Below are 57,671 nucleotides of genomic sequence, written 5' to 3'. Positions count from 1 at the left end.
GGCACTACATTCATTATTTTTGCCCAAACGGCACGAGACCAAATAGTCAAGAAAAGAAGAAGAACAAAAAACACACTTATTCTTAACCAGACAGCCGGCAAAAGAAAAATGGCTGTTGATATAGAAGCGGTAATTTGGACATAACTGATCCAGTAGGAAGAGTTGCGGATAAACACTTTTATAAACAATTCTAGAAAACCTTTTACAGCCGTTCTTTTTCTAAATATTCGCCGTGAAGATCGATTCAAAAAAGGTGTTTTCCTCGTAGAATACGACGTTTTTTCTACCTGCATCGAAAATTGTAAAATGAGAGAAGTATAAGCCAGCTTCGCCCTTTTCTCCACCTCTACATCCCGATCAAACGAATTGGTTCTTTTTAATTTATTTAGATATACCAATGGATGGAAAATAAACATCAATATAATCAGTAAAAATAGGAAATTATTAGAGAAGTTTACTAGATCCCAAATAAAATACCCAGTACAAAATCCAATGATTCGGCAGGTTATACGGATCACTTTATTTTTCATATGGGAAAATATCAATTTAAAATGAATGATCCATAATTTAAAGATAGAAACGAAAAAAAACAGCTGTATGATTTGTATAACATTCCAATGAGATATAACCAAAAAATAAGGTAACGATAAACAGAGCAAAATTGCCGTTTCCACCAAATGGATGAAGCAAGAATAAAGATATCCCCACTTTTTCATTCCTGAAAAAAGGGAGGTATTTCTTATCAAAAAGACTTTATCTGCTTCTAATGCAAAAGTACGGATCTTGCCAGTCCAACAAAAACAATATAGAAGAAACAATCCAAAGGTTAACGAAATACGCTCCATCCAAACTGGTGGGGCAAGCCACCATGAATGATAAAGAAAAGAAAAAATGACTAAAGAAGGAACAACAAGATATAGAATAATGGTCCAGTCTAAAATCCTTTTTATCACATTAAATTGATAGTGAATACTTTTTATTAACCGGCTAAAAAAAAGGATAAAACTACTCATCTGCTGCTTCTCCCGCAATATAATGAAAACATTCAAATAAAGAACCATTATGCAATCCGCATTTTTCTCTAAATGCTCCTAGTGTTCCAATTGCAGTTAATGTCCCATGATGAATCATTAAAAAACGGTCGCAAATTTTCTCAGCAGTATCAAGAACATGTGTGGACATCAAAATGCCTGCTCCTCTTATTCTTTCTTCCTGTAAAGAATCCAACAACAGCTTCGTTGCCATTGGATCTAACCCCATAAACGGTTCATCAATAATATAAAAAGAGGGTTTTGTAATAAAAGCGAGAACAAGCATCGCTTTTTGCTGCATTCCTTTAGAAAAAGTTTGTGGAAATTGATGTTTATGCTCTTGTAAAGAAAACTTTTTTAATAGCCGTTCGGCATCAGAATGGAATTTTTCTTGCTCTAATTCTTCCACTGCTGCGATAAAATCTAAATGCTCCCATAAAGTTAATTCATCATAAAATACTGGCCTTTCCGGTATATAGCTGTATGTACATCCATTTTTTATCTTTATGCTTCCATCCATATGAGCCAACAAACCAAGCATTCCCTTTATTGTGGTGCTTTTCCCTGCTCCATTTGAGCCAATTATTCCTATCAACTCTCCACTTTGCAACTCAAAATCAATTGAATGAATAATGCTTTCATTACTTTCATACCCTGCCTTTTTTATGCTTACATGTAGTAAATCCAAGTAATATTCCCCTCCTTTGTTTATATACGGTTATAGGAGGATAAAAGTTTTTTATTTTCCTTTTTTTATGTAAAATATGATCTAGAGCTGGAGAGAGGATGAATGTTTTGGATTATATTAAGCAACTTCGAAAGTTAATTGGAAAAATGCCCGTCATTTTAGTTGGTTCTGTTGTCATTTTATTAGACGATAAAAAAAGAATACTGTTACAACAGAGAACTCATCCACACGGTGTTTGGGGTCTTCCAGGAGGACTAATGGAACCTGGAGAATCAACGGAGGAAACAGCAATTAGAGAAGTTTATGAAGAAACTGGATTAACCGTATCTTCTTTAAACTTGATTCAAGTGTATTCAGGTGAACAGTATTTTACAGTTGCAGCAAATGGCGATCCTTTTTATTCGGTCACCGCCGTTTACAATACCACTTCATACAGTGGTACTATTAAAATAAATGAAGAGGAAGCACTTGATTTAGCCTTTTTTGCAAAAGATAATTTACCAGAAGAAATGATCGGTAGCCACCTCCAGTTTATTAAAGATTTTTTTTCATTTACGCCTATATAAATATCCCCTTATTTCCTGCCAAGGTCACTGAAAAAGTGGTTTATTAGATAAATTATAGGTGAAATACTTGAATTTAGTACGATAAAAATGGTGTAGGTAGTTTGAGACGCGCCAAAATGTATCATATTAGGTTTAAAAGGATTTATTATCTACCTACCGTTAAAAGAAAATTTTTTACAAGGCAAATAAATAGGAGGAATAATCTTCAGATTATTTGCATAATTATCCACTAACTCCAATAGTATCTGCTATATGAATGTTTAATTGACAACTAGGAGGTGGTTTATATAGACAATATAAAGCAAATATTTTGTAAATTTCAGCAAATGATGTAGAATTAATCATAAAATAGGGGTACAATAATGATAAGAGTTTGACATTATGATAATGTGTTCACTATTAGCCAATGGAAAAGGAGTTGTCTGTGGAAAAGAAAATTACATACGCTTGAAGAATTTGTCTTCAAATAAGCTGTCGGTCGCAGGAATTTGCCAAAGGTTTGAAAAAAGGATAGGGAGTGGTTTATTGAAACCTTCAACTAACCGGATGTTAAACCGTATCAAATCCGTCTACATGTTTATTAGTAAGCGTGGAACTGTAACAACACAAGAGCTGGTGGAGGAATTTGGTATTACTCCTCGAACGATTCAAAGAGATTTGAATGTGTTAGCATATAACGACTTAGTGCAGAGTCCTAGTCGTGGAAAATGGACAACAACAAGAAAAAAAGTCAAAATGACTTCATAAATGGTGAATAGAACATGTTAGACTATTAAATTATTTAGTTTTTTTTATCTTGTCATTATGATTGCAGATTATCTAGCACCATAAAGCAAACATAAACAAGTATGCATGGAAAATTTATTATGTAATATAAAAACGCCCATATAATGAACAGCACCCAAATTGTAAACGTCTGTTCATTAAGATAAAGGGGCGTTTTTTATGTGCGAAAGTGAACTTTTTTACAGAAAATTCTCCTCATCAAACAGGATGCAGCCATCATTGACTTTATAAGCCATTCACCTATTTCCTTCCATTTCTTTAAAACTGTACTGGCAGCATTTCATCTTTTTATGGCTTTACATTCATAGCCTTCTTTATGCAAGTATTGCAGCAGCAGGCCCAAGGGGTTAGCTGTGGCTTGTCGATCATACAATAGAATATAACAGGTCTATGATGACCAAGGTTCTTTAATTGATTGATCGTTTCCCCTACATACCGTTTATCCTTATAAAACCAGTCGCGACTATCTATATCCCAATCCCTTGAACTACTCACCACTTAACAACCTTACGCTCTGGTTGAATTAGAAGATTCCTAAGAACACCAGTGCATCCACCAGTTATGGATCAGTTCCTGCGGTTTGAAGTCTTATCGCTTCGTTTTTGATATGGATGCTTGCGTTCCCATCACGATCATGGGTAACCGATTTCTGCAAAGTAATACTATCCACCTCCTTCAAAAAAGTACTGCTTCTTTCGTACAGGAAGTATCATACGGAGGAAAGTTTTGGCTAAAGCCAACCAACATTCATCTCCCACCTACTCATTGAGCTTTGTCCTCCATATTCCTTGAGGTGGGAGTCTTCTGTCGGGAAATGATAAAACTGTTTTTTTTATTTTATTATACCAATACATGAAAACTATTGTTTCTTCTATTCCAGAATAGACCGCTGAAAAAAACATCATTGTAAAAGAAAAACAAAATAGGCCTATAAAAAGGAAAAATGGTTATCTATACTACATATTTTGTCTATACTACCTCGTCCTTCTTACATACAGTATAGAGAACAAAAGACAAAGATAAAGGTGGGAAAGATATGCGTGATAACAACCATCCAAAAGATGGACATACCTTGGGAAAAAGCTGCAAAAGAAGACAAGTTTTTCCAATTGCAAGCACAACTGCCCAAAATTCAGTAATTGTAGGAGGACCTTCCAACAGAAATTTTCCAAGTGGTAGTAGTGGTGATAATCAAGTAACTACTAATACAACATTTCGCATTTTCAATGAACAACAAATAAGAAACTACTGCAAATATAATCCAGAAAGAGATTTTGATCGCTGTCTATCTGAGCATATAGATGCTGAACCATCTGCTTGGACAAGAGAACAAGCAGAACAAATTGAAATCACTCCAACCAATGTTACTAATGTTATCATGGAACCATTTCCAAGAATTTCACCAGACGTATGGATTTGGGATATGTGGCCATTAACAGAAAAGGATGGATCGATAGCGGTTCTTCCAGGAGGATGGAGAGTATTATTTGCCTTAACAGCACCAAGAAGTGTTTTACCAGGTAAACGACATGATGTTGCTAGAATTGGCTACTTCTACTCTAAAAATGGATTAGATTGGATTGAAGGTGGACATGTATTCCCAACTGGAGATGCATTCGGATCAAGGGAATGGGCAGGATCTGCGTTTGTAGAAAACGGTACAATTCATTTTTTCTATACAGCAACTGGACGACGCGGAGAAACCCAATTAACATTTGAACAAAGAATTGCTTATGCAAGAGGAGAAGTTTTTTCTAATCTTAATGGAGTTATTTTCGACAACTGGGATCCGCACCAAATCATTCTTGAACCAGATGGCGTGTTTTACCAAACATTTGAGCAATCTCAAGGTGGAGGGATTATTTACGCATTCCGTGATCCTTACTTCTTTAAAGATCCTGCAACAGGATGTGAATACTTGTTATTTGAAGGGAATACAGGCGGATTCTCTGGAGAAATTAATTGCGGCCCTGGAGTTCCTGAAGAAGCTTCATTATTTACAGGCAATATTGGAATTGCGCTTTTGAGAAACAATGATTTTACGGAATGGGAACTGCTTCCTCCTCTATTAGAAGCAAATTGTGTGAATCAACAGACAGAACGTCCTCATCTCATTGTAAGTGGTGGACGATACTATCTATTTACAGATAGTCATGAATTTACATTTGCACCAGGTCTTCAAGGAGGTCCAGGTCCAGATGGTTTATATGGATTTGTAGCAAGTTCTCTTCGAGGCAATTATGTTCCATTAAACGGCAGCGGACTTGTCGTGACAAACCCACCTCAAGAGCCGTTTCAAGCATATTCATGGCTCGTGCTTCCGGATTTCTCTGTACTAAGTTTTATTGATAATTTTGATTTACAGGGAATTCCAATCCAAGACGTAGGATTACTTCCACCAGAATTCCAATTTGCTCATTTTGGCGGCACCCTTGCACCTACCATTCAATTAGAGGTACAAGGCAGTACTACAAGAATAGTAAATGAATTAGAATTTGGATTAATGATGCTATCTCAAACGGAAAGCCCAAAATGCAATCAAAGGTTCTGCGATGAATGCGATTCTAATCATAGAGGTGATCATGCCTCTCCATGTTGTGATGAGCATCATATGAAAGAGAAAAATCCTCATCATCATGACAAACATTCCCAGGAGGATTACTTTGATGAAAGATCTAACCAATCTAACCAATCAAATCAATCTAATCAATCTAATCAATCTAGCCTTTTAAGTATTAATAATCTACTTCCAATATTAGGTTTATTACCGAAGAATGACATAAAAAATTTGCTCCAAAAAGTCTCTGAAGTACTGCTAAATGAAAATCGTAAAAAAAGCTGATTACCCATATAAAAATCCTATACAAGTAGATTTCAAATAATTCTCAAATCCTCTTCTTTCTTCAAAAGACATATTATTATAATCAAAGCCCCGATAACTTCTTATTTGTCTGAAGTTATCGGGGCTGAGTTCTTCTCTAGATTCCACCTAATTTTCTATTTTATTATTTAACTTCATATGAGTGTAACAACTCTACTTCTTCATCGGTTAATTCACGATATTCACCAAGTTCTAATGTGTCATCTAACAATAAAGGACCCATTGATATCCTTTTCAAATAGATTACTTTCTTATCAACACTTTCAAACATCCTTTTTACTTGATGAAACTTTCCTTCTGAAATGGTTAGTTCAATATCAGATGTTTCTCCCGATTTTAGTATCTTTAATTCTCCAGGTTTTGTTGCATATCCATCGTCAAGGACTACTCCATTTTTAAAGGCAGTAATATCTTCATCGGTTACCTCCCCTTTTATAACGGCAAAATATGTTTTTGGAACATGTTTTTTGGGCGACAAAAGCCTATGAGACAGCTTTCCATCATTTGTAATGAGCAAAAGCCCTTCTGTATCTTTATCTAACCGACCTACTGGAAACGGATTATACACCGAATCTTCTATTTGCAGCAAATCAACTACAGTTTCTTCTCTTGTATCTTCTGTTGCTGAAATAACACCTGGAGGCTTATTCATCATTAAATAAATAAACTCTTTATATTCCACGATATCACCGTATAGGGTAACAACATCTTTAGCAGGATCTACCTGCAGTTTTGCATCTTTTACAATTTCCTCATTTATTTTTACTACCTTATTTTTTAACAGCATCTTTACTTCTTTTCTGCTGCCATAGCCAAGATTTGCTAGCATTTTATCAATTCTCATTTTTTTCACAACCTAAACTTTTTTTCCATAATTGACTTTCCATTTAAAAAGGTAGTCTCAACTTTCGCTTAATACTTACTGCTCTCTCCCCAAATAAAATATAGATTAATTTCGTTCGATATGCTAAATAAGCATAAATAATGACTCCTAAAAGACCTGTTAAAATCACGATAATAAAAGAAGCAGCCACCGATTTGGTTGATAAAAACAGCGTTAACAGCTTATAAGTCAATTCCGAGCCAATAAGCATCATCACCGTAAACCCAAGGATCAGCACGCATCTTCTAAATACTAATTTAAAAGAATAGTTGGCATACACTTTAATGACAGCTAAATTAATAATAATAGATACTGTGTACCCTAATGCAGTTGCTAAAATCGCACCAACCGTTTCCCATTTTTCTATCAGCGGAATATTCAGGCTTAATTTCAACAAAATACCTACTAATAAACTAAGCATGGTAAAACGCTGCTCATTGATCCCTTGCAGAATAGCTGCTGTTACTGCATATAAAGAAAATAAAATAGCAACTGGTGAATACATCCTTAATACTTCTGTACCCAATTGCAGATCTGCTGTTCCGTAAAAAAGCCTATATACCGGCTCTGCCAAGACAGATAATCCAATAGTGGCCGGTAGTGTAATAAACAGCAGCACTTGAAACGTTTGATCTAAATTGTATTTGACATTCAATTGATCATTCTTAACAAAAGCTTTTGTAATCATTGGCACTAACGCTAACGAGAAAGCAGTAGCTAATGAAACTGGGATGATGACAATTTTATGTGTTTGATAATTAAAGATCGTTAAAGCCGTTTCTGAAACGGAACTCAACCCAATATTAGCCATCGCTAAATTGAAAGTTGTAGTATCAACTAGCTGAAAAAGCGGGTTTGCAATCCCAACAAATACAAATGGTGCAGCTGAAATAAGAATTTCTTTATACATAGAGGGCAGTGAAATATTGGTTAATTGCCCTTTGTCATTCAATAACAGCTTGTCTAGATTTCCTTTTCTTTTACTCCAATACCATAAAAGAACAGCAAGGCCTCCAAGAGCACCAATAAAGGCTGCAAAAGTTGCAATACTAACAGCTGTAATTAATTTTCCTTTTAGTACATAGATAACAATCGCCGCACCGCCAAGCAAAAACACAATCCTTACAATTTGTTCTATTACTTGTGAAACGGCAGAAGGTCCCATCGATTCATGTCCTTGAAAAAATCCTCTGATCAAACTCATAAATGGAACTACTATTAAAGCAAAGCTTACTGCGCGAATAACAGTAGTTACATCCTCCACTGTGGAAACTAAATCATCGTCCGGAATAATAATATCTGCTAAATAGGGCGCTATAAAATATACGAGTAAAAAAGCGACAACCCCAGTACAAGACATGACAAGCAAACCAGATTTAAATAATCTTCTTCCTAAAGCATATTCTCCCATTGCGTTATATTTGGAGATGAATTTACTAATAGCTAAGGGAATTCCAGCTGTTGCAATACTAATTACAATAGAATAAACTACATAAGAATATTGATATAAAGCTGTACCTTGTGTTCCGACAATCATATTAAATGGGATAACATAGAATAACCCCAGCGCTTTTGATATAATCGTTCCTAATGTTAGAATAAATGTACCTCTTAACAATTTTGATGACATAAAATCCCTTCCTTAAATGGATCTCAATAAAAAATGAATCTTCCATAATAGAAGAAGTCTTTTCCACCTTTTATCGTTTAAAAAACTCCATATGTATAGTAAAGCTTGCTAATATTTGCTAACATAACAAAGTATTTTAACATGAAAAGACACTTCTACAAACATGATATATAGAAGATTTCATGAACATTTTTAGACACACTATTAGTAGTTTACTCTTTCTTCCCAAGAAACGCTACTTTGTATATTAGAAAATCATAAAAAAGAGAGTTGATTATCGATGCATTATGATGTAATTGTAATCGGAGGCGGTCCCTCTGGATTAATGGCAGCAATAGGGGCAGCTGAAAATAAAGCGAAAGTATTATTAATTGATAAAGGAGACAAGCTTGGCAGAAAGCTTGCTATTTCAGGAGGCGGGAGATGTAATGTTACCAACCGCCTTCCAGTGGAAGAAATCATTAAACATATTCCTGGGAATGGCCGATTTCTATACAGCGGATTCTCTATTTTTAATAATGAAGATATTATTGCTTTTTTTGAAAAGCTTGGCATTGCTCTAAAAGAAGAAGATCACGGAAGAATGTTCCCTGTATCCAACAAAGCACAATCGGTCGTTGATGCTTTATTAAACGAATTAAGTAGACTAGGGGTTAAGGTAAAAACGAATACATCTGTAAAGAAGATACAATATCCAGAAAATTCTTCTAAAAAGATAATTTTAGAAAATGGAAGAACAGAATCCTGCACTTCATTAATTATTGCAGTTGGCGGAAAATCTGTTCCTCATACCGGTTCAACAGGTGATGGATATCCTTGGGCAAAAAAAGCAGGACATACGATTACTGAATTATTCCCAACAGAAGTTCCGGTCACTTCTAGCGAACCTTTTATCAAAGAAAAGGTTCTCCAAGGTTTATCCTTAAGAAATGTCGCACTAAGTGTTTTAAATCCAAAGGGAAAAGCACTGATTACCCATCAAATGGATATGATTTTTACTCATTTTGGCATAAGTGGTCCAGCTGTTCTCCGATGCAGTCAATTTGTCGTAAAAGCTTTAAAAAAATGGAATTTATCAGAAGTTGCAGTTTCGATTGATTCCTTTCCGTCTATTAAGGAAGATAAGCTGCTCGAGGATATAAAGCATATGATCAAAACAGATTCAAAAAAAGCAATTAAAAATACATTAAAAGGTTTTTTGACTGAACGCTATCTGCTCTTTTTGCTCGAGCTTGCAAAAATTGATCCAGCTGCCCAAGGAGCTACTATTGCTTTAGACAAGTTAAAACTATTTGCCTCTTATTGCAAAGCTTTTTCCTTCAAAGTAAATGGAACACTAGCATTAGAAAAAGCATTTGTAACTGGAGGAGGAGTTTCCATAAAAGAAATACATCCAAAAACGATGGGATCCAAGTTAATGGAGGGTCTTTATTTTTGTGGAGAAATATTGGATATTCATGGATATACAGGTGGATACAATATAACTTCTGCATTTGTAACAGGAAGATTAGCTGGAGTGAATGCTGCTGCATACGCCCTGCAGCATTCTGCATCTATCAAAGAATAAAAGTGAACCTTTCCATCAGTGGGGGTCTTACTGCCCGTTAAGAGTGGGATAAAAAAAGCTGAGTGCAAATATGCGCTCAGTTTCTATTTTCTATAAATAACCATCGACGAAAAACAGTAAATCTGTTCATCCTCTTCTTCCTGGATTGCCGCAACATTATATTTAATATCAATAAGTTTTTGTTCGTCTATTTTTTCTAAAAACTTATTCATCTCCAGCTCTAAGTCTTTTTCATGCTCTTGATCGAATAATTTAACTTTTATCATGGGCTGCCCCTCTCCTTAAAAGACATAATATTTCTATTATCAGTTTAGACAAAATTTATATTATTCAATCATTTCTTCGTCCATTCTTTAAAAACAAGGAGTAGAACAATCCAATAAAAATGGAATATTCCATACCGTTTTTTTCAGCTGCAAAACACAACTACATTGAAAAATTGATTCTATTCCATAACAAAAGATGAATAAAAAAGACTAAAATAGAATCATATCGAATCCTCACTAATCGAATTATTAGTGTTATTATTTCCTAATCTATCCTATTTATTTATGAGGAGATGCTTTTCATTATCTGCTCTTTTAAGGTAATAAACAAAAAGCTCTCCCGACGCAATATTATCGCACAACGTGGAAAAGCTTTTTTTATTTATTCAGTTTCGCCTCTCCAATCAAGCATGCCACCAAGCATATTTATTACTTGAAAGCCTTGGTCTTGAAGATAATAACATACATTTTCGCTTCTAACGCCAGATCGACAAATAAAAACATACTCTTTTTCTTTTGAAAAATAGTCTAAGTGTGCAGGGATATCATTCATTTTAATATGTTTTGCTCCAGGAATCATGCCCTGAGCCACTTCTTCGTCTTCCCGTACGTCAACCAGCTCTATTTTTTCTCCATTTTTTAATTTTAGTTCTAACTGCTCCGTTGTGATCTCTTTTATTTCCACTCTTCTTTTCCTCCATCTATTTTTTTATAAATAAGTTTATCCCACTCTTAACGGGCAGTAAGCCCCCTAACCTCAAGATGCTGAAAACGAGGAAGCTAGGTGGGGGATGAAGAACCCGCCACTGATAGAAAGATTCACCGTATTATCACTATGTAAATATTTATATCTTATTGTAATATAGAACAAACCATCCGAAGATGCAAATAAGAGGATTGTAGGAACAAAAGCGCAAGCGCCTTGATCATCACTGTACAAACTGGCCGATTAACTACGCCACGGCCTTATGTCTTCATCGGCACTTGTACATCCTGTACTTCGGAAGGGCTTCGACTGAGATAAGGCGAACCTTCCATCAGAAAATGTTTTCTTCCTGATGGTTAGATGAGTCGATCGGCCGTATACGGACAGTATGTCTAAATTAAGACTAGGCTTCTCAATTTAGAGCTAACCTATCTAAAATAAAGGAATTACTGTCCGTTAACGGTGGATAAAGGAAACACGATGAGCGCTAGCAAATCGATGTTGACTTATCGTAGGGAGATGACCTGAAGCTTGATAGGCGATAGGCGCTGGCCGATTAACTCCGCAAAAGAGGAAAATCGACTAAATACGCAACGTCCTGTTGCAACGTCGATTGACCCGCATCCTGCGAGCCTGTTGCAACATCGGCACTAGTACATCCTGTACGTCGGAGCTGGACGTGGACCAAACTGCTAAGTTATCCACAACTCTATTTCGTTTATAATTTCCTAGACAGCAAAAAAAAAGGTTCAACAGTGGATTGCTTTCCACGTTGAACCTTTTTTTTATAACTATTTAGTTAGCTACAATATTTACTAATTTTCCTGGTACCGCAATTACTTTTCGAACTGTTTTTCCATCAATTTGTTCCTTCACTTGAACATCATCCATTGCAATTTGCTCTAAAGCTTCTTTATTTGCATCTGCTGGAACCATAAGTTTTGTCTTTACTTTTCCATTAATTTGCACAACAATTTCTACTTCATCATCTACTAATTTTGCTTCATCATATGCTGGCCAAGCTTCATAGGCAATAGTAGAAGACTGTCCAGTCACCATTTCCCAAAGTTCTTCAGCAATATGCGGACAAATAGGTGAAAGTAATTTCACAAATCCTTCTACATACGATTTCGGCAATGTATTGGCTTTATAACATTCATTTATAAATACCATTAATTGAGAAATAGCCGTATTAAATCGAAGGCCTTCTATATCATCTGTCACTTTTTTTACTGTTTGATGGTAGATTTTGTCTAAAGATTTTTCTTCATCTATATCAGTAATTTTAGCTGATAGAGTACCATCATCATTCATAATCAATCGCCAAATGCGGTCAAGGAATCGTCTTGCACCATCAAGTCCTTTTGTAGACCATGCAATAGATGCGTCGAGCGGCCCCATAAACATTTCATAAAGGCGTAGTGTATCAGCGCCATGTGTCTCCACTATTTCATCTGGATTAACGACATTTCCTTTTGATTTACTCATCTTTTCATTATTTTCTCCCAAAATCATTCCTTGGTTAAATAATTTTTGGAATGGTTCTTTCGTTGGAACGATTCCTAAATCATAAAGGAACTTATGCCAGAATCGAGCATAAAGCAAATGCAATACTGCATGCTCAGCTCCACCAATATAGATATCCACAGGCAGCCATTCTTTAATTTTTTCCGGGTCTGCTAATTTTTCACTATTTTTTGGATCAATATAACGAAGATAATACCAGCAGCTGCCTGCCCATTGCGGCATAGTATTAGTTTCACGACGACCTTTTTTGCCTGTTTCAGGGTCTACAACATTCACCCATTCCGCAATATTCGCAAGTGGTGATTCTCCTGTACCAGATGGTTTAATTTCCGTTGTTTTCGGAAGGGTTAATGGCAATTGTTCAATCGGAACTCCTGTCATTGTTCCATCTTCCCAATGAATAATCGGAATCGGCTCTCCCCAGTAACGCTGGCGGCTAAATAGCCAGTCGCGCAGTCTGTACGTAATTTTCTTCTTCCCGATCCCTTTTTCTTCCAGCCAAGGAATCATTTTTGCAATTGCTTCTTCTTTATACAATCCGTTCAGGAAGTCAGAATTTACGTGCTTGCCATCCCCTGTATAAACTTCTTTTTCTAAATCTCCGCCAGCAACAACCTCTTTAATCGGAAGGTTAAATGTTTTGGCAAATTCATAATCTCTTTCGTCATGTCCAGGAACTGCCATAATGCTGCCAGTTCCGTAGCTGACCAGAACATAGTCTGCAATCCAAATCGGCAATTTTTCTCCGTTTACTGGATTAATTGCATAAGCACCTGTGAAAACGCCTGTTTTTTCTTTTGCAAGATCCGTTCTTTCTAAATCACTTTTGCTTTTTATTTTTTCTAAATAAGCTTCTACAGCAGTTTTTTGTTCAGCAGTTGTAATTTTTTCAACAAGTGCATGTTCTGGAGCTAAAACAGCATATGTTGCACCAAATAATGTATCTGGTCTTGTCGTGAAAACTGTAAAAGTTTCATCATAATTGTCGATTTGGAATGCAACTTCAGCACCTTCTGAGCGGCCAATCCAATTTCGCTGCATTTCTTTAATGCTTTCAGGCCAATCCACTTCTTTTAAGTCATCAATTAGGCGATCTGCGTATGCTGTTATTTTTAGCATCCATTGCTTCATCGGACGTCTTTCCACAGGATGTCCGCCGCGCTCGCTTTTTCCATCAATAATCTCTTCATTGGCTAACACCGTTCCAAGTGCAGGACACCAATTAACAGCTACTTCGTCTACATAAGCAAGCCCTTTTTCAAATAATTGCAAAAAGATCCATTGTGTCCATTTATAATATTCTGGATCTGTTGTATTAATTTCACGGTCCCAATCATAAGAGAATCCTAGTGACTTTATTTGACGTCTAAATGTGTCTATATTTTTTTTAGTAAAAATCGCTGGATCATTCCCAGTATCTAATGCATATTGTTCTGCTGGCAAACCAAATGCATCCCAGCCCATTGGATGCAAAACATTAAAGTCCTGCATTCTTTTCATACGGGAAAGAATATCAGTTGCTGTATATCCCTCTGGATGTCCAACATGCAACCCAGCTCCTGAAGGATATGGAAACATATCAAGTGCATAAAATTTCTTTTTGCCCATTTCTTCACTTGTTTTATAGGTTTTATTTTCTTCCCAATGGTTTTGCCATTTTTTCTCTATCTCACGATGATTAAAACTCATCTTTTTTCCTCCTATAGTGAAAAATATCCTATGATATCTTCATTTATTCAAAATAAAAAACCTCTCATCCCAAATAGGGACGAGAGGTATTATGTATGATCTCCCGCGGTACCACCCACATTAGTGAAAAACTCACTCACTTCGTTAAACCTTAACGCGGTGGACGGCAAGCATTACTGTTAGTTCACACTTGCAACTCAAAGGTGAGTTCAAGATGTTTTTTGGCTCGACTTTCACCAACCGTCAGCTCTCTAATGCAAAAAATCATCTTTACTATTCCTTATCCATGTTTTTTCCCTATATCTTTTACCTATTGTATTGTATTTCTTGTAAGGATGCAAGTAGCCTGACAGCAAATATGGGCTCTAGGATGAAAAGCCATTTATAATTATCAATAGTTGAAGGCTATACTTCGAAAAAAAAACGGATGCTTTTTCACCTGTATAAACCATATCGCCACTGAATATACAATATTATTATATGATTTGCGCTTTTTTTTCGTTCCTGATCTTCTTATTTGTCAAAACGGTCTGCTATCCATTGCAATAATTTTAAATCTTGATTTTTTCCTGCGATAAAAGATAATCCGATTGGTGCTTCTTCTATTTCAGCAATTGGAACATTCACTTGCGGCAATCCTGATAAGCCTGCAATACAGCATAATTGCAATGTTTGGCTTCTGCGAACCTCAAGATCTTCTGTCGGCAAGTTTAATAATGGTGCTACATCTGGTGCCGTTGGAATAACAAGGATTGCATCATCTTGTAAAAGCTGTTCCATTTTATGACGGATGTTTATTCTTTTTTCAAGTGCTGTTTCCACTTCATCAGCTGTTACTTTGCTTGCCATTTCAAATCTCTCTCTAATTCCAGGACCGAATGTTGGATTTTCCTTTTTAATCCATTCACCATGCTCTGCCCAAATTTCATTTGCTTGAAGAATACGGAAAACTTCCTTCCATTCTTGAAGTCCTTCTTCAGCGACTATTACAGATTCAGGATTTTCCACTATGCTCGGTAATTTGGATTGAAGCAGCTCTTTTACTTTTTCATCTGTTAATTCCCATGCGTCATCTGCTATTAAAAAACGAGTAAAAGGCTTTTGCTCCTCTTCTTTTGAATCGATTAAGGTTTTCCCTACTTTTAGTAGAACTTCTGCTTCTTTTGCCATCCATCCAACCGTATCAAAGCTTTTTGCTAAAGGAATAACTCCTTCAATTGGAACCAGGCCGTGTGTTGGACGAATGCCAAATAATCCACAATAAGAAGATGGAATTCGAACCGAACCGCCTGTATCTGTTCCTATTGAAAAATCTGTCAGCCCTCCTGCAGCTGTTACTGCTGAACCACATGAGGATCCACCTGGAATTCTTCGAGGATCCTTTGGATTTACAGGTGTCCCATAATGATAATTTTCTCCATTAAGACTGTACATTATTTCATCTGTAACAGTGGTTCCTTCCAAGGTCGCTCCACTTTGCAGAAGTCGAGTAAGTGCCGGTGCAGTATTATCAGCTGCTTCATGTGTTCTAAGCCAATCTGGATTGCCAGCAGAAGCAATATGCCCTTTTATTTGAAAAACATCTTTCACGGCAAAACGCATATTCGCTAATTCCCCGTCTCCTGTCGCTTCTATCTTTAAGTCTTTGTCCATATATGCCCCATAATTGTTTGTCATTTTAACATCTCCCATTATTCCAATTATTTTATTATATTTCTACAACAAATGATCCACTAAATTATAGTCTTTAATGGTCCATTTCTTCTCTTTATAATGAATATTGCTGATACATGCATTCATCAAATATGTATTCTCTAAGGTAATCTGATTTTCTGATAAAGTACTTAGAAGGGTATGGATTACTGCACCATGCGCTACTAATAATACATTTTTTTCTGGATAGGATAAAACCACTTTCTCGAGACCCCTGCTGATTCGATTCATTAATTCTTCCCGAGATTCCTGATTAGGATATTCTAAATCAGGATATAAAATTTCTCTTTCTTCTCTTGTTTTACCTTCAGCGTCTCCAAAGCTTCTTTCCATAAACTCTTCCATTTCGACAAGAGGCAAATTTAATGCTCCGTTAATAATCATTGCTGTTTCTTTGGCTCTTTTTAACGGGCTTGTTACGATAATGTCCCAATTAGAGCCTTTTAAATGATCCCGGCAATTCTCTGCTTGTTTTATGCCTTTTTCATTTAGTGGAATATCTGTTTTCCCTTGTATTTTCCCTAACGCATTCCAATCCGTTTCTCCATGTCGTATTAAACAAATATTGGTCATGAACTCGTTTCCTTCCTAAAAACATAATATCCTATCTATTAATGTAGTCGAAAAAATCTTATTTTTCAATTAAATCATAAGGAAAATATAGAACGAATTAACATTTTCCCTTGCTGTTACTTAGGAGGCATTTAGTCAAATCCGCACTGTAATGCTTTTCTTCTAAAGACTTAATCATTATATGATACAATGGTACCAATATAGTTTTTTCAGTACCAACGAGGAGGTGTCTGCTTGGATAAGGAGTTCATCTTGAAAGAAACACTTTTTTTAATAAAAGAAAAAGGATTTACTTTTACGGTTAGTGATATTGCTGCAAAAATTGGAAAAAGCAAACGAACAATCTATGCTTTATTTTCATCAAAAGAAGAAATTATTGAAATGTTAATCACAAATATCATAAAGGAGATGAAACAAAGGGAAGCTGAAATAGCGGAAAATAATGAATTAACTGCACTAGAAAAAATAAACAGGATATTAATTAGCTTGCCGAATGATTTTGATTTGATAAATATACGTTTATTAACAGAATTGAAAAAATATTATTATGAACAATGGAAAACATTAGATGCATATATCCAACAGGATTGGTCTACGATTAGAAAGCTGCTTCAGCAGGGAATGGACGATAAAGAAATACGCCATATAAATATTGATCTTTTTATTCAACTTTATTTAGGGAGCATCAGTCAAATTTATGATGTGAATTTCCCATTAAAACATGATTATTCTATGAAACATATTTTAACTTCTACTATGGAAATTCTTTTGCATGGTATATCAAATCGTTAAATGAATACAAAGAATGATAAAGAAAGAAGGGAAGTAGGATGCAATGGATATTCCTTAGTTTAGCGATTCTTTTTGAAGTTGCTGGAACTGTAAGCATGAAGTTTTCCTATGGGTTTACAAAAATTATCCCAAGCATTTTGCTTGTTATTTTTTATATTGCTGCTTTCGGATTTCTTACTTTAACATTAAAGGATATGGAGGTTTCCATTACTTATGCTATTTGGTCAGGACTGGGAATTGTACTAACTACTATCATTGGATTTTATTTTTTTCAGGAAAGTTTAAATCCGTTAAAAATTTTTTCTCTTGTACTCATTATTGCGGGAGTTATTTTGCTGAATTTATCCAGCAATCACGGCACCATTAATCAGTCAAACGAAAAAGAAGCCAATTCACAATCAAACTAGGTCGAGAGGAATTACCTCCAATTTTCTCCTATAGGTAACAGTCATTAGCAGTCAGCGTAACACCTCGTAAAAATTATTAATAGCGCCTTCCCCATCTTCCTTTTTTGATGAGGAAGGCTTACCACGACTGGAAACGGCCTATTTTGATTGCTCTGGCTCCGGTCTAAATTTGGATTTAACAGGTTGTCCACCCGTTTTTTCATATTTCTTTTTAGATAACTTAACTGGCTCAAACGCTGAACCAAGTTCTATATCTTGACTATTTATTCCATTTCGTGTTTTTTGTTCTGGATTATTTAGCTTTGAACGTTTTTTCATTCTTTTCCCCCTTAATGCATTTGAATAGTCATTTCTGCTTGCAATTGGTCAAGTCTTATTTTCATTCTATTTAACTGCTCACGCTGCTGTGGATTTGCACTATGTGCCATTACAATCAAATCATTTGTTACTCCTTCTAGCTTTAATTGGGCTTCACTGAATTCATCCGTATTATAGTGCTCTTGCATGCTTCCAATTTTATTTTGTTCTTGTGCATAATCTATGACCTCATTGCATCTTTGCAAAAGTTCATCCACTGATTGTCGAGTCGCCATTTATTAGACCTCCCCATTACCTTTAGAAGCAAAGTGCTTCTCGCTTATTATTGGTTAATACTGTACGTCTTATAACTTCCTTTTCTTTACTGTATAACTCCATTAAGCAATAGCTTTACTCTGAAAAAATCTATTTGGAGAAGCCGTAAACTCATGTTAAAATTTTGTATGGAATAGTGTACAGAGCCTTTATTAGATTTGACGCTCCTCCTTTCCTTGTTAGATCGTGGAGAAGAAGTACGAGTCTCCATGGAAGTTGCGATAAAAAAATAAATTAAACTTCATGTTAGGAGGTTGTTGATATGAATCACAACCCTTTTCCATATGCTTCCGATAATAAAAGATATCACACATGGAATTATCATTTGCGAAATGAATTTGGGCATAAAGTGTTTAAAATCGCCTTGGACGGCGGCTTTGATTGTCCCAATAGAGATGGCACTGCAGCTTACGGTGGCTGTACATTCTGCAGTGCCGCAGGTTCCGGTGATTTCGCCGGGAATCGCGTCGACAGCTTAGAAAAACAGTTTCATGATATAAAAAACAAAATGCATGCAAAATGGAAAGATGGCAAATACATGGCTTATTTCCAGGCTTATACCAATACACATGCACCTGTTGAAGAATTACGCGAAAAATATGAAACGGTGCTTAACCAAGAAAATGTGGTTGGCCTCTCTATTGCCACTCGACCAGACTGTCTTCCAGATGATGTTGTTGAATATTTGGCAGAATTAAATGAACGAACCTATTTATGGGTCGAATTAGGATTGCAGACAGTGCATGATAAAACAGGCGACTTGATTAACCGTGCCCACGACTTTTCCTGTTACGAAGAAGGCGTTAAAAAGTTAAGAAAGCATAACATTCGAGTATGCTCTCATATCATCAATGGGCTTCCATTAGAAACAAACGACATGATGATGCAGACTGCTGAGGCGGTCAGCAGCTTGGATGTACAAGGAATAAAAATCCATTTGCTTCATTTATTAAAAGGAACACCTATGGTGAAACAATACGAAAAAGGTATACTTGAATTTCTTACATTCGACGATTATGTATCTTTAGTATGTGATCAGCTGGAGATTTTACCACCAGAAATGATTATTCATCGAATAACTGGAGATGGACCGATTGAATTAATGGTAGGCCCAATGTGGAGTGTAAATAAATGGGAAGTGTTGAATAGCATTGACGCAGAATTAAAGAAAAGAAATAGCTGGCAAGGGAAATACTATAAAACAAACAAGAAGGCAACAGTATGAAATTAGACCGAATTCTCCCTTTTGCCCGCCGCTTATTGGAAAAAAGTGTAGCTGCTGGAGATATAGCCGTGGATGCTACCATGGGAAATGGACATGACACCTTATTTCTAGCAGAACTTGTAGGCGATTCAGGAAAAGTGTTCAGTTTTGATATTCAGCAAGCTGCACTAATTGAAACAGAAAAAAAATTAACAGAACATACATTAAATGATCGTGCAACTCTTTCTTTACGTGGGCATGAACACATTAAGGACATTATTCCGGAATCGTATTATGGAAAATTAACAGCAGCCGTTTTTAACCTTGGCTATTTACCTGGTGGGGATAAATCTATTGTAACAACAGCAACCACTACCATTTCTGCCATTGAACAGCTGCTGGACATAATGGCACCTGAAGGCATCATTGTTATGGTAATTTATCATGGACATCCAGAAGGAATGCTGGAGAAGGATGAGCTTTTATCATATGTAGAGTCCATTAATCAAAAAGATGCTCACGTACTGCAATACCGCTTTATGAACCAGGCGAACAATCCTCCATTCATTGTTGCGATTGAAAAAAGATAATAATAATTATCCTTTTAGATAGGTATATGTTAGCAAAGGGAGCATACAATTTTGATGCTCCCTTTACGTTGACAAATCGTCTTTTCATTCATCTATCCTACATTTCTTTAAAACTACGTTCATGTAAAAATCTTCTACCTGAATACAAGTAGACTCTCAGCACGGATTAACGAGAAGAGCCTTATTTTAAAAGGGTTTTCATTATACTAGTAGGCACTATTTTTTGAAATTTACGGTAGGCTCTTCCATTTAAATAAAAAAAGTAGCCGATCGGACCAGATGTTTTAATCATTTCTCTTGCTAGTTTCCTAATATTCTGCTGCCTATTTACTTTTTCGTCAGATAAATAAACACCCAATAACCCTCTGTTGATTAATTTATGAAACTGTTGATGTGGAAGTGCTTTCGTATGCTTATCAGCTTCTACTACAAAATATTTCAAACGATTAAAAAGCTCTTTTTCATCTTTATAATAAAAACAGAAGTTTAAATCACCACCAGCTCGATCCTCTTCTTGATCAATAAAATAATCTAATAAAATATGCAATCCTTGTATATATGGAAAATATCCATCTCGGATATTTAAAGCATGATTTGGTTTAAAATCCTTACGGAATGCATAGGAAACTAAACAAAATATTCCCAAAGTAGAACCGGAACATGCAGAAAATTCATACCATTCCATCTCAGGGATAAGATGCTTATTGCCATCAAACCAAGATCTTAATCGAGGAATTCGTTCTTCTACGATTACATGCTTATGAATTTGCAGGTCACAATAATAGCCGCAGAGCTCCATTAAATACTCTTTAATATGTATATAATTATCCAGCTTAGAAAGGGCTTCACGACAAGTTTTTGCTAAATCATGCAAGTATCCCCCATCATCTTGATCTCCTCGAAGACGATAATAATTATTTGGCTTTGCATCCAATGTTAGTGCATGCATCATGGATTCATGCAATGCAGAAAAATCTTCTGGATCAAGTGAAGTACTGCGGTCACATAAATTATCCAAATAATCACTGATTGTCTGATAGGCAACAATGAATTTTATTGCATCTTTATAGTTCTCCTTTGCAATAAGAGCCATTATTGATCCGCCTTCGCAATGAAAGGTCTTTTGCTCAATACTTGCTAAAGCTTGTTTTCGAAGCTCTTGATTTGGTATGGCATTTGCTCTATCTGTCCAGTATTTTAATTCTTTATGAACAACAGGAAACACTTTCAAATAGACTTTCGACATTAAAGAAAGCGGCATAATTGGTACTGACATGTTAAAAACCTCACTTATAGTGTGTGTTCAAAAAAAGCGGATTTGGAGAGGAAGCCAACAGATAATTTGCTGCTTAACTTTTGGTTCCATTTTGAACACCCTCTTATACAATATACCCAACAGATTTTAACTGACTGATGATAAAATCCTTTGCATATTCATAAACTTCTTCTCTTTCTGGTTCATTAAATATTTCATGATAGCATTTCGGCCATTCTTTATATCTCTTTTCAGATAATGGTACCATATTAAACCAGTTTTTCACCATTTTTTTATCTACTACTAAGTCCCCTCCTCCTTGCATTAACAATAGAGGGAGGTCTTGTGTTTTATTCACTTCGGTAAATGCAAGCTTAATTGCACCAACCAACTCTCGGTACCATCTAACCGATACCTTTGTTATATATAATGTATCATTGCAATCAATTTCGCGAACGGATTCATTCCTTGTAGCTAATTCGATTGTTAAGCCTGTCTTCATTCGGAATGTCGGAATCAATTTATTTAACAATACCGATAGCAAATTTAACATCCTATTTGGATTATTAATTAATCCAAAACAAGGAGATGATAAGATTAACCCCGCCAGCTTTAATTTTTCTTGCTGCAGCAATCGAATAGAAGCTAAGCCACCTAAACTATGGCCCATTAAAAAAACTGGCAATTGAAATTGATAGGCTGCTTGAATCCAGTCCTTTATTTCTATGGTATAATCATCAAAAGAATCAATATGTCCTCTGCTGGATCTTGTTGTCATTCCTTGCCCAGGGAGATCTCCCATCACAACATGAAAACCAGATAATCGAAACATTTCAATAAGCCAGCCATATCTTCGATGATGCTCCATTGCACCATGAACAATTACTATGACTGCTTTTGCTTCACCTTCTGCTTCCCATTTCCACATAATAACTGCTCCCCCATTCCAATCTTCCTTCATCCTTCTTTATTTTATTATGTAGCAGGTCCCGTACTTTGACAAATTTTAAAAGTGTCTTGTCTGGTTAGACCTTAATTTACACTTTTCACTAATTCCTATCATTCCCTAATATTAAATAAATTATAGCAGGATTCCACTTGAATATAAGCTGCTTGAAAATAATATCACTTAATTGTACGAATGATAATGATATGCTTTATTAGTAATAGCTACATTATTTATTTTTCAAAGAACAATTTGTACAAATAATTTATTTCTTTTTCTTAACTTTTTTATCATTTGACCGATATAAATTAATAATAGTTAATTAGGTGAAAATAATGAACTCAAATGCAATTATTTTATATTCAATGATAGGGTTATTGTTTCTGCTATTTTTATCCATTCAAAAAAAGCTGACAATCTATTTAAAAAGTTTTATTTTCGCTTTAATTCTTATCGTAACGGCTGCGGGAGTCTATGTCCTTAATTTTAAAGATGTTGGCGAAATAGCCTTTGCTAAAGAATTAACAATAGAACTTACATCAAACAGGACAGCAAAAAAAGAACCAAAACCTGCTGTTAAAAAAAATGTGCAATTAAATGCTCCTACAATAAAGCAATTGCCTGAGCTTCCAAGAGGCTGTGAAGTAACAAGTTTAGCCATGCTACTTCAGTACTCTGGCATTGATGTGGATAAAATGATCCTTGCAGAAAAAATAAAGAAAGATTCTACTCCATATAAACGACAAAATGGAAAAATCTATTTCGGTAATCCAAATATTGGATTTGTAGGTAATATGTATACGTTACAAGAGCAGGGATTTGGTGTATATCACAAGCCAATTGCTGAATTAGCAGAAAAATATTTGCCAAATAAAATTCTTGATTTAACTGGCTCTGATTTTGAAAAACTAAAAATTCAACTCTCAGAAAATCGGCCAGTTTGGGTTATTACGAATACAAAATATAAAAAACTGCCGAATAATCAGTTTCAAATATGGAAAACCCCAAGTGGCACCATTAAAATAACTAAATCCGAACATTCTGTTTTACTCACAGGGTATGATCATGATTTTATTTATTTTAATGACCCGCTTACAGGAAAAAAAAATAAAAAAGCACCCATAAAAGAATTCCAAGAATCCTGGGTGCAAATGGGAAGTCAAGCTGTTACATATATTAATTCCTAACAGCTTGTACTTTTTTCTCTTTGGCATATTCCTCTTCGAAGGAATATTTTTTTTCGATATAAATGCTATGCCAAACCATAAACATTAAAACAGTCCATATTTTACGGCTATTATCTGCTTTTCCTTGGCAATGATCTTCTAATAACTGTAAAATAATAGATTTATTTAATAGATGATCTGTATCGCTTTCTTTAATAATATTTTTTGCCCATTCGTTCATTTCGGCTTTTAACCAGTGGCGAATCGGAACAGGGAACCCTAATTTTTTACGATTCAGCACATGTTCTGGTACAAAAGATTCGGCTGCTTTGCGCAAAATATATTTAGTTGTTCCATTTGCAGTTTTTAGGCTTGTTGGAATTTTTGAAGCCACCTCAAATACAGCTTTATCTAAAAATGGTACACGCAATTCTAATGAATGTGCCATGGTCATTCTATCTGCTTTCAGTAGAATATCTCCACGCATCCATGTATGAATATCAATAAATTGCATTCTATCAACAGGATCATACCCTTTACTTTCATTGTATAATGACTTCGTAATATTTGTATAATGCAAATTGTTATTGTAAACCGATAATAACTTTTGTTTTTCTTCTTCTTTAAACATTTTTGCATTTCCGATATAACGTTCTTCCATCGGGGTTACACCACGTTCAATAAAGCTTTTCCCTTTAACACCTTCAGGCAGCATGGTTGCAATGGTACGCAATAATAATTTTCCAGCTCTTGGAATTTTATTAAATACTTCCAATGATTGAGGTTCACGGTAAATATTATAGCCGCCAAATAATTCATCTGCTCCTTCACCTGAAAGAACCACTGTCACATGTTTGCGCGCTTCTCGTGCAACAAAATATAAGGGAACGCATGCAGGATCTGCTAAAGGATCATCCATATGCCACATGATTTTTGGTATTTCGTTCATATATTCTTCAGGAGAGATAACATAATTAATATTCTCTACTCCTAGTTTATCTGCTGTTTCTTTGGCCACATCGATTTCACTGAATCCATTATGATCAAAGCCAACAGAGAATGTTTTAATAGCCGGATGAAATTCTTTTGCAATGCTAGCAATGATAGAAGAATCAATCCCGCCAGACAAGAAAGATCCAACTGGCACATCACTTCTCATATGCATTTTTACACTATCAAACAATACATCTTTTATCTCTTTTACAAAATCATCTTCTGATTTATTGACAGGCATAAAGGAAGCTTTCCAATAACGTTTAATTTCCATTGGAGATCCGATTTTTTTCGTAAAATAATGACCAGGTTCCAACTTATTAATGCCTTCAGACATCGTATGTGGTTCTGGAACAAATTGATACGTTAAATAATGCTGAAGCGATTCATAGTTTAATACATCGCTTTCTAAGGCCATTAAAATACTTTTCTTTTCCGATGCAAAAAATGTTTTTTCACCATCATCAAAATAAAAGAAAGGTTTAATGCCAAATGGATCACGTGCTCCAAACAAAGTTTCTTCTTGTTTATCCCATATAATAAAAGAGAACATGCCGCGTAGTTTTTCTACCGCTTTTTCTTTTTCATGGCTGTATAAGGCAATAATAACTTCTGTATCTGAATGCGTTTGGAATGTCAATCCAGCGTTGATCAGTTCTTCTCTAATTTCTAAATAATTGTAAACTTCTCCATTGAATATAATCCAATATCTCTCATTCTCATAGGTTAACGGCTGATGTCCGCTTTCAATATCTATAATACTTAATCTTCTAAAGCCAAATTGAATATGATTATCGTAATAATACCCTTCATCATCAGGACCACGATGGGTAATAATTCGATTCATTTCTGCAAATTTCTCTTTTTGCTCAGCTTGAAAGTTTTGTGCTTTTTCATGTACGCAGCCTACAAAACCACACATACAGCTCACCTTCCCTATTCATTTGTAATTGTTGTTTTTATAGGATATCCCTGTTTTAAAAGGTTGTCAGAATAAAAGTAATTTTTTAAGTCTTAAGAAGCCAAATGCTTCTCCTACTTTTATTTTGTTTGATCGTAAATATAGTGTAAATAATTTACTTTTGATTATACCATCTAGTTTTCTATTGTATCATAAATCAATCGGTATACCTATTAGACGTAAAATAAAAATACTAGTTACAGGGAGATAGGCAACCGCTTTCTTTCCTTGTTGCTCGTCTTCTCAGATGCTTATTAAACATAGGAGTCCTCTCGATTTCTATTATCCTAAAAAACGCCACAATTCTTAATATTTTACAGAACATAAAGAAGATGCACTTCTGTGCATCTTCTCAGGCTGTCGCCAAACGCTCGATTTCTTCGTTGTTCGCTTTACTCGGATGCGCCTTACTGGGTAACAGAGATTGAACGACAAAGTACGTATGAAAGAGAAATCGACGTTGCCACGTCCTGTGGCAACATCGATTGACTCGCATCCTGCAAGCCTGTGACAACCTCGTTATGACCAACATCCTTTTGTCCGCAGCTCCTCCCAAATCTTCAAGCCTCAAAATAAAACGTTCTCAATCAGCCTAAAGTTTGTGCAAATACGACTTTTTCTACACTATATGAATGTGTCTTTAGTTATTCGCTGCAACAGCCTTTTTAAGAATTTCCGCTTTATCTGTACGCTCCCATGGCAAATCAAGATCATTGCGGCCAAAATGACCATAAGCTGCTGTCTGCTTATAAATTGGACGACGTAAATCTAGCATTTTTATGATTCCAGCTGGGCGCAAATCAAAATGTTTACGAACTGCTTCTACCAATATATCTTCTGATACTGTTCCTGTTCCGAATGTATCAATGGAAATAGAAACAGGCTGAGCTACACCGATAGCATAAGCTAGCTGTACTTCTACTTTATCCGCCAACTCTGCGGAAACAATATTTTTCGCTACATAACGGGCTGCATATGCTGCAGAACGATCAACCTTTGTTGGATCTTTCCCGGAGAAAGCTCCTCCACCGTGGCGTGCGTAACCACCGTATGTATCAACAATGATTTTGCGGCCAGTTAAACCAGCATCGCCTTGTGGACCGCCAATAACAAAACGGCCAGTTGGGTTAATAAAATATTTTGTATTTTCATCCATTAGTTCCGCTGGTACCACAGGTTTAATAACATATTCTTTTATATTGCGCTGAATTTGTTCTAATGTAATTTCCGGATGATGCTGTGTACTAATAACAATTGCATCGATGCGAACTGGCTGGTTATTCTCATCGTATTCTACTGTTACTTGTGTTTTGCCATCTGGACGAAGATATGGAAGAATTTCTTCTTTGCGAACTTCTGCTAATCTTCTTGATAGTTTATGTGCTAATGAAATTGGCAATGGCATTAGCTCTTTTGTTTCATTACATGCAAATCCGAACATTAACCCTTGGTCACCAGCACCAATAGCTTCTATTTCTTCGTCTGTCATTTTTCCTTCACGTGCCTCTAGAGCCTGATCTACCCCTAATGCAATATCCGCAGATTGTTCATCGATTGATGTTAATACGGCACTAGTTTCTGCATCAAAACCATATTTTGCACGAGTATAACCGATTTCTTTTACTGTTTCTCGAACTATTTTTGGGATATCTACATATGTAGATGTTGTAATTTCTCCTGCAACCAGTACTAATCCAGTTGTAACAGAAGTTTCTGCAGCTACACGGGCATTAGCATCTTTTTCCAGAATTGCGTCTAAAATAGCATCTGAAATCTGGTCACAAATTTTATCTGGATGACCTTCAGTTACCGATTCAGAAGTGAACAAGCGACGTTTTGTTGCCATTCTGATTTTCCTCCTTATTTATCGAAAAATAAAAGCGAGGTCTTTTCGTTTGGAGAATCCTTCCCTACAAACCTCTGGTTGATACGGTACTCATTCCCTAGATAGTATGAAGTAAACATGCTGTTTTTATCCGAGATAGCAAGGACTAATTCATCATATTAAGAAAGTTTTCCTGCTTATCTCTGTCCTAAGAACACACATTAAAAATATACATTTTATAAAAGATAGTTTATCAGATTGCATACAAAAAACCTTTTCATAGTGAAAAGGTTGAAAGCAAATCGATTCGCACCTTTCACTCTTATCGTTCAAGGAAATATCCTCCTTGCTTCAGGTTAGCACCTTTCCTAAGAGAATGTCTGTTACACCACTAAATAGATGTTCCAGGCTATTTTCTTCACCTAGTAGGTTGCTGGGTTTCATAGGGCCAGTCCCTCCACCAGCTCAGGATAAGAGAGTATCCGTTCAAATTAAAATGATATCGTACTCGTTCAGACAATGTCAATGATTTTATCGAGATTATTTTAATTAGTTGAATTTAAAGCAATTAGTTGATATAAAATGGTTGTTTTTCCATTTTCCCATTCTAATTTCTCTATTGTAGCTGTGCCAATCCGCTCACCGTTTTTTACTTTTCTAACTTCTACAGGGATATGCATTGGATAAAGACGATATTCCTCTTTCTCCAATAAAAAGAAGTTTTCTTTTATTCGTTGTTCTTTTCCCTTTGTAACAATCATTGTATTTAATTCTAAAGGCATTCCCATAAGGCAGCTCCCTCCTGATTGCTTGCTTCTTTTATTTTATCAGTTTTTATCCTTGTCTTTTCATCCAAACTGCTAAATTTGCGACAACTTTTCTGTTAATATCTGGTGGAAAATAGTGGGTATATTCAGGGAAATACCAAGTTTCTACTTCTTTCCCCGCCTTTTCCAACCTCTTTTCTAATTGATAGCTATGTTCAATTGATACATTTTCATCTAACATTCCATGAATAATTAAAGTTGGAGCATTCAGCTTATCTACGTGAAATAAGGGAGTGCGCTCCCAATATCTTTCTGGATATTTCGTTGGAGTACCTCCAATTACTCTTTTCATCATCCTTCGTAAATCTTTCCGTTCCATATAGGTAAGTGTCATGTCACTAACACCTCCCCATGTAACAATAGATGCTGCCGGACAATTTAACCCTACATGAAGCGCCATTACACCTCCTCGTGAAAAACCAAATACATGAACACGTTTTACTCTTTTGCAATTATTTAATAAAGTAAAAGCTGCAATTGCATCCATACGATCTTCTCCAGCAAAATCCTCATTTCCATCGCCTCCCTGATTGCCGCGATAAAACGGAGCAAATACGATAAAGCCTTCGGAGGCAAACTGAACAATTCTAGCTGGTCTAACTTTTCCTACATTTTTTATTCCACCTCTTAAATAAAGAAAACCGTCAAATATATCACCATCTTTTGGTTCAGCAAGCAAGCCTTTTATTTTTAGCCCATCTACAAAATATGTAACTTGAAACAACTCAATAGATGGATTTGGCGAAGGAAACTTTATTTTCTCTAAAATATCCCCATTCTTCATAAAGAACGATACCTTCCTTTCGTTTTTTTTAGCAAGTATATTCTTACATTCCTTTATTATTTATGGTGATAAACGTTTTATAAAGTGAACCTTTCCATCAGTGGGGGTTTTCTTCATCCTCCACTGATGGGAAGCTTGCGGTCCACAGGAGTAGATCACACAAACGAAGACATAAGGAAGTGGCGACATTAGTTTGTGTACCTCTATCGGACTTTTACGGGCAGTTATCCCCATCTAGCTTGCTCGATTTCTCAGCATTCCCGAGGTGGCGGTCTTACTGCTAGTTAAGAGTGGGATAAATCAAAATCGTTCTTTATTCTAGTAAGACAATACGTCATAACTTTATCCTTCATTATAAAGCTGAATTGATGATTAAAGCGCTGTTCCAAAACAGAATCCTCTATTAAGATTGGTCCATTTGTTTCTAAATACTCATCTTTTTTGATCAATTGATCAATTTCTGCAAAATAAACAGCTTTAACAAAATGCTTGTCTGCATCTACTTGATACTGTGCAATCCAATTTAATTTTGTACATAATGCCCCTGTTTCCTCATAGACTTCTCTTTTGGCTGCTGCTTCTATGCATTCCCCTCTCTCTACCTTTCCGCCTGGAAATTCCAACCCTCTTTTTTTATGTTCCGTTAAGAGCCATTTTCCTTTCATATAACAAATGACAATAACATGTTCCGCTTCGGTAAAAAAATCTTCTTTTTGAAAGGAGAAATGCACCTTTGAACCAAAAAAATCATAAAATGTTTTCATTAAACTCCTCCCATCCCTTTTGTTTGCTTCAAAAATTATTTATGTATCTTTTTTTGTATATTTTGACACGCTTATAAAAGATTATCTATAAAGTGAACCTTTCCATCAGTGGGGGTTTTCTTCATCCCCCACTGATGGAAAGCTTGCGTTCCACAGGAAGTGGCGACATTAGTTTGTGTACCTCTATCGGACCTTTACGAGCAGTTATCCCCCACCTAGCTTCCTCGATTCCTCAGCATCCCCGAGGTGGGGTCTTGCTGCCCGTTAAGAGTGGGATAAAAAAGATAGCGTACTTTCATTAAAAAAGAAAAAGTATGGGATATATTCCGACCAAAAGGGTATGTAAACAATTAAGGAAGCAGAATCATCCATTTGAGCGAAGGAAAATATCCAATGGGTGCCTGCATAACTCAGAAAAGGAAACTCGACTAACGAAACTATATTTAGCTGCTATGAGGATTGACTTACATTCGTTGACTGTCATCAGCATTTTTATATCCCGTACGCCAAGCCAGAAATTCATTTGTTTTAAATTTTTTTCCTATCATTTTTATCTTACAAAAAAGGGTATAATAATTTCATCCGGCAATGTCATATTTAATACTAGCGTGATACAATAATTGAAACGATTACAAAAATAGCTGATTCCTGATTTTGAATACAAATCCAGCTGGAGGTTAAAAAAATGAAATTAGTTGATGAACTTTATAACTTATATAAACATAAACTAACAGGTGATGAAGAAGATATCGATATGCTTGCATTTGCTTTTCTAGAAGAAATGACAAGAGAGGATTTATTACATATTATACAAGAGTTAAACGAACAAGAATTAAACGACTTAATGGGCTTATATTTAATTGAAAGCTTAAAAGGAAAATTTGCGCGGGAAGATTACAGCCAGCAAAGAAGCCCAGTATTTTCACAAAGAAATTTGCATTAACAACAGGTTAACAGCTCTAAATAAAAACTCTTGGTTTAGATTAGCTAATTCTTTGCAAAAAGACTTATCATTTTTATAAGTGAACCTTCCATCAGTGGGGGTTTTGTTCATCCCCCACTGATGGTTAGTTGAACTTATCGGAACTTTACGGGCGAGTTTCAACACCTAGCTTCCTCGATTTCTCTGCACTCAGCATCTTGAGGTGGGGGTTTTACTGCCCGTTAAGAGTGGATAAAAGCATGAAAGATAGAAACCCAAGAAAAATACGAACGTGTGTTGACAGGCGAGAGCAGCAAAGTGACAGCTGCTCTCGTTAACTTATTTTATTTCCCATTTGTGTTAAGCAAAAAAATGATCATATATATTTTTCCCAATAAGCACAACGGATACAAGTACAAATAATATCTTCACATAAGATGAACCTTTTTTAATGGCTACCTTTGATCCGATTAAAGCTCCTGCAATCATAGCAATTCCCATCGGAATTCCATACTGGTAATATACCGAATCATAATAAAAAAATACGACTAATGCTGTAATATTACTTCCGAAATTTAATATTTTGGCATTTCCTGCAGATTCTACAAAATCAAACCCCATCAGTAAAAAAGCAAAAAGAAAAAAAGAACCTGTTCCTCCTCCTAAAAACCCATCATAAAAACCAATTAATGTTACAATGCCAACAGCAAATATGGCTTTTTTGATGGTCATCCCATTAAAAGTGGATGTTAATCCCCATTCTTTTTTTGTTAACGTATAAATCGTTACAACAATTAAGATGACTAAAATTAATGGTTTCAGCTTATCAGAAGGAATTTTTTGTACAACATATACTCCAATTGCTGAACCAATAATAGATAAAGGCAATAATTTTACCATGAGAGACTTATTAATTTTTCCATGTCGAATAAATGAAATAGAACTTGTTAACGATCCCATAGTTGAAGCCAGCTTATTTGTTCCTAACGCAATTTGCGGAGGTAATCCAGTAAATAAAAGTGCTGGCAATGATATCAATCCGCCGCCTCCAACAACGGAATCAATGAATGCTGCCGTAAAACCAGCAATAATTAAAAAAAGCAGCATTCCAATATGTATTTCTTCCATCTTATTATTTCCCCAACCTTTCTTTATTAATAGATTACCATATTATTCTATTGTTTAATATGAATCTTTTAGGGAAGGTAGTATCTTAGTACAAAGTAGTTTCCTGTTTTTTCATTTTCGCCTATAATGAAACAGGAAAAATCTCTCTATACACTTACAAAGTTATCCAGACGAAATATCCTTCTCTTCTTTGTTTATTTTTTCTGTAAAAAATGTTGTTTGAAAGGAATAATTATATGCATATATATACGATTTTAGTTAGTACTATCATTTTACTTAATATCATTTGTGCATTTCTTGTTATCTTTTTGGAAAGAAGAGATGCTGCTGCTACATGGGCATGGATCATGGTATTAACCTTTATTCCTATTTTAGGCTTTATTCTTTATTTACTTTTTGGACAAAACTTAAGCAAAAGAAAATTATTTCAATGGGAAGAAAGAAAAAAAATAGGAATTGAGCCTGTTTTAGCCTCCCAGCTTCTACAAATCAGCTCTAACCAGCTTCGAACAACAAATTCTGTTATTAAGGCAAATCAAGATCTCATTTATATGAATTTATTTAATAATGATGCGGTATTAACAGAGAATAATACAGTGGATATTTTTACAGATGGAAACGAAAAATTTAATCAACTGCTGCAAGATATTAAACAGGCAAAAAAATCAATTCATCTGCAATATTATATTTTTAAGAATGATGGGATAGGATCAAAGCTGATTAATGCATTAGTGGAAAAGGCAAAAGAAGGAGTGGAAGTTCGGGTTTTATATGATGAACTCGGCTCTAGAACATTACGGAAAAGAGCATTTAAAGCGTTAAGAGAAGCTGGAGGGCAAATAGCTGTATTTTTCCCTAGTAAACTACATCTCATTAATTTGCGACTAAATTATCGAAACCATCGTAAATTAGCCATTATAGACGGTAATACTGGTTATATTGGCGGTTTTAATGTAGGAGATGAATATTTAGGAATAGTTCCTAAATATGGCTATTGGAGAGACACTCATTTGCGAATTATTGGAACAGCCGTTTTTGCCATTCAAACAAGATTTATTTTAGATTGGAATCAAGCTTCCCATGACCAAGAAATCAGTTACTCACCCGAATATTTCCCGGAAAGAACCGATGAAATTATAGGCAATGTCGGAATGCAAATTGTTTCAAGCGGGCCCGATTCAGAATGGGAGCAAATTAAAAATGGGTATATAAAAATGATTACAGCAGCGAAGGAATCGGTTTTTATTCAAACCCCCTACTTTATACCAGATGCCAGCCTGCTGGATACACTAAGAATTGCAGCACTCTCTGGGATCGATGTGAAAATTATGATACCAAACAAACCTGATCATATGTTTGTTTATTGGGCAACCTATTCCTACATTGGTGAGATGTTAAAAGCAGGGGCAAAAGTTTATATTTATGAAAATGGTTTTATTCATGCAAAAACATTGATGGTTGATCGGAAAATCTCATCTGTCGGCACTGCCAATATTGATATGCGCAGTTTCCGCTTAAACTTTGAAGTAAATGCGTTTGTTTACAGTGAAAAACTCTCCAACCTTTTAACAGAAGGCTTTTTAAAGGATATGCAGCTGTCAACACAACTCACATTAGATCGTTATACTAAACGTTCTTTAATCATTCGTTTTAAAGAATCCTTTGCACGATTATTAGGCCCACTTTTATAAGAAAAGCGTAAGCTCCCTTGCTCATCGACAGAAAAAGGTTAGTTCCACAGGATGTGGATCACACAATCGTTGCCACAGGACGTGGCGGTTTTAGATTGTGTACCTTTATAGATAAAGGAAACACGAAGAACGTAGTGATTCGATGTTGACTACGCAAGCGTTGAAGTCGATAGGGTGCTGGAGTTAGACATTTGTCAGACTTCAAAAAACTTATACTCTTACCTTTTAAAAAAAATGAATGGACAGCACCGCTGACCATTCATTTTTCCTTTTTATGCAAAAACTTGCTTCAACTCTTCTTTATTTTGCTTTAACCAGAACTGCATTAATTTTTTTGCACCTTCCAGGTCATGCAGTTTTGCTTGGCCGCACTGTTTTTCGTTTGCAGCAGGTATTTCCGTAATCTTTAAAGCTGAATTCATTGTATTTTCTAATAAATCAATGATTTCTTCTACTGACGGTTCCCCACTAACTACTAGATAATAACCTGTTTGGCATCCCATTGGAGAGATATCAATAATATCAAAATGATCAAATTTTTCTGCATGATCACGAATATTAAAAGCTAATAAATGTTCTAGTGTATGAATGACATCTGGTTTCATTGCCTGTTTATTCGGCTGGCAAAAACGGATATCAAATTTATTTACTAGACCATCACTTCCTACTTTATGAACGCCGCAATGTCTAACATATGGTGCTTTTACTGCATTATGATCTAAATCAAAACTTTCTACTGAAGGCATCAAAAACAACTCCTTTTTCTTTCTATACTTCATTATAACTCAAATTCCGAGTATATACATCCATTTAATTACCATTATAGATTTTCAATCCTTATTGGTTCCTATTTAGCCATCATACGAAACACATGAGATGCTTTTCCAAGAGGATAAAAGATTTCATGTTGTCTTTTATTTTTCTTGTGAAAGCATCTCATGCTATACTCAGAATACAATCATTATTTAATGGTTTGTGATTTTTATAGCAAGTCTAAATATTGACTATTCAAATGTATATATGGAAAGGAAAAATAAATGAAAAAAATATTCATAATCCTAATTCGCTTCTATCAAAAAGCTATTTCTCCTCTCACCCCGCCATCTTGCCGCTTTTATCCAACTTGCTCCAACTATGGATTAGAGGCAGTTAAAAAATACGGTGCACTAAAAGGCGGCTTCCTGACGATAAAAAGAATCATAAAATGCCACCCTTTTCATCCTGGAGGCATTGATCCAGTTCCGGAAAAATGGCCGAGCAAAAAAAAACATCATTCGTGAAGATTGTATGCTCCTCTATTTAGCTTTGTACCCATCTACAACTAAATCAAGCTTTCCAGTTTTTGGATCAATTACTAAGCCATGTACAGGCACCTCAACTGGAAGCAGCGGATGATTTTTTATCATATCAACACTATGGGATACACTTTCTGAAACAGAATTAAAACCAGTTAACCATTTCTCCAAATTGACGCCTGTATGTTTAATCGTATTCAATGTTTCTTCCGTAATGCCTCTTTCTTTCATTTTCTCCATGATATCCTCGGCTTTTAATGCACTCATTCCGCAATCATGATGTCCGATTACCAATACTTCATCCGCTTTTAATTCATACACAGCGACAAGAATGCTTCTCATAATACTGCCTAATGGATGAACAACAATCGCACCAGCATTTTTGATAATTTTCACATCTCCATTTGCAAGATTTAATGCATGTGGAAGCAGCTCCAATAAACGAGTATCCATACAGGTTAAAATAACCATTCTCTTATTTGGAAATTTTGTTGTAATATATCGCTCATATTTATTTTCATTAACAAATTGATCATTAAACGTTAAAATTTCTTCTAAAATACTCATTTTATCCAGCCCCTTTTATTATCTTATAGCAAAATGTCTATTTTGAATCTCTTCTCCATCCCCAAAGAAGCAACAAAAAAAACACTCTATTTCTATAGTAAAAAAAAATAGACTATTACACAACTTTGAAACAGCTTACATACAAATTTTTTTTCATCTATCGTTCCTTTCCACGATACATTTAACTAATTTCCCTATTTACAGGAAAAGATTACATATTTGTTCAAATCCTTGAAAATACTATCAAATAGTAAATGGACTGCAGGAAGGGAAGATATGAATGGAACATTTAGTAATAGCACGAAGTATGTTTGGCACCACTATGGGATTTCACATTATCTTTGCAACCATTGGAGTAGGACTTCCTCTTATGATGCTGACTGCTGAATTATTATTTCAAAAAACAAAGAATGTAGATTACGCAATTATGGCAAAAAGATGGACGAAAACATTTGGAATATTATTAGGTGTCGGAATTCCAACAGGAACAATTGCAGGTTTGCAGCTTTCCTTGCTTTGGCCTGGCTTCATGGAAGTAATCGGGAAAGTAATGGCATTGCCATTTCAGATCGAAATTTATGCATTTTTTATTGAAGCATTGTTTATGTCAATTTATGTATATGCTGCTGAAAGAATTTCCCCATGGGCAAGAATTTCGAGCTTAATTTTAGTCGCAATCGGCGCACTTGCTTCTGCCATTCTCATCACAAATGTACATTCATTTGAAGGAACTCCTCGGGGGTTTCAAATGAATGGAGAAGTAATTACCAATGTAGACCCTTGGAAGGCATTTTTTAATCCAACCTTCTTTGTATCTGCAGGTCATGTGGCGATGAGCGCTTATACAACTGGCGCTTTTGCCGTTGCTTCTGTTTCTGCTTTTAAAATGATGAGAAATCCATATGGTTCTCGTGTTTTTCAGTTCCATCAAAAAGCATTGATACTAAGTATTATTATCGGTGGCGTATTTTCATTATTAACGGCACTCAATGGTCATGAATCTGCTCAAAAGCTTTATGAATATCAGCCTGAAAAACTGGCAGCTGCTGAAGGGCTTTTTGAATCACAATCACATGCTCCATTAGCAATTGGAGGTTTTACGGATAAAGAAAACCGCGAATTAAAAGGAGCCATCGAAATTCCGTGGGCATTAAGTTTTTTAGCAGGCAACAGCTTTGATACTGTCGTTACTGGTTTAAATGATTTTCCTGAAGAATTTTGGCCGCCTTTATATGTACATACCTTATTTAATGCAATGGTAGGAATTGGTTCTTTCTTAATATTTCTTGCTTTTGCCTCATTAGCATGGCGGTATCTGTTAAAAAAAGAACGATTCCCTAAAATTTTCATGTGGATATTTGTTGCTTCTGGCCCTTTAGCGTTAATAAGTATAGAGTGTGGGTGGATATTCGCTTGTACAGGACGTCAGCCTTGGACAATTTATCGTGTATTATCCACTGCTGACTCAGTTACCTCTTCAGAAAATTTAGCTTTATTATTTATTTTATTTATCATTGTCTATGTAATATTGGCAATTTCCGTTTCCTTTGTATTAATTTATTATTTCCGTAAAAATACCGTATTAAATGATTTACATGCAGCAAAAGATAAGGAAGTACCTCTGTTTGGATCCAACAGTTAAGGAGTGATAAATGTGACAGATTCATTATTAGCTATTACTGTCCTTTGGGGATTTGTATTTATATATGCCATCATGGCGACGATGGATTTTGGTGCCGGCTTTTGGTCTATGCTCTACATTAATAGAGAAAAAACGAAAGCTACGAATATTGCCAATCGTTACCTCTCTCCTACATGGGAGGTAACAAATACATTTATTGTGGCAATTGTCGTTGCTGTATACAGCATGTTTCCTTCCGCAGCCTATACATTAGGAACTGTATTATTAGTTCCAGGAAGTGCTATTTTGCTCCTGCTGGCTATTAGAAGCGCATTTCTCGTTTTTGCGAATATTGCCCACGAGTATCGAAAACCGCTTACCTATATTTCAGGGCTTTCTGGAATGCTGATACCAGGAATTTTATTAAGTGTTTTGCCTATAACACATGGAGGTTTTGTTGATTTTTCTTCTAATAAGCAATCGCTTGATTTAGTAGCTTTATTTACAAGCGGAAATGAATATGCGTTTTTTGGTTTTGCCTTAAGCAGCACGTTATTTTTATCATCCCTCCTATTAGCGGATTATTCAAATGTTTCGTCCGAATCAGAGGCATATCGAGTATTTAGAAGGGACGCCATAATAATTGGCCCCATCTCCTTGTTAATGGCTGTATTTATTATGCTTACATTAAAACAGGATGCAAATTGGATTTACACAAAAATGATGGACGATTTTCCATTATTACTTTTGTCGCTGTTGTTTTTTCTATTTGGAGGGATTGCACTTTTTTTGCCTTCTCGTAAAAATGCAGGCACTAAAGGAATGCCAAGAATTGCGATCTTTTCGATAACCCTTCAATATTTGCTTGCTAGCTATGTATATGGAAAAGCACATCTTCCTTATATCGTCTATCCTGAGGTGACGATTACTTCAGCTTTTACGGATCCTAACTCTTTTCGCGCTTTATTTGCAACCTATATTGCTGGGTTTATCATTCTATTTCCGGGCTTTTATTTTTTCTGGAGACTTTTTATGCATGATAAAAAATATTTGCAGCAAAAAGAAACAAAAAAGTAAACCATTTTTTTCAGCGATTTAATTTCAAAAAATTGTTAACAATTCATTGTATGTATTTTGTGCTATTTACCTATACTAGTATTGAATTATCTCTCACCTGGAGTTGATTCTTTCCACCTATCGTTATAGAGATTAATTTAACCATAAGGAGATGATTACTTTGGCTAAAGACGTTTTATGTGAAGTGAACAACTGTTCCTACTGGGAAAATGGAAATCTTTGTGGAGCAGAGAAAATTTATGTAGTCAGCCATACTGGCAATAAAGCAGATACTAGTAAGGAAACAGACTGCAAAACATTTGAACCAGCTTTGTCATAAGTTCTTATTTTTTTCAGAACAAAAAAAGAGGCTTCTTCACTTGCCGGCAAACCAATTATCAAAGGGATTGATTTGCCAATAGGAAAAGCCTCTTTTTTTATCCCACTCTTAACGGGCAGTAAGCCCCCCACCTCGGGGATGCTGAGAAATCGAGGAAGCTAGGTGGGGGATAACTGCCCGTAAAGGTCCGAGTAAGAGGTACACAAACTAAGGTCGCCACTTCCTTTTGTCTTCGTTTGTGTGATCCACATCCTGTGGACCTCAAGCTTTCCATCAGTGGGGGATGAAGAAAACCTCCACTGATGGAAAGGTTCACTTTATCGGTCTAGCCGTACTAGATCTGCATCCGGGTGATATCCCTTTTTTATCAAGTCTTTTAATAAAGTTGCTCCAAACATGCTGTATACGGTGCCATTTCCTCCATACCCTAAACAATAATAGAGATTTTTCTTATCAGGATGCTCTCCAATAAATGGCAAACCATCAGATGATTCTCCAAACGTTGCACCATAAACATAATCCACTTCTATATCATAATCTGGGAAATGCTCTATAATTTTATGCAGCAGATTCTCTCCATATTTCTTCATTATAGCTGGGTTTGATGGTGCCTCAACTGCCTCTTCATCCAGACCTCCTGCAATTATTCTTCCATCACAGGTTGTTCTCATATAAAAATAAGGTCTTTTCGTTTCCCAGATAAGGCATTGGTCTTTCCACCTTGGATAAGCTGAAAGGGGAGAAGTAGCGATTGCATATGTCCTGTTTAGTTCCCCTCCTTCTTTTTTGGCAAAGGAATTTCCTTCATATCCTGTTGAATAAATAACCTTTTTCGCTTTTATCGTTCCTTTTTGACTGCTGAATTTCCAATAGCCATCATCAAAACCAGCCTTTTCTACTTCTGTATGCTCAAATATTTTTACATTTCGCGCACTTGCTTCCTTCATCAGTTCTAGAACAAATTTTTGTGGATTTACTTCTGCATCTCCATGCGTATGTATTGCCGCTGGTTTTTTAAATCCATAAATTTCCTCAATTTCATTTTCTTCGAGAAATTCTGCATGAAGCCCATGCTTCTTTAACATACAATACTCTTTTTTTAATTTAACAGCATCTTTTTTATCACTGGCATAATAAAGGCTTTTTCTCGTTATAAATTGAACATCGTTTTGCAATGAGGATGCAACAGACTTTAAATTTTCCATTGCTTCAAAGCACACTTGATAAAACCGAGCTGCTTTTTCTTCTCCAATGCTCTCAGCAAATTCATGAAGCATTTTATCATTTGAATATTGAAGCAAGCCTGTATTGGCAGATGTGCTTCCTTGTCCTATTTTTCTTTTATCCACCAAAACAATATCCAGCGATTCTTCTGATAATAGATAGGAGCATAATGCTCCCGACATCCCTCCGCCAATGATAAGAACATCACAAGTTATTTCTTGTGTTAAAGGAGGATAATCTGGTGTTTTGGATATTGTTGAAGGCCAATATAAAGAACCTTTATATAAATCTAAGTCCATAAATACCTCCTGCTGACTATTCGGTAAGATTTTTTCCTCATTGGAGTCTTCATCAAAAATTTATTCCTTGCGTGCCATTACTAATTTTCTCAGTTCTCTTCGCAGTATCTTTTTAGACGCATTACGAGGAATCCTTTCGATAAAAAAGATTTTTTTCGGAATTTTGTATTTCGCCATTTTTTCCGAGCAGTCGGAAAGAATCATTTTTTCCGTAAGCGTTATTCCATGCTTTTTCACAATAAACGCCGCTGGAACTTGTCCCCATAATTCATCTTCCATTCCAACTACACCTGCATCCCAGACGCCTTCGATGGAAGTTAAGATGCCTTCTATTTCTGCAGGATAAATATTTTCTCCCCCTGAAATGATTAAATCAGACCTTCTATCCAATACATATAAAAAACCTTCTCCATCTTTATACCCGATATCCCCTGTATGAAACCATCCGTTCACTCGATTCGTTCCTTTATTTAAATAGCCTTTTGAAACATTCGGACCTTTGACAATAATCTCCCCTGCTTCTTGTTGAGCAGCTTCCAATCCCTTTTCATTCATAATTTTTAGTTGTGCAGGAAACAGCGGTTTCCCTGCGGATCCAGCTTTTTTGAAGCTATCTTCTGGTGCCAATGTAACAATTTGAGAAGAAGTTTCTGTCATTCCGTAAGAATAGTATACTGGTATTCCTTTACGGAAGCAGCTTTTTATCACATCAATGGTTGCTGGTCCTCCGCCCAACAACATACATCGAAAAGAAGCAGGAAGTTTTTGTTCCACTGCATTTTCTATTTTCTTTAGCATTAGTGTCACAACAGACATCATCGTAACCTTTTCTTTTTCTATATCAGCAATCACTTTTTCTACAGAAAAATGATCATGAAGCACTATCTTTATGCCATATAGCAAACTTCTAATTAGAATAGAATATCCGCTAATATGAAAAAGCGGCAATGCACATAACCAAACATCTTTTTCCTGCAAACCAAGGTTTAAGGCACTGCCAACAGCACTCCACCAATGGTTCCCATAACTTTGAATAACCCCTTTTGGAGATCCAGTTGTACCAGATGTATACATAATCGTACATGTTTCTTGTAAAGATACTTCCGCTTTCTCCAATGGCTGTTCATATGGATAGGAAGGAATATCTTCTTTAAAAAGAGTACAAATTGGAATTTCTGATTCAATTTTTTGTATGGTCTTGGCAAATGTTTTTTCAGTTAAGAGGAAAGTAGTTTGTGCATCATTCAATTGAAATATTAATTCATCTGCTGTTAAGCGATTATTTAATAATACAGCTTTTGCACCAATGATATGAAGAGATAACAGAGTAATAACGGTTTGCAGATTATTATTTACTAAAAAGCCAATATTATCTTCTTCTTTCACACCCTTAGCTGTTAAAACACCTGCCCTATTATAAGCCTTTTCATAAAGCTCAAGAAAAGTTAGCCGCTGATTGTTATAGACAATTGCTTCTCTATTTGGTGTTAAGTTTGCCCTATTCTTAAGAAAATTAGGAATATATTCTGCTGTCAAATTTTCTCACCTTTTCTACATAAACAGGGTGACTCATTATGGTCTGACCCTTCTTTGATTTTCAAAAAAAGAGTCTGACACTTTAATGGAGTCACCCTGTCATTATTTATCTATTCTTCATTTTTCTCTTCTCATCATGGAAAACGAGGGAATTGTCCAAAATCTGGCTTGCGTTTTTCTTTAAATGAATCTCTGCCTTCTTTTGCTTCATCAGTCGTGTAGTATAAAAGTGTAGCATCACCGGCAAATTGTTGAATTCCTGCTAACCCATCTGTATCTGCATTAAATGCAGCTTTTAAGAAGCGAAGTGCTGTTGGGCTTTTTTCCAATATTTCTTCACACCACTTGATTGTTTCTTCTTCTACATTTTCTAATGGAACAACCGTGTTTACCAAGCCCATATCCAAAGCTTCCTGTGCATTATATTGTCTACATAAGAACCAGATTTCACGGGCTTTTTTATGGCCAACAATTCGTGCTAAATAGCCAGATCCATATCCTGCATCAAAACTGCCTACATTCGGGCCAGTTTGTCCAAATACAGCATTATCTGCTGCAATCGTTAAGTCGCAAACAATATGAAGAACATGCCCTCCGCCAATTGCATATCCTTTTACCATTGCGATTACTGGTTTAGGAATCACTCGGATTAATCGCTGCAAATCCAACACATTTAATCGAGGGATTTGGTCATCACCAACATATCCTCCATGTCCTCTGACCTTTTGATCTCCACCGGAACAAAATGCCTTTTCTCCTGCACCTGTTAAAACAATTACGCCAACATTGCTGTCATCTCTTGCTCTTGCAAATGCATCAATAAGTTCAGACACTGTTTTCGGTGTGAAAGCATTATGTACATGAGGTCTATTTATCGTAATCTTCGCAATGCCATTATATGTTTCATACAAAATTTCATCATATTGACGTACTGCCACCCATTCAACTGTCATTCTTTTTTCCTCCTTTTGCTTCAGGCAAAATCAATTTTTTATTTATTCGTTTTTTAACAAAAATCCACTTACTATTGTACCAAAAATTTCAGGTTTCTCCACATGAATTGCATGACCTGCTTCTTCAACCAATTGCCATTGAAATTCACCATTTTTTTTTGTCATTTCTTTCGCAATGAAACAAAATTTTTTATCGAATTCACCTGTAATTAATAACGTTTCGCATGTAACGTCCAGTAAATGATCCCACCAGGAAGGCTGTGAACCAGTTCCCATTCCTTTTAAACTATTGACCAGACCAATAGGATTATTTCGAAGCCGCTGCTTTCTAATTTGGTTCTGCTGTATTTTGTTTATGTTTTTTTGACTATTAAACAACGGGATATTTTCCCATTTATTCACAAATTTTTTTATTCCTTCTTTTAAAATAGACTCTCCCAGTTCATTGTCTTGTATTCTTCTCTGCCTTTGCATTTCCAATGTTTTTAATCCGGGAGAGGCGCTTTCCAGAATCAATTTGCTTATTAAATCTGGATAGGCTATAGAAAATGATAATGCGAGCCTTCCGCCCATTGAATAGCCTAATAAATACGCAGTATCGATTTGCAGAACTTTTAATATTTCATACAAATGCTTAGAAGCTGTTTGTATATTGTAATAATGCTCTTTTATAGGAGCATCTGTCTGTCCATGACCTATCAAATCAACCATGACAAGTTGAAAGTTTTTTTTCCATAAAGGTATTAAAGGATGCCAAGTGCTGCTGTCACCTGTAAAACCATGTAATAGCAGCAGAGGAGGTCCATCACCATATATTTCGACATGATAGGAGACTTCTTCTACGACAATCTTCATCATTTTTCATCCTTAAAATACAAATCTATTTCCTGGGAAACATTTTTTATTAATTCACGATGTTCTTCTACATTTTCATTTCTATTTGTTCTTAATTCAAACACACGTAATTTAGAAGATTCCGTTTGCATTTGCATCATATTATCAAATTGAATCCAGTTTTCTATTAATTGGTATTTCCCTTTATACAAAGTGATTAAATGTTTAAAATCTAAATCAAGTGGTGTTCCAAATAATAGTTCAAAATGTTTTTCATGTTGTGACTGTGGAAGAAAAGAAAATATTCCGCCTCCATTATTATTTATTAAAATAATCGTTAAGGGAATATCAAATTGCTTAGCAGCAATTAATCCATTTGCATCATGGAAAAAAGTCAAATCTCCCAACACTAAAAATAAGGGCTGCTTTATTGCTCCTACACCCAAAGCTGTAGAAACCGTTCCATCAATTCCATTGGCTCCCCTGTTTGCATATACTGTTATTTTTTTATCCTGCGTATGAAAAAAAGTATCCAAATCTCTAATTGGCATGCTATTACCAACAAAAAGAACCGAGTCCTCTGGCAATAATTCACCTAGCAGTGAAAAAAGCTTTCCCTCACTCATTTGCTCTATTTCTTTAATTTGCTGCAATGCTTCTTTTGTCATCTTATTTATAGTTTGCCAGGTTTGCAATTCGTGATTGACTGAGCAATACTTTAGGTAAGATGCTACTTTTTGGCAAAATATTACTTCATCACAATAAATCATTTCAGTGGTGAGCTGATTAGGATCTCTAAATCCAGCTCCTCCATCGATTACAAACTGTTCAATCTCATACTGTTCTTTTAAAAAAAGTGTCAGCGCTTTTGAGATGGGCATACTTCCAAAACGAATAACTATTTCTGGTTTTAACGCTTTTTTGGCTGTATCATTGCGTAAAAATGTATCATATGTATCGATGATATATTCCTGCCTGTTGTCCACCGTTCTTAATTGTGATAGCGGATCGGCTAAAATAGGGAATTTTAATATTTCTGCTAATTGTAAAATAGAATCAGAAAAATACTCTTTATCCATTTCTCCACAAATAATGATTCCATTTGAATAATTAGATAATCTAGCTGCCAAATCCTGAAAATACTCATCTGATAACGATAATTCACCATTTTGCATATGGATGTATTTCGTATCCTTTTTTTCCGAATCGTACGATTGCAGATTTTCCAGATCTGGTATAAGTGGTTCTCGAAATGGCAAATTCAAATGAACGGGACCCTTTGGATCTTGTAGGGATGTAGAAACTGCTCTGGCACTGACTGTTTTTACATACCGAATCATCTCTTTTGTACCTTCTGGAGGTGACATTTCCATAAACCACTTTACTTGTTTCCCATACAGCTCAATCTGATTAATAGCCTGTGGAGCACCTACATCCCTTAATTCATGAGGACGATCTGCCGTTAACACGAGCAGGGGAATTCTTGAAATGGCAGCTTCAATAATTGCTGGAAAATAATTAGCCGCAGCTGTTCCTGAAGTACATACTAATACAGTTGGTTTTTTGCTTGCTTTTGCGGTTCCTAAAGCAAAAAAAGCAGCAGCCCTTTCGTCTACATGTACATGAATATTTAAATGCTTATGTTCTGCCATCACCATTGCAATTGGAGTAGAACGGGAGCCCGGACTAATGACGACGTTTTCAATCCCATTATGAACCAACTCATTTACAAAGGCATGGATATAGGCAGTTAAATGCTGTTGATGATTCATTCTATTTCCCCTCCTAAAGCGGAAAGCATTGGTATAAATTTAATTGCTGTTTCTTTGTATTCTGATTCTGCATCTGAACTAGCAACAATTCCGCATCCTGCAAAAATGGAAGCTTCATTATTTTGAATTAATCCTGACCGAATACTAACTGCAAATTCACCATCGCCCTTATAATCGAGCCATCCAAGAGGAGCACCGTACAAACCGCGGTCTAGAATTTCTTCTTCCCTAATTTTCTTTATAGCCTGCTGCTTTGGATATCCTCCTAAAGCAGGCGTTGGATGAAGAAGTTGAATTAAAGATAAAATTGATTCTGATTTTTTTAATACTCCTTTAACTGGTGTATAGAGATGTTGTATATCCCTCATTTTCATTATTTTAGGAGTAGACGGAATTTCAATGCTTCTACAGACTTGTTCCATTGCTGATTTTATCATATTTACTACATATTGATGTTCTGTTCTGTTTTTGCGGTCTGCAAGCAATTGTTCTCCTAGCTGCGTATCGTTTTCCTTATTTAATCCTCTTGCAATAGAACCTGCCAAACAAGTGGAATATACGTCATTTCCAGATTTTTTGACCAATCTTTCAGGAGAAGCTCCGATAAAACAATTATCTTTTGATTCCAGGGCAAAAATATAACTGTTGTCTTGTTCTGATAAAAGTGTTTTTAATACTTTTTCTGCAGCAATTTCCTGTTCGAAAATCAGTCTGCATTCCCTTGCCAAGACAACTTTTTTCAAGGAATCATCTAAATCATTGACTACATTATTCACTGCATCTTTCCATTTATCTCCATTTTTTTCTATTATTTTAATAAGCTGATTTTTACGTATAGTAGAATTGTGTTTGTCCGTATTTTTTAGAAACGATTTAGTTTTTGTCTGCACTTCCTGAAGAGAAGCAGCCTCTATGTCATCAAAGAGCATATTGGTGGTTATATATTGAACTCCATTTATCTCACTCAACATGAAAGCAGGAACAAAAAAATGACCAGCTGCATAATGATCCCAAAGCTTGGTTTTTTGTTTTTGAGGATCAAAGGCAAATCCTCCAAATAATATTGGTCCAACGCCAGAGGATTCAAATTTATTATTAACTTGGCTGTTTTGTAAGAACGCTGCCCATTTTTCGTCCAAGGAAGAATATAGATTCACGTGTTGATTTAAATATATTTCTTTACAAGAACCTAATCCAATTAGCACATTTTGAGTTAAAGGATCTTTCCAAAAAAAACGATGTCCTTTATATGATGCATGTTCTGAAAAAAAAGCAAGAAAATCGATTTTATTTTCTAGTTGCTGCACATCACTAACTAAAATAGAAGTTGAGTCATTTACCTTATTATTTTCTATTAATAGTTCTTCAAATTTCATTTCGCTTGTATATCCCCCTAAAAACCAGCCGCAAAAAATTATATATTTCCCCTATTTTTTTGACTGTTTTAGCTTTCCAATTCATCTTTTTGACTTATTTTAAGATACACCTGCTACTAATAGTATGTCAATGTTCGACACTTATTAAATTATTTTACTGAAATTGTTTTTTAAATTCCAAACTAGTACTTCACTTTTATGTTTTATTGACGACAGACTGGGGAACTTTAATAAAAGAGTGATGCTTGAAATATTTGATCGCTCATACAAGATAAGTTTCTTACGAGGATGTGAATGCATTGTTAACAAACGAACAAGTAAAAACTTTAAAAAACGAATTAGAAGATAGAAAAAAGGAAATTATGAATCGACAAGAACGTTATATTGATGATAATAACGAACGAGAATCGGTTGGTGAACTGTCCAGCTATGATAATCACCCAGCGGATATGGGAACTGAACTATATGAACGTGAGAAAGATTATGCTCTGGAGGAACATGACCAATCAGAATTAAATAAAATTAATGAAGCGCTATCGGCAATAGAAGATGGATCTTATGGAATTTGTAAAGCTTCAGGAAAAGAAATTCCTTATGAGCGTCTTGAAGCTGTACCAACTGCGTTAACATTAAAGGAATACAGCTCCGAACAATCTGTTGCTCAAGATAGACCTGTTGAAGAAGACATTTTGGAGCCTGCACATGGGAACGTATATCGCCACTCTGATACGGGTGGTGTAAGAGATTATGATGACAGCTTTCAAGAAGTTGCAAGATACGGAACTTCCGAAACTCCATCTGATTTAAGAGGAGATTTTAAAGACTACGGCAGCTTATATGACCGCGATTCTGATGATGAAGGATTTACGGAAGATTATGAATCATTTGTTGCAACTGACATAGAAGGAAAAGAACAAACTGTTTATCCAAGCAAACAACATGAAAAATACGAACAAGCTCTAGACGAAGAGCAATTAGAAGCACCCTTTGGAGATGTACCATACCATAAAAGCGACGGCTACGAAAAAGATGACGACGATAAATAGAAAAGCGGAAACGCCCTTGTTCAATGACGAATGGACTGAAGCGCTTCGTATGAGATATAGGAAACACGAAGAGCAAAGCGATTCGATGTTGACTTATCGAAAGGAAAAGCGCGAAGTACAATAGTCGTTGGGCGTTGGAGCTGGATCATAGTAAAGCGGAAACGCCCGTTTAATGACGAATGGACTGGAGCGCTTCGTATGAGGTTAGGTTAATAAAATAGCACAAAGAGGATAAATAACAGCAAAACAAAATGGTCAAATGTTATGCTGCTGTTTATCCTGCTGCTAGTTTTTTTAGAAAAGCGGCTTTATTTTCCAAATATCATCTGCATATTCTTTAATAGTACGATCGCTGGAAAAATGGCCCGATTTTGCAATATTTACTGCACACATTTGCAGCCACTTTTGTTGATCCTTATATGTTGTATTTACCTCTTCTTGAATTTTTGCATACGAATGAAAGTCTTTTAATACAAAGTACTGATCATTTTCAATCAAAAGAGAATCAAAAATTGGATCAAACTCATTTGATTCATGATCAAAAAAACCATTCTTCAATTGATTAACAACTTCTTGAATTCTTTTATCATGATGATAGTATTCAGTTGACCTATATCCTCCACTCTGATATAAATCGAGCACTTCTTCGGCATTCATTCCGAATATAAAAATATTATTATCTCCGACTAATTCTTTCATTTCAATATTTGCACCATCTAATGTACCTACGGTTAATGCACCATTCATCATAAATTTCATATTGCCTGTTCCAGATGCTTCCTTGCTTGCGGTAGAAATTTGCTCACTTATATCTGCAGCTGGAAAAATATGTTCTGCCAGAGAGACACGGTAATTTTCCAAAAACACAACTTTTAATTTATCTTGGATATTTTTATCATTATTAACCTTTTCCGCTACAGTATTGATTAATTTGATAATTTTTTTTGCATAATAATAGCCTGGAGATGCTTTGGCGCCAAAGATAAAAGTTCTTGGGGTAATTTCTAATCCTGGATCTGCTTTTAACAAATTATATAAATGCATAATATGCAAAACATTTAATAATTGCCGTTTATAGGCATGCAATCTTTTAACCTGAACGTCAAAAATAGAAGAGGGATCCACTATTATTCCATTCTGCTCTTGAATAATTTTAGCAAGATGTACTTTATTCTCTTGCTTAATCGCTGCTAGATTTTGTAAAAAACTTGTATCTGTTTGATAAGAAAGCAACTTGCTTAATTGAGTCGGGTGTTTTATCCATTTATCCCCAATTGAATCCGTTACTAATTGAGTTAGCTTTGGATTTGATTTAATTAACCATCTTCTATGTGTAATTCCATTGGTTTTATTATTAAATTTTTCAGGAAAAATTTGATAAAACAAATTCATTTCTCTTGTTTTCAAAATTTCCGTATGAATTTCTGCAACTCCATTTACACTATGACTTCCCACTAATGCCAAATGCGCCATTTTGACCATTCCATGTGCAATAATAGCCATTTGCTCAATACGCTGAAAATCCCCTGGGAACTTGCTCCACAGATTTTTGCAAAAACGTTCATTAATTTCATTTATGATCATATAAATGCGTGGCAGCAGGGGCTGAAAAATATAAATAGGCCACTTTTCTAAAGCCTCTGATAAAGTGGTATGGTTTGTATAAGAAATCGTATTTTTTGTTATCTCCCAAGCTTCATCCCAACTTAATCCTTCTTTATCCAGTAAAATCCTCATTAACTCTGGGATTGCAAGAACCGGATGCGTATCATTAATATGAATGCTTATATGCTGATGAAATTTCTTGATATCTTTATATTGCTGTTTATAATTTTTTAGTATCGACTGCAAACTTGCCGATACTAAAAAATACTGCTGTTTCAGACGTAAAATTTTCCCTTCATCATTTGCATCATCAGGATATAAAAACTCTGAAATCGATTCGGTCTCTCTTTTATACCTCATAATGTCTTTCACGTCTTTAGCAAGCAAAGAAGTCGGCTCCGCATTCCAAAGCCTTAATGTATTAACCGTTTTCGTTTCATATCCAATTACCGGAATATCATGAGGAACAGCCGTTACAGTTTCAGCATTTAAATGTCGAAACTGTAACTTGCCGTCCTGCTCATACATGTCAATAACGCCCCAAAAAGGAATATCCACTGCTAAATCTTCTTTTCTTACTTCCCAGACTTGGCCGTGTTTTAGCCATTGTTCGGGAAGTTCAATTTGATATCCATCCACAATTCGCTGTTCAAACAACCCATGTTTATAGCGTATGCCAAATCCATGCCCCGGTAAATTTAAGGTAGCAAGAGAATCTAGAAAACAAGCTGCTAATCTGCCTAATCCTCCATTGCCTAATCCAGCATCACATTCAATTTCTTCTACCTCGTGTAAATTGATTCCTAAATCAGAAAACCCTTCACTTACGACCTTTTCAATACCAAGATTTATTAAATTATGATAAAGCAACCGGCCTAATAGAAATTCAATGGATAAATAATATACTTGTTTTCCTTTATCCTTCCGGTAGCTTTCATTTGTATTAATCCAATTGGAACTAACATATTCTCTAATCATATGTCCCAATGTTTGAAAATGGTCACTGCTTGTGCTGTCTTTAAATGGTTTCCCGTAAGTCATCTCAAGCTTCTGCAAAAAATACCTTTTAAATACTTTCTTGTTAGAGAACATGCGTTTCACTCCTCATGACGAGCTCTGCGTAAAGTTGATTATATTTAAATGCAGACTGTGCCCAGCTATTATCCATTATCATGGCACTCTGTACAATACTTAACCAAACATCCTTTTCCTTGTAATAGTGCAATGCTCTGTGAATGGTAAATAACATATCATGTGCGTTGAAATTAGTGAAACTGAACCCATTACCCTTTCCAGTTCTGCTGTCATAAGAAAATACCGTATCATTTAATCCACCAGTTTCTCTAACAATAGGAATATTTCCGTATTTTAATGCGATTAGCTGACCTAACCCGCATGGCTCAAATTTAGATGGCATCAGAAATAAATCTGCACCTGCATATAGTTGATGTGCTAAACTTTCATCAAAACCAATATAAGCTTTGCATTTCTCTGGATACTGATATTCCATTTCTCTAAAAAATTGTTCGAAAACTGGATCGCCCGTTCCTAAGACGATAAACTGAATATCTTCTTTCATTATTTCATGAAATACATGTCTGACAAGTTCTAATCCCTTTTGTTTGGTCAATCTTGTAATCATACAAATAATAGGCTTAGCATCATCTATCTTTAATCCAAATTTTTGTTGAATAAACCGTTTATTCTTTACCTTGTCCTTTATTGAAGAAAGACTGTATTTTTCCGTGATTACCTCATCAATCTCCGGATTATAAGTTCTCTCATCTATTCCATTTATTATTCCGTATAAGTCATTTTTCCTTGTTTGCAATAAATGATTCAGCTTTTCTCCATAATAGTCTGTTTGTATTTCCTCCATATAAGTAGGACTGACCGTTGTTATTTTATCCGCATAAACTAGTGCTGCTTTCATAAAGTTAACATTTCCGTAAAACTCCAAGTTCTCCACCGTAAAATACTCATCACTTACGTTTAATAAGTCGCCCAATATACTTTTTGGCATAATACCTTGGAATTGCAGATTATGTATAGTAAAAATAGTTTTAATAGAACTATATTCACTCATCCACTGATAATCCGTTTTTAATAAGAAGGGAATCATGGCAGTATGCCAATCATGGCAATGAATAATATCAGGAAATTCATTCAAATGTTCCAAACTTTCCAAAACAGCACGGTTAAAAAAAGAAAAACGTTCTCCATCATCAATATATCCATATAGACCAGGACGTTTAAAATAATACTCATTGTCTATAAAATAAAAGGTTATCCCTTCGTACTCGAGCTCTTCAATGCCGCAATATTGAGTTCTCCAGCCTACATTCACATTAAAATGGAGCTTCTTTTTTAACTTTCCTAAAAGATTTATTGGGATATCCCCATATTTCGGCATAATAACAGCAACTTCTGTTCCTTGTTTTTTTAATTCTATGGGAAGGGAACCGGCAACATCTGCCAGTCCCCCTGATTTAATAAAAGGTACACATTCCGATACTGCAAACAATATTTTCACGAATTCATCAACGCTCCTTGCACTGTCCCTTTTCGAATAACAAAAGGGGTATTAATAGATCCTGTCATAACGGCTCCGTTTTCGATTGTTACATCTTTATCTAAAATTACGGAATCAAGCATGCAATTTTCTCCGATTGTGCATTTTTGCATGATAATACAATTCTTTAAGACAGAACCTTTGCCTATCTTTACAGCTCTTGCCACGACACTATTTTCTATTTCTCCTTCGATTACACAACCGTTAGCAATCATGGAATTTTTGACTTTTCCTGTATTAGTATACCTTGTAGGCGGCTCATCTTTTACTTTTGTAAAAATTGGACTTTCTTTTTTAAATAACTGCGTCCATATATTCGTTTTTAATATTTCCTTGCTTACTCGGAAATAATTAGAAATAGAATCTATTTTTTCGGCATAGCCGCTATATTCATAGTCACATATTTTATAATTATGATGAATATCCATTAAAACATCCTTCATACAAGTATATCCAGTTACATCTCGATTTTGTACTAAATCTATTAATAAGGTTTTTTTAATTAAATACATTTCTAAAGAACTTCCATTGTGTCTGATTTCTGTTATATCGCATCCTGATTGCAAATGTTTTGTAAGCACTGGACTAAAATTCATATTAAATACAGTAAAACAATTTGCTACTAAAGCATATTCTTGTTTGCTTCTAAAAAAATAATCAATATTTGCTGCAAAGTGATTAAATGAGCCTATTCCTCTGCTTGTTCCATCTGTAATAGATGCAGGGAAAAAGAATAATCCATCCCTTTTTCTGTCCAGATCCCAATTTTTACCTGAACCCAAATGGTCCATTAAGGAACGATATTGATATTTAGGGAAAATGGCAACACTTCCTATCCCTGAATTCACCATATTGGATAATACAAAATCTATTAATCGATATCTCCCTCCAATTGGTAATGCTGCTAATGATCGGTGTGCAATTAACTCCTCTAAGTCATCCTGATACGTTGTTGCATCAATAACTCCCAGCATTGTTTTTAACAACATAATCCCCTCCTGTCTAGTTTGTTAGGAAATCAATTCATTAACCATTTCTTCTGTAACTAATATCACATCTTCTGTCTTATTATTTGGTTTAATGACCATTCCTGCTGGAATTTCTATGTTAGAAGGGACGATCGCTTTCTCAATATAAGCGTTCTCACCAATCTTAGCATCTGGCATAATAACAGAACTTCGAATTATTGTCCCTGATCCAACATTCACACCTTGAAATACGATTGATTTTTCAATTTCACCACTGATGGTACATCCTTCATTTATCATAGATTCTTTCACAATCGCTTCACTGGAAATATACTGTGGGGGATGATTGGGATTAACTGTATATATTCTCCAGTTATAATCATAGATATCCAATTCGCTTTCTTCGTCTAATAAATCCATATTTGCTTCCCATAAGCTTTGAACTGTTCCAACATCTTTCCAATATCCTTTAAAAGGATAGGCAACAACTTTTTTCTTTTTTTTAATTAGCAAAGGAATGATGTCTTTGCCAAAGTCATGGGAAGACTGTTTATTATCATTATCCTCTTCTAATAATTCCTTTAAAACCTTCCACTTAAAAATATAAATGCCCATTGATGCTAAATTATTTTTTGGATTTTCTGGTTTTTCTTCGAATTCTACAATATCCATCTCTTCATTAGTATTCATTATGCCGAATCTGCTTGCTTCATTCCAAGGTACTTCTATAACCGAAATAGATGCGTCTGCTTGCTTGTTGATGTGGTATTCCAGCATTAATTCATAATTCATTTTATAAATATGGTCACCTGAAAGAATTAATACATACTCTGGATCATATTGACATAAATAATTTTCATTTTGATAGATTGCACTAGCTGTTCCTGTATACCATTTAACTTCAGAAGATTCACTGTATGGTGGGAGAACAGTTACACCTCCATTTACACGATCCAAATCCCAAGCACTTCCGATACCAATATATGAATTTAAAACAAGTGGTTGATATTGTGTCAACACACCAACTGTTTCAATTCCTGAATTAGAGCAATTACTAAGGGTAAAATCAATAATTCTATATTTTCCTCCAAAAGGTATAGCTGGTTTGGCTAGACTTTTTGTTAAAGAAAATAATCTACTCCCTTTTCCTCCTGCTAATAGCATTGCGACGCACCTTTTCTTTCCCATTTCCTTTTCTCTCCTTCCGGTGTTGTACTGGTCGTAAAATAATGATACTAAAAGCTGGTATGGTTATTTGAACAGAAAATGGCTTCCCATGAAATGATGTTTCTTGCGTTTTTATTACTTTTTTATTTATATAATTGGCTCCTCCAAATCTATCAGCGTCACTATTCAGGACTTCCCGATAGCTGCCTTCAACTGGCACACCAACTAAATAATTTTCATATGTTTGATGCGTAAAATTACCTATAACAATCAGAAAATCTTCATCCTTTACTCCTTTGCGAATAAAAGAAAAAATAGACTGATCTTTATTATTAACATCTATCCATTCAAAACCTTCATATACATGATCTAATTGATAGAGAGGTTTGGAACGTTTATAGATTTTTAATAGTTCCTTTATATATTCATTTGCTTTTTTGTGCATTTCATAATCATAAAGCATCCAATCAAGCTGTTCTTTATCCTTCCATTCATCAAATTGGGCAAATTCTGCTCCCATAAATAATAGCTTCTTGCCAGGATGGGTAAACATAAAACCGATAAGCAGTCTAAACTGGGCAAATTTTTGCCAATAATCACCTGGCATCTTATTAAGGAGAGATTTTTTCCCATGGACTACCTCATCATGAGAGAGTGGCAAAACAAAATTCTCAGAGAAAGCATAGTGCAATGAAAATGTTATCTTGTCATGAACAAAACGTCGATTTTCTGAAGAAGTTTCCATATAAGATAATAGATCATTCATCCAGCCCATATTCCATTTATAATGGAAGCCTATCCCGCCATAATGAACGGGTGCAGTTACTTGCGGCCAATCGGTTGAATCTTCTGCAAACATGATAATAGTTGGATCATACTGGCAAACGGTTTGATGTAATTTTTTTAAGAAATCAATTCCATATGGATTAACGCTAGTATTTGAATTCGGCCAATAGATAATATTCGATACGGCATCGACTCTAAATCCATCTATATGAAAATATTCCATCCAAAACACTGCATTTGAAATAAGAAAGCTATGGACTTCCATCTTGCCTAAATCAAAATTGGCAGTACCCCACACTTCATTTTCTCTATCTAATGGATTAGCATAATCAAACTGACTTGTTCCATCAAATTGATAAAGTCCATGTGAATCTTTGCAAAAATGGCCAGGTACCCAATCAAAAATAACACCTAGACCATTCTGATGACACTGATCAATAAAATACATCAAATCTACTGGTTCACCAAATCTGCTGGTAGCGGAATAATAACCTGTCCCTTGATATCCCCAAGAGATATCAAGGGGATGTTCCACTAAAGGCAATATTTCTAAATGAGTAAATCCTTGTTCTAAACAATAAGGAATTAGTTCCTCTGCTAATTCCCGATAATTATAAAGCGTTCCATCTTCATGTACCCGCCAAGAGCCTAAATGAACTTCATATATAGCCATAGGCTCATTTAAACTATTCTTTTTTGCTTTTTTTTGTTTCCACTTTGAGTCCTTCCACTTGTAATTGTCTAATGAATAAACTATTGATGCGGTGTTTGGTCTAATTTCTGAATAAAATGCATAAGGATCTGCTTTAAGAATCTTCCTTCCATCCGGAGTGGTGATTTCATATTTATACAATGCACCGGTTAAATCCTTATCGACTTTTATAAGCCATATTCCTTCGTTATTCATTCTTTCAAGAGAATAATTTCCAGCTTTCCAATTATTAAAATCTCCAACTAAATGAACTTGTTGTGCATGTGGCGCCCAAACACAAAAAATTGTGCAAACCCCTTCATTTTGTCGGTAAACATGAGATCCCAACAATTTATAGCTTTCAAATAGATTCCCTTCATGAAATAAATGTAGTTGAAATTCTGTTGGATATACTGTTTCCACTTGCATCCTACTTTCTAGTTCAAATATTCCAATTAATTAACACCTGCAGTTGTACAAGTAATATTTCCCCTTTTCTCAACAAACAAAACAAAATGCACAAAAAAATGAAAACGGATTATTTTCGGGAAAAATAAAAAGGTGAACTTAAATTAATATTCTAGCAATAGTAAAAGAAATCCTTTTAAGTTTTTTTTAATTTTATGATAATAATAAACTTTTTATGTTTTATCACATAAAATCCATGATTAATTCTTAACATACTTTTTTGTATTTTAGTAAAAATAAAACAGACAAAAATAGAAAGGTGGACAATCATGAGTAAAAGTGAAGAAGAATATTTGCTAGAACAAAATAAAGAAGAAATTAGTCCTTTTTTTGAAGCACCAGACAAAAAAATCTTAGCGACTGGAGACCTATTTAGAGGACCTGATACTGGTATAACTTCTAATATAGATTTAAATAATCCTGGTCAGAAATTAATGACAGCTGAAGATAAATTAGCAGAAGACATTAAACAAGGAAGATTATAATGAAGATGTAATTGTCTTTTTATGAAGGGTTAATCAAGCTGTATCTCTGTTTAAATTTATATGCATTACAAATTGTTTTTAGACAAAAAATAAGGTGGAAAAAAATTTTTTATCCACCTTATTTTATTCAATTAATTTATTCACTAATCATACTGCGGTGCTTTGTTTCGTTTTTCTATGGTAGACTACATTTATATACATAGGAAAGCTGGGATATCGATATGAGAAAGGCTTTATTTTTGGCATATCCTCAATATGCCGACTTTGAAATAGCACATGCATTATTTCTTTTAAAAAAAATAGGGAAATTTGCTATTACAACAGCAACAATAGATGGAAAATTCGTAGAAAGTATTGGTGGATTACACACCAAAAGTGATGCAGCCGTTAAATATCTTAATCCAGGTGATTTTGAAATTATCCTAATATCCGGAGGTGATGGAGTTCAAGATGTGATTCAAGATAAGTCTATCAAAATTTTGCTAAAAAAAGCTGTAGAACTTGACATACCCATTGCTTCTATCTGTGCATCTGCGCTGCTTCTAGCAAATGCTAACATTCTAAATGGCAAACAATTCACATGTCTAAACCATACATATGAACATAATAAAATCATATTTAACCAGGCAATTTATACTGGCAATGACATGGAGATAGATGGTACCATTCTAACTGCTAAAGGGACGGCTTTTGCTGCCTTTGCCGTATCAGCTTGCCAGCAAGTTGGACTTCTGCAAGATAAACATGAATATGATAAATATTTAAATTTCTGTAAGGGTATTGGATATTAATAGATTGTCTCCTAATCAATTGAAAATCTACAAAGAGTGGGATAAAAGTTATCCACAAGCTGAACTTTATTTTTCCAAAACTAAAAGCTATTAGCAAATTTGCTAATAGCACTTTTTATGACCCATACGGGATTCGAACCCGTGTTACCGCCGTGAAAGGGCGGTGTCTTAACCGCTTGACCAATGGGCCTTTATACTAATCTTAAATGGCGGAGAAGGAGGGATTTGAACCCTCGCGCCGCTTACGCGACCTACACCCTTAGCAGGGGCGCCTCTTCAGCCTCTTGAGTACTTCCCCATAAAACAAATGGCTCCGCAGGTAGGATTCGAACCTACGACCGTTCGGTTAACAGCCGAATGCTCTACCACTGAGCTACTGCGGAACAAATGGTGGGCCTAAATGGACTCGAACCATCGACCTCACGCTTATCAGGCGTGCGCTCTAACCAGCTGAGCTATAGGCCCATTTCAATTAAAATACATTAATTTATTGGAGCGGGTGATGGGAATCGAACCCACGACATCAGCTTGGAAGGCTGAGGTTTTACCATTAAACTACACCCGCAATATTTATTTTTTACATTAATGGGGCGAATAATGGGAATCGAACCCACGAATGTCGGAGCCACAATCCGATGCGTTAACCACTTCGCCATATCCGCCATAGTATTAATGAATAGTTATTTACATTTTAAAAGGTGGCTCAGGACGGAATCGAACCGCCGACACAAGGATTTTCAGTCCTTTGCTCTACCGACTGAGCTACTGAGCCTTAATTTACAGCTTTCGTTAAGCTTCAAATTTCTTCGTCAGCTCTTTCACTCG

51 protein-coding genes, 7 tRNA genes, 1 riboswitch and 1 other annotated feature (1 of these 60 running past the window's edge) are annotated in these 57,671 nt (G+C 35.4%); of the genes, 18 read left to right on the top strand and 40 right to left on the bottom strand.

Annotated elements, in window-relative coordinates:
• Both ACTYBU_RS10140 and ACTYBU_RS10135 read right to left on the bottom strand, forming a co-directional pair.
• A protein-coding gene (locus ACTYBU_RS10140) for an ABC transporter permease (protein WP_445489382.1) crosses the window boundary here: on the bottom strand, window positions 1-1,013 show its 5' portion. 127 nt of this gene lie to the left of the window's left edge; 1,013 of the gene's 1,140 nt are visible here — the first part of the coding sequence; the start codon lies at window positions 1,011-1,013; its stop codon lies off the left edge, out of view.
• Window positions 1,006-1,719: an ABC transporter ATP-binding protein gene (locus ACTYBU_RS10135; protein ID WP_445489380.1), complete on the bottom strand. Its 714-nt coding sequence runs from the start codon at window positions 1,717-1,719 to the stop codon at window positions 1,006-1,008. The genes ACTYBU_RS10140 and ACTYBU_RS10135 overlap by 8 nt, the downstream gene beginning before the upstream one ends.
• A gap of 98 nt (window positions 1,720-1,817) precedes the next feature.
• Here ACTYBU_RS10135 and ACTYBU_RS10130 point away from each other — a divergent pair, with 98 nt between their 5' ends.
• Both ACTYBU_RS10130 and ACTYBU_RS10125 read left to right on the top strand, forming a co-directional pair.
• Entirely contained in the window at window positions 1,818-2,285 is a 468-nt protein-coding gene (locus ACTYBU_RS10130; protein WP_445489378.1) for an NUDIX hydrolase, read from the top strand.
• Window positions 2,286-2,810: 525 nt separating this feature from the next.
• A complete protein-coding gene (locus tag ACTYBU_RS10125; RefSeq protein ID WP_016202849.1) occupies window positions 2,811-3,032 on the top strand; it encodes a DeoR family transcriptional regulator in 222 nt (73 codons plus the stop codon).
• A 327-nt stretch (window positions 3,033-3,359) separates the two neighbouring features.
• On the opposite strand, the gene ACTYBU_RS10120 is transcribed toward ACTYBU_RS10125, so the two are convergent.
• Window positions 3,360-3,566, bottom strand: a complete 207-nt coding sequence (locus ACTYBU_RS10120; protein WP_445489375.1) for a hypothetical protein — start codon at window positions 3,564-3,566, stop codon at window positions 3,360-3,362.
• A 541-nt stretch (window positions 3,567-4,107) separates the two neighbouring features.
• Here ACTYBU_RS10120 and ACTYBU_RS10115 point away from each other — a divergent pair.
• Window positions 4,108-5,913 carry a glycoside hydrolase family 68 protein gene (locus tag ACTYBU_RS10115; protein ID WP_445489373.1) on the top strand — a complete coding sequence of 602 codons (1,806 nt, stop codon included), beginning with the start codon at window positions 4,108-4,110 and terminating at the stop codon, window positions 5,911-5,913.
• A gap of 163 nt (window positions 5,914-6,076) precedes the next feature.
• Here ACTYBU_RS10115 and ACTYBU_RS10110 read toward each other — a convergent pair whose 3' ends face one another.
• A complete protein-coding gene (locus ACTYBU_RS10110) occupies window positions 6,077-6,796 on the bottom strand; it encodes a pseudouridine synthase (RefSeq protein WP_445489371.1) in 720 nt (239 codons plus the stop codon).
• Window positions 6,797-6,839: 43 nt separating this feature from the next.
• A complete protein-coding gene (locus ACTYBU_RS10105) occupies window positions 6,840-8,465 on the bottom strand; it encodes a putative polysaccharide biosynthesis protein (protein ID WP_445489369.1) in 1,626 nt (541 codons plus the stop codon).
• A gap of 280 nt (window positions 8,466-8,745) precedes the next feature.
• Between ACTYBU_RS10105 and ACTYBU_RS10100 the strand changes: the two genes are divergently transcribed.
• Window positions 8,746-10,032, top strand: a complete 1,287-nt coding sequence (locus ACTYBU_RS10100; protein WP_445489367.1) for an NAD(P)/FAD-dependent oxidoreductase — start codon at window positions 8,746-8,748, stop codon at window positions 10,030-10,032.
• Between the two features lie 83 nt (window positions 10,033-10,115).
• On the opposite strand, the gene ACTYBU_RS10095 is transcribed toward ACTYBU_RS10100, so the two are convergent.
• The 5 genes from ACTYBU_RS10095 to ACTYBU_RS10075 all read right to left on the bottom strand — a co-directional run bounded on the left by ACTYBU_RS10095 (window position 10,116) and on the right by ACTYBU_RS10075 (window position 16,506).
• Window positions 10,116-10,298, bottom strand: a complete 183-nt coding sequence (locus ACTYBU_RS10095) for a sporulation protein Cse60 (protein WP_445489365.1) — start codon at window positions 10,296-10,298, stop codon at window positions 10,116-10,118.
• 382 nt (window positions 10,299-10,680) lie between these two features.
• Window positions 10,681-10,983: a rhodanese-like domain-containing protein gene (locus tag ACTYBU_RS10090; protein ID WP_445489363.1), complete on the bottom strand. Its 303-nt coding sequence runs from the start codon at window positions 10,981-10,983 to the stop codon at window positions 10,681-10,683.
• A gap of 816 nt (window positions 10,984-11,799) precedes the next feature.
• On the bottom strand, window positions 11,800-14,220 hold the full coding sequence (leuS, locus tag ACTYBU_RS10085) for a leucine--tRNA ligase (protein ID WP_445489362.1): 2,421 nt from the start codon (window positions 14,218-14,220) through the stop codon (window positions 11,800-11,802).
• Between the two features lie 72 nt (window positions 14,221-14,292).
• Window positions 14,293-14,516 (bottom strand) — a binding site (T-box leader).
• Between the two features lie 217 nt (window positions 14,517-14,733).
• Window positions 14,734-15,897: an amidase gene (locus ACTYBU_RS10080; protein ID WP_445489360.1), complete on the bottom strand. Its 1,164-nt coding sequence runs from the start codon at window positions 15,895-15,897 to the stop codon at window positions 14,734-14,736.
• 39 nt (window positions 15,898-15,936) lie between these two features.
• A complete protein-coding gene (locus tag ACTYBU_RS10075) occupies window positions 15,937-16,506 on the bottom strand; it encodes a histidine phosphatase family protein (protein WP_445489359.1) in 570 nt (189 codons plus the stop codon).
• 234 nt (window positions 16,507-16,740) lie between these two features.
• Between ACTYBU_RS10075 and ACTYBU_RS10070 the strand changes: the two genes are divergently transcribed.
• Window positions 16,741-17,298 (top strand): TetR/AcrR family transcriptional regulator, encoded by a 558-nt coding sequence (locus ACTYBU_RS10070; protein ID WP_445489357.1) that lies wholly within the window; start codon window positions 16,741-16,743, stop codon window positions 17,296-17,298.
• Between the two features lie 38 nt (window positions 17,299-17,336).
• Window positions 17,337-17,705, top strand: a complete 369-nt coding sequence (locus tag ACTYBU_RS10065; protein ID WP_445489355.1) for a DMT family transporter — start codon at window positions 17,337-17,339, stop codon at window positions 17,703-17,705.
• Between the two features lie 138 nt (window positions 17,706-17,843).
• Here the strand turns inward: ACTYBU_RS10065 and ACTYBU_RS10060 are convergent, their stop codons facing one another.
• Complete coding sequence (locus ACTYBU_RS10060) at window positions 17,844-18,023, bottom strand: glycogen biosynthesis protein GlgD (protein ID WP_445489353.1); 180 nt, start codon at window positions 18,021-18,023, stop codon at window positions 17,844-17,846.
• An 11-nt stretch (window positions 18,024-18,034) separates the two neighbouring features.
• Window positions 18,035-18,298: a YtzC family protein gene (locus ACTYBU_RS10055; protein WP_445489351.1), complete on the bottom strand. Its 264-nt coding sequence runs from the start codon at window positions 18,296-18,298 to the stop codon at window positions 18,035-18,037.
• Between the two features lie 302 nt (window positions 18,299-18,600).
• On the opposite strand from ACTYBU_RS10055, the gene ACTYBU_RS10050 reads away from it, so the two are divergent.
• Both ACTYBU_RS10050 and ACTYBU_RS10045 read left to right on the top strand, forming a co-directional pair.
• Entirely contained in the window at window positions 18,601-19,563 is a 963-nt protein-coding gene (locus tag ACTYBU_RS10050; protein ID WP_445489349.1) for a TIGR01212 family radical SAM protein, read from the top strand.
• Window positions 19,560-20,132, top strand: coding sequence for a class I SAM-dependent methyltransferase (locus tag ACTYBU_RS10045; protein WP_445489347.1), 573 nt, complete (start codon window positions 19,560-19,562; stop codon window positions 20,130-20,132). Before ACTYBU_RS10050 ends, ACTYBU_RS10045 begins: the two co-directional genes overlap by 4 nt.
• 181 nt (window positions 20,133-20,313) lie before the next feature.
• Here ACTYBU_RS10045 and ACTYBU_RS10040 read toward each other — a convergent pair whose 3' ends face one another.
• Complete coding sequence (locus ACTYBU_RS10040) at window positions 20,314-21,408, bottom strand: tetraprenyl-beta-curcumene synthase family protein (RefSeq protein ID WP_445489346.1); 1,095 nt, start codon at window positions 21,406-21,408, stop codon at window positions 20,314-20,316.
• 103 nt (window positions 21,409-21,511) lie between these two features.
• Window positions 21,512-22,315, bottom strand: a complete 804-nt coding sequence (locus ACTYBU_RS10035; RefSeq protein WP_445489679.1) for an alpha/beta fold hydrolase — start codon at window positions 22,313-22,315, stop codon at window positions 21,512-21,514.
• Window positions 22,316-22,668: 353 nt separating this feature from the next.
• On the opposite strand from ACTYBU_RS10035, the gene ACTYBU_RS10030 reads away from it, so the two are divergent.
• On the top strand, window positions 22,669-23,520 hold the full coding sequence (locus ACTYBU_RS10030) for a C39 family peptidase (RefSeq protein ID WP_445489344.1): 852 nt from the start codon (window positions 22,669-22,671) through the stop codon (window positions 23,518-23,520).
• Here ACTYBU_RS10030 and asnB read toward each other — a convergent pair.
• The 5 genes from asnB to ytkD form a co-directional block, all read right to left on the bottom strand.
• A complete protein-coding gene (gene asnB / locus ACTYBU_RS10025) occupies window positions 23,510-25,414 on the bottom strand; it encodes an asparagine synthase (glutamine-hydrolyzing) (RefSeq protein ID WP_445489342.1) in 1,905 nt (634 codons plus the stop codon). The genes ACTYBU_RS10030 and asnB overlap by 11 nt on opposite strands.
• 679 nt (window positions 25,415-26,093) lie before the next feature.
• On the bottom strand, window positions 26,094-27,299 hold the full coding sequence (metK, locus tag ACTYBU_RS10020; protein WP_445489340.1) for a methionine adenosyltransferase: 1,206 nt from the start codon (window positions 27,297-27,299) through the stop codon (window positions 26,094-26,096).
• A 298-nt stretch (window positions 27,300-27,597) separates the two neighbouring features.
• A riboswitch (SAM riboswitch) is annotated at window positions 27,598-27,755 on the bottom strand.
• A gap of 68 nt (window positions 27,756-27,823) precedes the next feature.
• Window positions 27,824-28,066 carry a DUF2584 domain-containing protein gene (locus ACTYBU_RS10015; protein ID WP_445489338.1) on the bottom strand — a complete coding sequence of 81 codons (243 nt, stop codon included), beginning with the start codon at window positions 28,064-28,066 and terminating at the stop codon, window positions 27,824-27,826.
• A 46-nt stretch (window positions 28,067-28,112) separates the two neighbouring features.
• The gene (locus ACTYBU_RS10010) at window positions 28,113-28,889 is read right to left on the bottom strand and encodes an alpha/beta hydrolase family protein (RefSeq protein ID WP_445489336.1); all 777 of its coding nucleotides are present in this window, start codon (window positions 28,887-28,889) and stop codon (window positions 28,113-28,115) included.
• A 284-nt stretch (window positions 28,890-29,173) separates the two neighbouring features.
• A complete protein-coding gene (ytkD, locus tag ACTYBU_RS10005) occupies window positions 29,174-29,653 on the bottom strand; it encodes an RNA deprotection pyrophosphohydrolase (RefSeq protein WP_445489335.1) in 480 nt (159 codons plus the stop codon).
• A gap of 685 nt (window positions 29,654-30,338) precedes the next feature.
• On the opposite strand from ytkD, the gene ACTYBU_RS10000 reads away from it, so the two are divergent.
• The gene (locus ACTYBU_RS10000) at window positions 30,339-30,596 is read left to right on the top strand and encodes a DUF6154 family protein (protein ID WP_445489334.1); all 258 of its coding nucleotides are present in this window, start codon (window positions 30,339-30,341) and stop codon (window positions 30,594-30,596) included.
• A 339-nt stretch (window positions 30,597-30,935) separates the two neighbouring features.
• Here ACTYBU_RS10000 and ACTYBU_RS09995 read toward each other — a convergent pair whose 3' ends face one another.
• Window positions 30,936-31,703: a sulfite exporter TauE/SafE family protein gene (locus ACTYBU_RS09995; protein WP_445489332.1), complete on the bottom strand. Its 768-nt coding sequence runs from the start codon at window positions 31,701-31,703 to the stop codon at window positions 30,936-30,938.
• Window positions 31,704-31,939: 236 nt separating this feature from the next.
• On the opposite strand from ACTYBU_RS09995, the gene cls reads away from it, so the two are divergent.
• Window positions 31,940-33,394, top strand: coding sequence for a cardiolipin synthase (gene cls / locus ACTYBU_RS09990; RefSeq protein ID WP_445489331.1), 1,455 nt, complete (start codon window positions 31,940-31,942; stop codon window positions 33,392-33,394).
• 272 nt (window positions 33,395-33,666) lie between these two features.
• Here cls and ACTYBU_RS09985 read toward each other — a convergent pair whose 3' ends face one another.
• The gene (locus ACTYBU_RS09985) at window positions 33,667-34,140 is read right to left on the bottom strand and encodes an S-ribosylhomocysteine lyase (RefSeq protein WP_445489329.1); all 474 of its coding nucleotides are present in this window, start codon (window positions 34,138-34,140) and stop codon (window positions 33,667-33,669) included.
• Window positions 34,141-34,431: 291 nt separating this feature from the next.
• Here ACTYBU_RS09985 and yidD point away from each other — a divergent pair, with 291 nt between their 5' ends.
• Window positions 34,432-34,674 carry a membrane protein insertion efficiency factor YidD gene (gene yidD / locus ACTYBU_RS09980; RefSeq protein WP_445489327.1) on the top strand — a complete coding sequence of 81 codons (243 nt, stop codon included), beginning with the start codon at window positions 34,432-34,434 and terminating at the stop codon, window positions 34,672-34,674.
• A 15-nt stretch (window positions 34,675-34,689) separates the two neighbouring features.
• Here yidD and ACTYBU_RS09975 read toward each other — a convergent pair whose 3' ends face one another.
• A complete protein-coding gene (locus tag ACTYBU_RS09975; protein WP_445489326.1) occupies window positions 34,690-35,256 on the bottom strand; it encodes a beta-class carbonic anhydrase in 567 nt (188 codons plus the stop codon).
• 280 nt (window positions 35,257-35,536) lie between these two features.
• Between ACTYBU_RS09975 and ACTYBU_RS09970 the strand changes: the two genes are divergently transcribed.
• The 3 genes from ACTYBU_RS09970 (at window position 35,537) to ACTYBU_RS09960 (ending at window position 38,273) form a co-directional block, all read left to right on the top strand.
• Entirely contained in the window at window positions 35,537-36,898 is a 1,362-nt protein-coding gene (locus ACTYBU_RS09970; RefSeq protein WP_445489325.1) for a cytochrome ubiquinol oxidase subunit I, read from the top strand.
• Window positions 36,899-36,904: 6 nt separating this feature from the next.
• On the top strand, window positions 36,905-37,954 hold the full coding sequence (locus ACTYBU_RS09965; protein WP_445489677.1) for a cytochrome d ubiquinol oxidase subunit II: 1,050 nt from the start codon (window positions 36,905-36,907) through the stop codon (window positions 37,952-37,954).
• A gap of 160 nt (window positions 37,955-38,114) precedes the next feature.
• Complete coding sequence (locus ACTYBU_RS09960) at window positions 38,115-38,273, top strand: DUF1540 domain-containing protein (RefSeq protein WP_445489324.1); 159 nt, start codon at window positions 38,115-38,117, stop codon at window positions 38,271-38,273.
• Window positions 38,274-38,590: 317 nt separating this feature from the next.
• Here ACTYBU_RS09960 and ACTYBU_RS09955 read toward each other — a convergent pair whose 3' ends face one another.
• From ACTYBU_RS09955 to ACTYBU_RS09930, 6 genes are all read right to left on the bottom strand, one after another.
• On the bottom strand, window positions 38,591-39,796 hold the full coding sequence (locus tag ACTYBU_RS09955; RefSeq protein ID WP_445489323.1) for an NAD(P)/FAD-dependent oxidoreductase: 1,206 nt from the start codon (window positions 39,794-39,796) through the stop codon (window positions 38,591-38,593).
• A gap of 60 nt (window positions 39,797-39,856) precedes the next feature.
• Window positions 39,857-41,332 (bottom strand): o-succinylbenzoate--CoA ligase, encoded by a 1,476-nt coding sequence (locus ACTYBU_RS09950; protein WP_445489322.1) that lies wholly within the window; start codon window positions 41,330-41,332, stop codon window positions 39,857-39,859.
• A 134-nt stretch (window positions 41,333-41,466) separates the two neighbouring features.
• Window positions 41,467-42,285, bottom strand: coding sequence for a 1,4-dihydroxy-2-naphthoyl-CoA synthase (gene menB / locus ACTYBU_RS09945; RefSeq protein WP_445489320.1), 819 nt, complete (start codon window positions 42,283-42,285; stop codon window positions 41,467-41,469).
• A 42-nt stretch (window positions 42,286-42,327) separates the two neighbouring features.
• Window positions 42,328-43,140: a 2-succinyl-6-hydroxy-2,4-cyclohexadiene-1-carboxylate synthase gene (gene menH, locus ACTYBU_RS09940; RefSeq protein WP_445489318.1), complete on the bottom strand. Its 813-nt coding sequence runs from the start codon at window positions 43,138-43,140 to the stop codon at window positions 42,328-42,330.
• The gene (menD, locus tag ACTYBU_RS09935; protein ID WP_445489316.1) at window positions 43,140-44,891 is read right to left on the bottom strand and encodes a 2-succinyl-5-enolpyruvyl-6-hydroxy-3-cyclohexene-1-carboxylic-acid synthase; all 1,752 of its coding nucleotides are present in this window, start codon (window positions 44,889-44,891) and stop codon (window positions 43,140-43,142) included. The genes menH and menD overlap by 1 nt, the downstream gene beginning before the upstream one ends.
• Window positions 44,888-46,267: an isochorismate synthase gene (locus ACTYBU_RS09930; protein WP_445489314.1), complete on the bottom strand. Its 1,380-nt coding sequence runs from the start codon at window positions 46,265-46,267 to the stop codon at window positions 44,888-44,890. The genes menD and ACTYBU_RS09930 overlap by 4 nt, the downstream gene beginning before the upstream one ends.
• 290 nt (window positions 46,268-46,557) lie before the next feature.
• On the opposite strand from ACTYBU_RS09930, the gene ACTYBU_RS09925 reads away from it, so the two are divergent.
• Entirely contained in the window at window positions 46,558-47,313 is a 756-nt protein-coding gene (locus ACTYBU_RS09925; protein ID WP_445489312.1) for a TraR/DksA C4-type zinc finger protein, read from the top strand.
• 294 nt (window positions 47,314-47,607) lie between these two features.
• Here the strand turns inward: ACTYBU_RS09925 and ACTYBU_RS09920 are convergent, their stop codons facing one another.
• From ACTYBU_RS09920 to glgB, 5 genes are read right to left on the bottom strand one after another with little or no spacing between them, the layout of a single operon-like run.
• Window positions 47,608-50,010 carry a glycogen/starch/alpha-glucan phosphorylase gene (locus ACTYBU_RS09920; RefSeq protein WP_445489310.1) on the bottom strand — a complete coding sequence of 801 codons (2,403 nt, stop codon included), beginning with the start codon at window positions 50,008-50,010 and terminating at the stop codon, window positions 47,608-47,610.
• Window positions 50,000-51,451 carry a glycogen synthase GlgA gene (gene glgA / locus ACTYBU_RS09915; RefSeq protein ID WP_445489308.1) on the bottom strand — a complete coding sequence of 484 codons (1,452 nt, stop codon included), beginning with the start codon at window positions 51,449-51,451 and terminating at the stop codon, window positions 50,000-50,002. Before glgA ends, ACTYBU_RS09920 begins: the two co-directional genes overlap by 11 nt.
• A complete protein-coding gene (locus ACTYBU_RS09910) occupies window positions 51,448-52,479 on the bottom strand; it encodes a sugar phosphate nucleotidyltransferase (RefSeq protein ID WP_445489306.1) in 1,032 nt (343 codons plus the stop codon). Before ACTYBU_RS09910 ends, glgA begins: the two co-directional genes overlap by 4 nt.
• A 21-nt stretch (window positions 52,480-52,500) precedes the next feature.
• Window positions 52,501-53,646, bottom strand: a complete 1,146-nt coding sequence (locus ACTYBU_RS09905; RefSeq protein ID WP_445489304.1) for a glucose-1-phosphate adenylyltransferase — start codon at window positions 53,644-53,646, stop codon at window positions 52,501-52,503.
• Window positions 53,594-55,531, bottom strand: a complete 1,938-nt coding sequence (gene glgB / locus ACTYBU_RS09900; RefSeq protein ID WP_445489302.1) for a 1,4-alpha-glucan branching protein GlgB — start codon at window positions 55,529-55,531, stop codon at window positions 53,594-53,596. The genes ACTYBU_RS09905 and glgB overlap by 53 nt, the downstream gene beginning before the upstream one ends.
• A gap of 308 nt (window positions 55,532-55,839) precedes the next feature.
• Here glgB and ACTYBU_RS09895 point away from each other — a divergent pair, with 308 nt between their 5' ends.
• Together ACTYBU_RS09895 and ACTYBU_RS09890 are read left to right on the top strand one after the other, a co-directional pair.
• Entirely contained in the window at window positions 55,840-56,055 is a 216-nt protein-coding gene (locus ACTYBU_RS09895) for a hypothetical protein (RefSeq protein ID WP_445489300.1), read from the top strand.
• Window positions 56,056-56,276: 221 nt separating this feature from the next.
• Window positions 56,277-56,846, top strand: a complete 570-nt coding sequence (locus ACTYBU_RS09890) for a DJ-1/PfpI family protein (protein ID WP_445489299.1) — start codon at window positions 56,277-56,279, stop codon at window positions 56,844-56,846.
• A gap of 118 nt (window positions 56,847-56,964) precedes the next feature.
• On the opposite strand, the gene ACTYBU_RS09885 is transcribed toward ACTYBU_RS09890, so the two are convergent.
• The 7 genes from ACTYBU_RS09885 to ACTYBU_RS09855 form a co-directional block, all read right to left on the bottom strand.
• Window positions 56,965-57,036 (bottom strand) — tRNA-Glu (locus ACTYBU_RS09885).
• 17 nt (window positions 57,037-57,053) lie between these two features.
• Window positions 57,054-57,144: transfer RNA gene (locus tag ACTYBU_RS09880), tRNA-Ser, on the bottom strand.
• Window positions 57,145-57,154: 10 nt separating this feature from the next.
• Window positions 57,155-57,229, bottom strand: a tRNA-Asn gene (locus ACTYBU_RS09875).
• 5 nt (window positions 57,230-57,234) lie between these two features.
• Window positions 57,235-57,311: transfer RNA gene (locus tag ACTYBU_RS09870), tRNA-Ile, on the bottom strand.
• Between the two features lie 26 nt (window positions 57,312-57,337).
• Window positions 57,338-57,411, bottom strand: a tRNA-Gly gene (locus tag ACTYBU_RS09865).
• 21 nt (window positions 57,412-57,432) lie between these two features.
• Window positions 57,433-57,508, bottom strand: a tRNA-His gene (locus ACTYBU_RS09860).
• Window positions 57,509-57,545: 37 nt separating this feature from the next.
• Window positions 57,546-57,618: transfer RNA gene (locus tag ACTYBU_RS09855), tRNA-Phe, on the bottom strand.
• Between the last annotated feature and the right edge of the window lie 53 nt (window positions 57,619-57,671).

The organism is Niallia sp. 03133 (assembly GCF_052663225.1).
This window is presented reverse-complemented; position numbering and strand designations above follow the sequence as displayed.

Coding starts and splice junctions, on each gene's coding strand:
- ACTYBU_RS10130 (WP_445489378.1), top strand. CDS start 1,818: ATGAATGTTTTGGATTATATTAAGCAACTTCGAAAGTTAATTGGAAAA.
- ACTYBU_RS10115 (WP_445489373.1), top strand. CDS start 4,108: ATGCGTGATAACAACCATCCAAAAGATGGACATACCTTGGGAAAAAGC.
- ACTYBU_RS10110 (WP_445489371.1), bottom strand. CDS start 6,796: ATGAGAATTGATAAAATGCTAGCAAATCTTGGCTATGGCAGCAGAAAA.
- ACTYBU_RS10105 (WP_445489369.1), bottom strand. CDS start 8,465: ATGTCATCAAAATTGTTAAGAGGTACATTTATTCTAACATTAGGAACG.
- ACTYBU_RS10100 (WP_445489367.1), top strand. CDS start 8,746: ATGCATTATGATGTAATTGTAATCGGAGGCGGTCCCTCTGGATTAATG.
- ACTYBU_RS10095 (WP_445489365.1), bottom strand. CDS start 10,298: ATGATAAAAGTTAAATTATTCGATCAAGAGCATGAAAAAGACTTAGAG.
- leuS (WP_445489362.1), bottom strand. CDS start 14,220: ATGAGTTTTAATCATCGTGAGATAGAGAAAAAATGGCAAAACCATTGG.
- ACTYBU_RS10080 (WP_445489360.1), bottom strand. CDS start 15,897: ATGACAAACAATTATGGGGCATATATGGACAAAGACTTAAAGATAGAA.
- ACTYBU_RS10075 (WP_445489359.1), bottom strand. CDS start 16,506: ATGACCAATATTTGTTTAATACGACATGGAGAAACGGATTGGAATGCG.
- ACTYBU_RS10065 (WP_445489355.1), top strand. CDS start 17,337: ATGCAATGGATATTCCTTAGTTTAGCGATTCTTTTTGAAGTTGCTGGA.
- ACTYBU_RS10060 (WP_445489353.1), bottom strand. CDS start 18,023: ATGAAAAAACGTTCAAAGCTAAATAATCCAGAACAAAAAACACGAAAT.
- ACTYBU_RS10055 (WP_445489351.1), bottom strand. CDS start 18,298: ATGGCGACTCGACAATCAGTGGATGAACTTTTGCAAAGATGCAATGAG.
- ACTYBU_RS10050 (WP_445489349.1), top strand. CDS start 18,601: ATGAATCACAACCCTTTTCCATATGCTTCCGATAATAAAAGATATCAC.
- ACTYBU_RS10045 (WP_445489347.1), top strand. CDS start 19,560: ATGAAATTAGACCGAATTCTCCCTTTTGCCCGCCGCTTATTGGAAAAA.
- ACTYBU_RS10040 (WP_445489346.1), bottom strand. CDS start 21,408: ATGTCAGTACCAATTATGCCGCTTTCTTTAATGTCGAAAGTCTATTTG.
- ACTYBU_RS10035 (WP_445489679.1), bottom strand. CDS start 22,315: ATGTGGAAATGGGAAGCAGAAGGTGAAGCAAAAGCAGTCATAGTAATT.
- ACTYBU_RS10030 (WP_445489344.1), top strand. CDS start 22,669: ATGAACTCAAATGCAATTATTTTATATTCAATGATAGGGTTATTGTTT.
- asnB (WP_445489342.1), bottom strand. CDS start 25,414: ATGTGTGGTTTTGTAGGCTGCGTACATGAAAAAGCACAAAACTTTCAA.
- metK (WP_445489340.1), bottom strand. CDS start 27,299: ATGGCAACAAAACGTCGCTTGTTCACTTCTGAATCGGTAACTGAAGGT.
- ACTYBU_RS10015 (WP_445489338.1), bottom strand. CDS start 28,066: ATGGGAATGCCTTTAGAATTAAATACAATGATTGTTACAAAGGGAAAA.
- ACTYBU_RS10010 (WP_445489336.1), bottom strand. CDS start 28,889: ATGAAGAATGGGGATATTTTAGAGAAAATAAAGTTTCCTTCGCCAAAT.
- ytkD (WP_445489335.1), bottom strand. CDS start 29,653: ATGAAAACATTTTATGATTTTTTTGGTTCAAAGGTGCATTTCTCCTTT.
- ACTYBU_RS10000 (WP_445489334.1), top strand. CDS start 30,339: ATGAAATTAGTTGATGAACTTTATAACTTATATAAACATAAACTAACA.
- ACTYBU_RS09995 (WP_445489332.1), bottom strand. CDS start 31,703: ATGGAAGAAATACATATTGGAATGCTGCTTTTTTTAATTATTGCTGGT.
- cls (WP_445489331.1), top strand. CDS start 31,940: ATGCATATATATACGATTTTAGTTAGTACTATCATTTTACTTAATATC.
- ACTYBU_RS09985 (WP_445489329.1), bottom strand. CDS start 34,140: ATGCCTTCAGTAGAAAGTTTTGATTTAGATCATAATGCAGTAAAAGCA.
- yidD (WP_445489327.1), top strand. CDS start 34,432: ATGAAAAAAATATTCATAATCCTAATTCGCTTCTATCAAAAAGCTATT.
- ACTYBU_RS09975 (WP_445489326.1), bottom strand. CDS start 35,256: ATGAGTATTTTAGAAGAAATTTTAACGTTTAATGATCAATTTGTTAAT.
- ACTYBU_RS09970 (WP_445489325.1), top strand. CDS start 35,537: ATGGAACATTTAGTAATAGCACGAAGTATGTTTGGCACCACTATGGGA.
- ACTYBU_RS09955 (WP_445489323.1), bottom strand. CDS start 39,796: ATGGACTTAGATTTATATAAAGGTTCTTTATATTGGCCTTCAACAATA.
- menB (WP_445489320.1), bottom strand. CDS start 42,285: ATGACAGTTGAATGGGTGGCAGTACGTCAATATGATGAAATTTTGTAT.
- menH (WP_445489318.1), bottom strand. CDS start 43,140: ATGAAGATTGTCGTAGAAGAAGTCTCCTATCATGTCGAAATATATGGT.
- menD (WP_445489316.1), bottom strand. CDS start 44,891: ATGAATCATCAACAGCATTTAACTGCCTATATCCATGCCTTTGTAAAT.
- ACTYBU_RS09930 (WP_445489314.1), bottom strand. CDS start 46,267: ATGAAATTTGAAGAACTATTAATAGAAAATAATAAGGTAAATGACTCA.
- ACTYBU_RS09920 (WP_445489310.1), bottom strand. CDS start 50,010: ATGTTCTCTAACAAGAAAGTATTTAAAAGGTATTTTTTGCAGAAGCTT.
- ACTYBU_RS09910 (WP_445489306.1), bottom strand. CDS start 52,479: ATGTTGTTAAAAACAATGCTGGGAGTTATTGATGCAACAACGTATCAG.
- ACTYBU_RS09905 (WP_445489304.1), bottom strand. CDS start 53,646: ATGGGAAAGAAAAGGTGCGTCGCAATGCTATTAGCAGGAGGAAAAGGG.
- glgB (WP_445489302.1), bottom strand. CDS start 55,531: ATGCAAGTGGAAACAGTATATCCAACAGAATTTCAACTACATTTATTT.
- ACTYBU_RS09895 (WP_445489300.1), top strand. CDS start 55,840: ATGAGTAAAAGTGAAGAAGAATATTTGCTAGAACAAAATAAAGAAGAA.
- ACTYBU_RS09890 (WP_445489299.1), top strand. CDS start 56,277: ATGAGAAAGGCTTTATTTTTGGCATATCCTCAATATGCCGACTTTGAA.